Genomic DNA, 57220 nt, shown 5'->3' on the forward strand with positions numbered 1-57220 from the left:
ACCGCATGAGACTGTTGCCTGCAGTCGAGAAGACGACGCGTGCCGGACGCCGCTGTCGGTGGGTGGCAGGTCTGGCCTGCCCCGAAGCGACCTGGCGTGCTTGGAAACCGGCTTTTTCACCGGCTCAACGCTGCGGCCAGGATCGATACCTTCGGGCGATGCGCGCCAAGCCGCACGCCAGTGTGTGCGTCTTTGGGTGTTTAGATGGAATGGCCGACCTGACACGTTTGAGAGATAAAAGGCGCGTGGGCCGTCGTTCGGTCCCTGCATGCCTCCTTCACGTCCTATCACCTCCGACCTCAAGCATCTCAATCGAAGCAATGGTTTCGAATGTCGCCTTTGACATCAGGCGTGTGGTCGCGACCGAAGGTCCAGTCTTCGGTCTTCTGATGTCATCGTCGACCGTTGCCGAGGATCCAAAAAAAAACCGCCCGTAGGCGGTCTTGTTGCGTGGCAGCGCTCACGGCGAGCAGTGCCTAGTTCACCCCGGGCAACCCGCCTCTACGACAGGACGCCATGGTGCAGAACACTCACGCCGAGAAACTGGAGCCGCAACCGCAGGTGCTGGTCGCATTGGGGTTCTTGATCACGAACTGGGCACCTTGGAGATCTTCCTTGTAGTCGATCTCCGCCCCGACCAGGTACTGGTAGCTCATGGCATCAATGAGCAGGGAGACACCATGCTTGCTCATGATGGTGTCGTCCTCGTTCGTGATCTCGTCGAACGTGAAACCGTACTGGAAGCCCGAACATCCACCACCCTGGACGAAGACGCGCAGCTTGAGGTCCGGATTGCCTTCCTCTGCGATCAGGTCGGCGACCTTGGCAGCCGCGCTGTCGGTGAACAGAATCGGTTCGGGCATCTGGGTCTGGACATCTTCTGCAACTGCGCTCATGGGGATACTCCGGTGTGGGTGCGTCGAGGCACCGACGCTAAAGGGAAATGCTATCGCAGTCCGTGGATTGCAAGCCTCGGGCGATGAATTTGTCGCTGATCGCAGTGCGGGCTCTTGCACGCCTCGCCCCCAAAGAAAAACCGCCCGAAGGCGGTTTTCCGTACAACCAGCGGATGCCGATCAGCGCTTGGAGAACTGCTTGCGGCGGCGTGCCGAATGCAGACCGACCTTCTTGCGCTCGACTTCGCGCGCATCACGCGTCACGAACCCGGCCTGGCTCAGCACCGGCTTGAGGGTCGCGTCGTAGTCGATCAGCGCACGGGTGATCCCATGGCGTGCCGCGCCGGCCTGGCCGGACTCGCCGCCACCGTTCACGTTGATCATGATGTCGAAGGCTTCGACGTTGTTCGTCAGAAACAGCGGCTGCTTCGCGATCATGATGGAGGTCTCCCGGCCGAAATAGGCCTGGATGTCCTTGCCATTGACCGTGATCTTGCCGGTGCCTTTTTTCAGAAACACACGAGCGACGCTGGATTTGCGACGGCCGGTGCCATTGTTCCATTCACCAATCATCTCAAGGCTCCTTACAGTTCCAGCGCTTTGGGCTGTTGGGCGGTATGCGGGTGCTCTGCGCCACCGTAGACCTTGAGTTTCTTGATCATCGCGTAACCGAGCGGGCCTTTGGGCAGCATGCCCTTGACGGCCTTTTCCAGGGCGCGGCCCGGATGCTTGGCTTGCATGTCACGGAAGTTGGTGGCTGTGATGCCGCCCGGATAGCCCGAGTGGCGGTAGTACACCTTGTCGATCGGCTTGGCGCCGGTCACGCGGAGTTGCGATGCGTTGATGATGACGATGAAGTCACCGGTGTCGACGTGAGGCGTGTAAATGGCCTTGTGTTTGCCGCGCAAACGGAGAGCAACTTCGCTGGCTACTCGTCCGAGGACCTTGTCGGTCGCGTCAATCACAAACCACTCGTGCGTCACGTCAGCGGGCTTTGCGCTGAACGTTTTGGTCATGAGTTTTCTCTGTCGAAGAGGAGGTTTGCGGAGCCCTTTTCCACGGTCGGCGTTCCTCTGGCGGGAATCTCTTAGGTGGGTTTCACACTTCGCCGCGGGGCCGTCCAGGCGCTGCGAAGCCTTCGATTCTATGCTGGCCCCGACATCGGGGCAACCTCGCCTCGGAAACGCAACTCAAAAACGGTGACGCATGCCCACGCCCACGCTGTTGCCGCTGTTGCGGTCGGTCACGTGGTCGCGCATGGCGATGGCGTAGATGTCGGTGCGCTTGGACAGGAAATAGTCGTAGCCGATGCTGCCGGTGGTGCGCGTGCCGTCGTAGGTGCCCTCGACCTTGGTGCGCGCCACGGCACCGATCAGGCTGCCCAAGCCGATCGGCACGCTCACGCCGGCCGAAGTCGTCCTTGCGTCGTAGTCGGCGACCTCGGTCCTCGCACCGCCGTAGGTCAGGAAGAAACGGGCGAAATTGGCGTTGTAGCTGCCGCCCACCATCCAGTCCTTCTTGGTCTCCGGCACGCCCACGCCGTTGACCGTGGTGGTCAGGAGGCCGGTGACGGGGTTGTTCACTTGGTCGCGCTCGTAGAAGGCGACGGCCGTCCAGGGACCGCTGAGGTAGAGCACGTTCAGGCCAACGTTGCGCTTGCTGCCGTTGCCGGTGTCGCTGCCCTGCTCACCGAACTGGTACTGGACGGTGGCGGCCAGACCGTTGTAGTTGGGCGTGGTGTAGGCGATCTGGTTGCCCCATCCGGTGTCCGAGGGCGTCGTGCGATAGCCCCAGCCCGCCGTGTTGACGTTGGCGTGCAGCACGAGGGGCGAATAGGCGAACGAATCCCCGAACGGGTTGGCGAAGATCGTCGGCAGGAAGTTCGGCGCGGTGCCGCGACCGAGCCGCACCGAGCCGAAGCCGCCCGTCAGACCGACGTTGGCATCGCGGGAGAACGACGTGTCGCCGTTGAAGCGGCCATAGACGCCGCTGTCCGCGCGGATGAACGACGTCAACGCGTACGTGGCCTTCAGGCCGCCGCCCAGGTCCTCGGTGCCCCGGAAGCCGATCCACGACGTGGTCAGGCCTCCGGAACCGAGTTCGGTGACCCGGCCCGGCGCGCCCGCCATGCGGGTGGACGCGACATAGACGTCCACGAGCCCGGAGATGGCCACGCTCGATTGCGCATGAACCGGCGCAGCCAGCCCGACAAGGGCTGCAGCGGTGGCGACGACGCTCAGACGGAGAGAATTCATGACAGATTCCGTTGAAAATTGAAAATATTTGGAAGCAAATGTAATCGGCTCGAATCACAATTCCAAAATTTTGTAAAGCAAGCGTTGTGCCAATGCCAATGTAGGCAGGAAGCGCGAAACCCCGGGCAGGCTTCGCGACACGGGCGACGTCGAATCGACGCGCGGATCGTCGACGCCCGGGCGTGCGGGCACGGCAGTTACCATCGCCGCATGTTCAGTTATCGCCACGCGTTCCATGCCGGCAACCACGCCGACGTGCTCAAGCACACGGTGCTGATTGCGACCCTCGACCACCTGCTGGAGAAGGAAGCCCCCCTCACGGTCGTCGACACGCATGCCGGCGCGGGCCTCTACCGGCTCGACGGCGACTACGCCGATACCAGTGGCGAAGCCGCCCAGGGCGTGCTGCGCCTCGTCGAGGCGCCGAAGCCGGACGCCCCCGGCGCGGGGCCGGCCACCGCGCCGCCCGCCGACGCCATCGCGCGCTACCTGGAAGTGATCTCCGCCTTCAATCCCAAGGGTGGCGCCCGCATCTATCCGGGTTCGCCCTTCATCGTGCAGCACCTGTTGCGCGACCAGGACAAGCTCAAGCTGTTCGAGCTGCATCCGACCGATTCGCGCACGCTGTCGGCGAACATCGCCCAGCTCGAAGCCGGCCGCAAGATCGCGGTGCTGATGGAGGACGGCTTCGGCAGCGCGACCAAGTTCCTGCCGCCGCCCTCGCGCCGCGCGCTGGTGCTGTGCGATCCGAGCTACGAGATCAAGAGCGACTATGCGCGCGTGCTCGACTTCGTCGCCGAGGCGATGAAGCACTTCGCCACCGGCACCTACGCGGTCTGGTATCCGATCATCCCGCGACCCGAGGCGCACGATCTCCCGCGCCGCCTGAAGACGATGGCGACCAAGGCCGGCAAGCCCTGGCTGCACGCGACGCTCACGGTCAAGTCGAGCAGGATCGTCACGGCGCCCAGCGGCGAGACGCGCCGACCGGGCCTGCCGGCGAGCGGCATGTTCCTGATCAACCCGCCCTACACGCTCAAGGCCAGGCTCGACGCGGCGTTGCCGCAGCTCGTGACACGGCTCTCGCAGGACCGCAACGCGACCTTCTCGGTCGACGCGGGCGGCTGACGCCGGTCGGCGGCGGCGCCGCCGACGGCGAAAACGGCAGGCTCAAGGCGCCTGGACCTGCACCTGGATCGACGCGAACCAGGCCGCCAGATCGTCGATGTCGGCGTCCTTCAGGGGCTTGGCCATCAACGACATCACCTCATGCTTGCGCGCCCCGCTTCGATAGGCCTTGAGCTGTTCGGCCACGTACATCGCCGGCTGCCCGGCGAGGTTGGGGGCGTCGGGCATCGTGGCCTTGCCCAACGGGCCGTGGCAGGCGGCGCAGGCCGCCGCCTTGGCCTTGCCCGCGACGGCGCTGGCGGCCGGCGCCGCCGGTGCCATCGCCATGGCCGCCAGGGCGACCGTCCATGCGACGACGTGCCGGTTCATGGTGCCTGGTAGGTGATGCGGTAGATGGCGCCGACGTAGTCGTCGGAGACGAACAGCGAGCCGTCCTTGCCCATCGCCACGTCGACCGGACGACCGCGGTAGGTGCCGGTGGCGTCGTCCAGCCACCCCTCGGCGAAGACCTCGTTCTTGTCGGCCGTCCCGTCGGGCTTGAGCGAGGTGTAGAGCAGGCGCGCGCCGATCGGCTTGGTGCGGTTCCATGAGCCGTGCTGCGCCGAGAAGAAACCGCCCTGGTACTTGGCCGGGAACTGCTTGCCCGAGTAGAACGCCATGCCCAGGTCGGCCGCGTGCGCGACCGTCGTCACCTGCGGATCCACGGCGCCGGCGGGGATCGGGTCCTTGTCGTAGCCGTTCTCGGTGATGCGGGTCTTGGACACGATGTAGGGATAGCCGAAGAACTGGCCCGACTTGGTGGCGCGGTTGATCTCGCCGAGCGGAATGTCGTCGCCCATGCCGTCGGTCTGGTTGTCGGTGAACCAGAGGCTGCCGTCCTTGGGGTTGAAGTCCATGCCCACGCTGTTGCGCACGCCCGTGGCGTAGACCTCGCGGCCGGTGCCGTCCTGGTTCATGCGCACGATGCCGCCGATGCCGGTCTTGGTGTAGAGCGCGAGCTTCTCGCGCGGCTGCACGTTGAAGGGCTGGCCCAGCGTGATGTAGAGCTTGTTGTCGGGTCCCACGCGGCAGACGCGGCCGCTGTGGTTGAAGGACTCCTCCTCCGGCGGGATCAACTGGCCCTGGGGCACCACCTCGGCGACGGCCACGTCGGGCGTGTCGTAGAAGAACTCGGCCCCCGGGAAGGAATAGACGTGGTTGCTCTCGACGACGATCAGGAAGCCGTCCCGGGTCCAGCACACCGCGTTGGGGTTGCGGAAGTTCAGCGACGGCGCGAACTGCTTGACCTCGGTGGCCGCGTCGCCGCCGTTGCGGTTGGTCACGGCCCAGACGTTGGTCTTGCGGGTGCCGACGAACATCATGTTGGCCGCCGGGGCCACGGCGATGGAACGCGCGTCGGGCACCACGGCGTACAGGTCGATCTTGAAGCCCGGCGGCAGCTTGATGGCCTTCAGGTTGGCGCGCAGCTGATCGGCGTTCTTGCCGGTCTGCGCGATGGTGGGGATGTTGGGGTCGGTGCCCGACACCTTCATCTGCTTGAGCTTCTCGATGTTCTGCGCCGCGGCGGGCACGGCGGTTGTCATCGCGGCCGCGAGCGCAACGAGGGTCAGGGCGAGGCGCGCGGGCCGGCGCAGGGGGGTGGACATCGTTTGTCTCCTGTTGTTCGTTCGATGTGAGCGGCCACGCCGGTCGTGCGGCGGGCCGACCGACTGTGCGGCGATGCGCCATCGGCGCCGCTCGGGACTTGCCCTATGGACGTGGAACCTGGGGGACACCCCGATCCGGTGCCGCCGCGGGGCGGCAAACGGCCGGCGCTGTCCGGGCCCCTGGACGCCGGCCGCGTGGTCAGCGCCGGCCGCGCGCCGCGGTCGCGCGGCGCGACGGCGCCGCGCGCGGCAACCCTTCCTCGCCCCCGCCGTCCGCGCCGGCGGCCAGGGCCGCGAGCGCGGCGCGGTCGACCGGCGCGCCGCCGCAGCGCAGGCCGAGGCCGGCCTTGTCGATCACCGTGATCGCCACCTGCTTGATGCCCAGGCCGACCATGTCGATCGCCTCGGCCGCCGCGCGGCTCAGGTCGATGACGCGACCCGGCCCGAAGGGCCCCCGGTCGTTGACCCGCACCAGCACTTCGCGCCCGTTGGTGAGGCTGCGCACGCACACCGCCGTGCCGAACGGCAGCGTGCGGTGCGCGGCGGTGAAGGCCGACATGTCGAAGCGCTCGCCGTTGGCCGTGCGGCGCTGGTGGAACTGGATGCCGTACCAGGAGGCGCCACCGCGCTGGAACAGTTCGCCGGGTGCCTTGTCGCCCGGGATGCCATCGTCGGCACCGGCGAACGGGTCGTCGTTGCCCGAGGCCGACAGGTCGTAGTTCACGGTCGGGACCGTCGAGCGCGGCGGCGCGCCCGAGGGCACGCTGAGCTCGCGTGCCAGGGGGCGCAGCAGCCCGGTGCCCGACCAGGGCGCCGCCACCGGCGCGGCGGATGGCGGCGCGGCCGTCGCGGCCGGGCCCACGGGCGCGGACACGGGATCGGGCGTCGCGGCGCAGCCGTCGAGCAGCACCAGGGCGGCGATCGCGCAGGCCGCGGACAACGCCATCGGCGCGAACCGGCGTCCGGCTGCGCCGCGCGCGACCGCCCCGCTCATCGTCGCGCCCCCCTGCCGCGCACGGCCGCGCGATCCGGCCCGGCGCGGCCGCGTGCCGCTGCCCTCACCCCCACGCTCATGCGTCCCAGCCGAGCCGATCGAGCACGGCGAGCGGCGCGGCCGCCTGGTTCATCGTGTAGAAGTGCAGCGACGGCGCGCCGCCGTCGCGCAGGCGCTCGCACAGCGCGGCCACGACGTCCAGGCCGAACGACTTGATCGATTCGATGTCGTCGCCGAAACCGTTGAGCCGCAGCCGGATCCAGCGCGGGATCTCGGCGCCGCAGGCGTCGGAGAAGCGCATCAGCTGGGTCGAACTGGTGATGGGCATCACGCCCGGCACGATCGGGATGTCGACCCCCAGGCGGCGGGCGTCGTCGACGAAGCGGAAGTACGCCTCGGCGCTGAAGAAATACTGCGTGATGGCCGAATCGGCACCGGCACGCGCCTTGGTCGCGAAGGCCTGCAGGTCCGCCCCGGGCGAACGCGCCTGCGGATGGATCTCGGGATAGCAGGCGACCTCGATGTGGAAGTCGCGGCCGGTCTCCGCGCGGATGAATTCGACCAGGTCGCTCGCGTACTGGAACTCGCCGCCGATGCCGTAGCCGCTGGGCAGGTCGCCGCGCAGCGCCACCAGGCGCCGCACGCCCATCGCGCGCAGTTCGCCCAGTTGCGCGCGCACCGTGGCACGCGTGGCGCCGATGCACGAGAAGTGGCTGGCCGCGGGAATGCCCTCCTCGATGATCTCGCGCACGGCGGCGAAGGTGCCCTCGTGGGTCGAGCCGCCGGCGCCGTAGGTCACCGAGCAGAACTCGGGTCGCGTCGCGTAGAGCTGGCGGCGCACGGCGCGCAGCTTCACCGCGCCTTCGGGCGTCTTGGTGGGGAAGAATTCGAAACTCAGGGGAAGGCGCATGCGCGGCTCCTGGAAGAGGAAAGACGCCGTCGCCCTAGGCGGCGCGCACGGCGTGGATGAAGAACTCGCGGTTGCCGTCGCCACCCGCGATCGGGCTGTCGAGCCAGCGCACGACGCGCAGGCCGAGCGCCGCGCAGGCCTCGCGCAGGCGCGCCTCGACCACCGCGTGCAGTGCCGCGTCGCGCACGATGCCACCCTTGCCGACCTGGCCGGGCTGCAGTTCGAACTGCGGCTTGACCAGCATCAGCAGGTCGCCGCCGGGCGCGAGGAACGGCACCACCGCCGGCAGCACCAGCGTCAGCGAGATGAACGACAGGTCGCCCACCACGAGGTCGAAGTCGGTGCGCTCGTCCTCGGGCAGGTCCGCGACGGTCAGCGCGCGCGCGTTGACGCGCTCGACGGCCGTGACGCGCTCGTCCGCGCGGATGCGCGCGTGCAGCTGGCCGTGGCCGACGTCGACGCCCGTGACGTGGGCCGCGCCGTGCTGCAGCAGGCAGTCGGTGAAGCCGCCGGTGGACTGGCCGACGTCCAGGCAGTGCCGCCCGCGTGCATCGACGCCCGTGGCGGCCAGCGCGCCTTCGAGCTTCAGCCCGCCGCGCGAGACGAAGCGCGACTCCGCCGCGTCGACGAGGTCGAGTTCCGCCGTCTCGGGGATGTCGTCGCGGTTCTTGCCGACGTCGCGCCAGGCGTCGGCGCTGCCCGCGTCGCGCCACCGCAGCCCGCCCGCGATGAGCCGCACGGCCTGCGACCGCGAAGCGGCCATGCCGCGCTCCACCAGCAATTGATCGGCACGCATGGCGCGGCGATCAGTAGCGGTAGGTGTCCGCCTTGTACGGACCGGCCTTGTCCACGCCGATGTAGGCGGCCTGGGCGTCGCTGAGTTCGGTGAGCATCGCGCCGACCTTCTTCAGGTGCAGGCGCGCGACCTTCTCGTCGAGGTGCTTGGGCAGCACGTAGACCTTGCCGGACTCGTAGGCGTCGGGCTTGGTGAACAGCTCGATCTGGGCGATGGTCTGGTTGGCGAAGGACGAGGACATCACGAAGCTCGGATGGCCCGTGCCGCAGCCCAGGTTCACCAGCCGGCCCTTGGCCAGCAGGATGATGCGCTTGCCGTCGGGGAACTTGACGTGGTCGACCTGCGGCTTGATCTCTTCCCACTCGTACTGCTCGATCGAGGCGATGTCGATCTCGTTGTCGAAATGGCCGATGTTGCAGACGATGGCCTGGTCCTTCATGGCCACCATGTGCTCGTGGCGGATGACGTCGCGGTTGCCGGTGGTGGTGACGAAGATGTCGGCCTTGTCGGCGGCGTACTCCATCGTCACGACCTTGTAGCCTTCCATGGCGGCCTGCAGGGCGTTGATGGGGTCGATCTCGGTCACCCAGACCTGGGCCGACAGCGCGCGCAGGGCCTGCGCCGAGCCCTTGCCCACGTCGCCGTAGCCGGCCACGACAGCCACCTTGCCGGCGATCATCACGTCGGTCGCGCGCTTGATGCCGTCGACCAGCGACTCGCGGCAGCCGTAGAGGTTGTCGAACTTGCTCTTGGTGACCGAGTCGTTGACGTTGATGGCGCGGAACTTCAGCAGGCCCTTGGCCGACATGTCGTTCAGGCGATGCACGCCGGTGGTCGTCTCCTCGGTCACGCCGATGATTTCGGCCGACTTGCGGCTGTACCAGGTCGGGTCCTCGGCGAGCTTCCTGCGGATGGCGGCATAGAGGATGCGCTCCTCCTCGCTCGAATGCGTGTCGATCAGCGACAGGTCCTGCTCGGCGCGCTGGCCCAGGTGCATCAGCAGCGTGGCGTCGCCGCCGTCGTCCAGGATCATGTTGGGGCCTTCGCCCTCGGTGCCCTCGGGGCCGAAGTCGAAGATGCGGTGGGTATAGTCCCAGTAGTCCGCGAGCGACTCGCCCTTGATGGCGAACACCGGCGTGCCGGCCGCGGCGATGGCGGCGGCGGCGTGGTCCTGCGTGGAGAAGATGTTGCACGAAGCCCAGCGCACCTCGGCGCCGAGCGCCTGCAGCGTCTCGATCAGCACGGCCGTCTGGATCGTCATGTGCAGCGAGCCGGTGATGCGCGCACCCTTGAGCGGCTGCTGCGCGGCGTACTCGGAGCGGATGGCCATCAGGCCGGGCATCTCGGTCTCGGCGATGCGGATCTCCTTGCGGCCCCAGGCGGCGAGGGTGATGTCGGTGATGGCCTGGTCGGCGGGCGAAGCGGGCTCGGCGACGGCGGTGGCCGAGGGCAGCAGGGGCGAGACGGAGGACGGGGATTCGAGGACGGCGCTCATGAGGGAAGGACTCCAGGGCTGGTGGCGGATGCCGCTGGACCGTCGGGGGTCGTCCACAGGAAAAACAGGGACGGAACTCACCGCGATGGACAGCGGATGAGCGTGGTTGCGATGTGTTCCGAGCCTCACGCCTGACGGCGCTGCAACGCTCCTCGGAAGCGCGATTTTAGCCCCGCACCGGTTTCTCCCTGCCTCGGCACGGCCCGAATCCCTGCACGCGCGCGGGCCGGCGCCTGCCTACAGTCGTGGCCGATCCGCGTTCCGGGGCCGCCGGCGACCGGCGCGGTCGACCTTCCACTCCAGGCTTCCCCATGACGCGCACCTTCCCCGCCGCCCGCTCCGCACCGACGTCCCCGCCGAACCCCGCCGCCCCCGGCTCCCGCCTTTTCCACCGTGGCGCCATGGCGATCGCCGTGGCGGGCCTCGCCGGGTTGCTGGTCGCGCCCCAGGCCGCCTGGAGCCAGCCGGCGCCCCCGATGGGCGCGGCACCCGCGCGCGCCGCGCCCGTCGCGCCGGCCGCCCCCACGGTGCGCATCCGCGGCACGGTGGTCTACGTCGACGCCACCCGGCTGATCGTGAAGGACCGTGGCGGCGAGGTCGTGAGCCTGGCGCGCGTGCCCGACCTGCCGGTCTCCGAGGTCTATCCGATCAGGCTGGCCGACATCACCAAGGGCAGCTACATCGGTACCGCCGCCATGCCGCAGGCCGACGGCACGCAGCGCGCGCTCGAGGTGCTGGTGTTCCCGCCCGAGGCGCGCGGCACCGGCGAAGGCCACTTCCCCTGGGACCTGGAACCCAAGAGCACCATGACCAACGCCACCGTCGCCGACCTGGCCGCGGCGCCGGCGTCGGTGCGCGGCGGCCAGCAGCTTCGCCTGGCCTACAAGGGCGGCGAGAAGACCGTGGTCGTGCCGCGCGACGTGCCGGTCGTCACCTTCCGTCCGGCCACCGACGCGCTGCTGGTGCCCGGCGCGCGCGTCCTGGTCAACGCGCAGGAGCGCAACGGCATGCCCACGGCGGTGCGCGTGCTGGCCGGGCGCAACGGCTTCGTGCCGCCGATGTGACGACGGGGGCGCGAGAATCGCGCCCCATGCCCCTGTCCGACTCGCTCCAGATCGCCGCCCCGAATCCCGACGGGTCCATCACGCCGCCGCCCAGCGCGGACGACCTGCGCGAGGCGCTGGAGGCGCGCAACGAAGCACTCGCGCAGAAGCTCGGCGAACTCGAGGCCATCCTGGCCCGGCCGCTCGACCAGATCCTGGCCGAGCGCGACCGGTTCAAGGACGCGGCCACCGCCTGGGATTCCTTCGGCGCGATGTGGATGCTGTCGCAGCGGGCGATGAAGCGCGTCGCACTCGACCTCGCCGCGCGGCAGGGCGTGGGCGAGGAGGAGGTGGTCGCGCGCGCCCTTGATTTCGCCAACGACGTGCTCAACGGCGACGGCGTCGACCTCGGCGGCACCATCGCCGAGCCCCAGTTGGCGCACATCGCGCGGCACCGGGCGTTCCTGCGCAAGCAGTTCCGGCGCACCTGAACCATCCCGGAGGGGTCGGCGGCGCGAACGTGCCTGAGGGACAATGTCGTCCCTTCCAGCCTTCCGCCCGCCGCGCCCGACAGCGCCCCGGCGGTCGCGCACCTCGCACATCCCCATTGAGTCCGCCCCGATGTCGACCGACAAATTCCTCGAAGAAACCCAGCGCCGCCGCACCTTCGCGATCATCTCCCACCCCGACGCCGGCAAGACCACGCTGACCGAGAAGCTGCTGCTGTTCTCCGGCGCGATCCAGATCGCCGGTTCGGTCAAGGCGCGCAAGGCGACGCGCCACGCCACGTCCGACTGGATGGAGATCGAGAAGCAGCGCGGCATCTCGGTGGCCTCCTCGGTGATGCAGATGCTCTATCGCGAGCACGTGATCAACCTGCTCGACACGCCCGGCCACAAGGACTTCTCCGAGGACACCTACCGCGTGCTGACGGCGGTCGACTCGGCCCTGATGGTGATCGACGCGGCCAACGGCGTGGAAGCGCAGACGCGGCGCCTGATCGAGGTCTGCCGCCAGCGCGACACGCCCATCATCACCTTCGTCAACAAGATGGACCGCGAGGTGCGCGAGCCCCTGGACATCCTCGACGAGATCGAGCGCGAGCTGGGCATGCCGTGCGTGCCGATGACCTGGCCGGTCGGCCAGGGCAAGAGCTTCGGCGGCATCATGAACCTGCGCACCCAGACCATGACGGTGTTCGACTCCGGCAAGGAGCGCCTGCCGCAGGAGTTCGAGACCATCCGCCTGGACGACCGCGACGAACTCATCGGGCGCTTCGGCGCCGAGTTCGAGAACGCCGAGCAGAGCATGGAACTCGCCGCCGGCGCCTCCCCCGCCTGGGACCGCGAGGCTTTCCTGGCGGGCCGGCAGACGCCGGTGTTCTTCGGCTCGGGCGTCAACAACTTCGGCGTGATGGAGGTGCTCGACGCGCTGGTCGACCTCGCGCCCTCGCCGCAGTCGCGCACCAGCACCACGCTGGTCAACCGCCAGCCGGTGGTGCGGGAGGTGCAGCCGGCGGACAAGGACTTCGCCGGCGTCGTCTTCAAGGTGCAGGCCAACATGGACCCGGCGCACCGCGACCGCATCGCGTTCGTGCGCATGGCCTCGGGCCGCTACACGCCGGGCATGAAGCTCAAGGTGCAGCGCACGGCCAAGGAGCTGCGCCCGACCAGCGTCGTGACCTTCATGAGCCAGCGCCGCGAGGCGGTCGAGGAAGCCTTCGCCGGCGACATCGTCGGCTTCACGACGCACGGCGGCGTGCAGCTCGGCGACACCATCACCGACGGCGCCAACCTGATGTTCACCGGCCTGCCCTTCTTCGCGCCGGAACTCTTCATGACCGTCATCCTGAAGAACCCGCTGCGCACCAAGCAGCTCCAGCAGGGCCTGGCGCAACTCGGCGAGGAAGGCGCGATCCAGGTCTTCCGCCCGGAGATCGGCGGGCCGATGCTGCTGGGCGCGGTCGGCCAGCTGCAGTTCGAGGTGGTGCAGCACCGCCTGAAGGGCGAGTACGACTGCGACGTGCGGCTCGAGGGCTGCCAGTACACGGGCGCGCGCTGGATCACCGCCGACACGCCGGCCGAGCTGCGCGAGTTCGTCAACGCCTACCCGGCGCGCATGGCGCTGGACGCGGCCAACACGCTGGCCTACCTCTGCACCTCGCCCTACGACGTGCGGCTCGCGCAGGAGCGCTTCCCGAAGATCCACTTCCATCCGCTGCGCGAGCACGCCGGGCTGTCGCTGCAGAACGCGGGCTGACGCGCGGGAGCCGCCGTCCGTGCCGTCGTCGAATCCGCTGGTCTTTGCGCTCGCCGAGTACGCGCTGCTGGGCATCTGGCTGTTCGGCTGCTGGGGCCTCGGCCGGCGGCTGCTGCCGGGCGGCGGCACCGTGACGGGCGCGTCGGTGCCGGCCGCCGACGACCGGGTCGGACCGCTCGCCCATCCGATGGTGCTGCACACCGTCACGCTCGGCCGGCAGGAAGCCAAGCGGCTGGTGTACCTGTCCATCCCGGCCACGCGCGGCGCGGCGCGGGACGCCCCGGCACCCCTGGCGACCGCCGGGCCCCTGGACGCGGCGCGCGCGCAGGGACGTCCCGCATGAAGGCGACGCCGATGTCCCGCGTGCGCGGTTTGCTGAAGGGGCAGTTCCTGCGTTTCGCCGTCGTCGGCGTCGCCGGGCTGCTGGTCGACCTGGCCGTGCTGCACGTGCTGGCGCCGCTGCTGGGCTGGTACGCCGCCCGCGTGGTGTCGTTCCTGGCCGCCGCCTCGGCGACGTGGTGGCTGAACCGGCGCTTCACCTTCGCGCGGCGCGCCCGGGCCCACGCGACGCCGCGCTCGATCGGCCGCGAATACCTGCGCTACATCGCCTCGATGCTGGGCGGGGCCGCCATCAACTACGCGCTCTACGTGCTGACCCTGCGCGGCGTGGACGCCGCGTTCGCGCCCGCGCTGGGCGTGGCGCTGGGCAGCCTGGGCGGGATGTTCGCGAACTTCGCGGCGGCGCGTTACCTCGTCTTCGGCGCGGCCGACCGCGACGATGCCGCAACTGCGGCCGCGCCATCGCCCGGCGGCACGGCGGCCCGGGACGTCCGGGCGGCCGGGCCGCGCCTGCGGCCGCTCGCGACCTGGCCGGCGGCCGAGCGCGCCGCGCTCACGGGCGTCTTCACCGACATCGACGACACCCTGACCACCGACGGCGCCATCACGCCCGACGCCCTGCGCGCCCTGGGCGCGCTGCGCGCCGCCGGGCTGAAGGTGGTCGCCATCACCGGCCGGCCGGTGGGCTGGAGCCTGCCCTTCATCGCGACATGGCCGGTCGACGCCATCGTGGCGGAGAACGGCGCCGTGGCGCTGCTGCCGCCCCCGCCGTGGCGGCCCGGGGACAGCCTGCATCCGGTGCCCCCGAAACGCTACTTCCTGCGCGACGCCGGCACACGCGCCGCGAACCACGCCCACCTGCAGCGGGTGCTCGAGCGCATCGAGCGCGAGGTGCCCGGGGCCCGCCGCGCCACCGACTCGGCCGGGCGCGAGACCGACATCGCCATCGACCATGGTGAATTCGCGCAGCTCGACGAGGCCGCCATCGACGCCGTGGCCGCGCTCATGCGCGCCGAGGGCCTGCACGCCACCGTCAGCAGCATCCACGTCAACGGCTGGCTGGGCGACAACGACAAGCTCGCCGGCGCGCGCTGGATCGTGCGCGAACTGTGGGACCGCTCGCTGGACGACGAGATGGATCGCTGGGCCTACGTCGGCGACTCCACCAACGACCAGCTCATGTTCGAGGCCTTCGCGCACGGCATCGGCGTGGCCAACGTGGCGCGTTTCGTGCCCAAGCTGGCGCACCTGCCGCGCTATGTGACGCAGAGCGAGCGCGGGGCGGGCTTCGCCGAGGTGGCGCGCGCCGTGCTCGCGGCACGGTGAGCCGCCCTCACTGGGGCTTGGCCAACCCCAGCTTGTCGATCACCACCTTCTCCTTGGCCACCGTGTCGACCGCGAACTGCGTGTACTGCGCGGTGCTCTTGTAGTCCGGCAGCATGTCGTAGCGGCCCAGCGCGGCGACGTAGCTGGGCTCCTCCATCGCCTGCTTGAAGGCGTCGTGCAGCTTCTTGACCACCTCGGGCGGCGTGCCCTTGGGGGCGCCGATGCCGAAGGGCGAGTTCTGCACGATGTCGTAGCCCAGCTCCTTGAGCGTGGGCGCGTCGGGGAACTTGGCCAGGCGCGTGGCGCCCCAGGTGTTGAGCACGCGCAGCTTGCCGGCCTCGACCTGCGGCGCGAAGCCGGTGCTGTCGGCCGCGGCCATGAGCTGGCCGCTCACCGTGGCGAGCATCAGGTCGGCGCTGCCCTTGTAGGGCACGTGCTGCAGCTGGATGCCGGCGCGCTGGGCCAGCGTCTCCATGGTGAGGTGGGGGCTGGTCAGGTTGCCGGTCGAGCCGTAGGTCAGGCGGCCGGGGTTGGCCTTGGCGTAGGCGACGAAGTCGGCCCAGGTCTTGAACGGGCTGTCGGCCGGCACCACCACGCCGAAGGCGTAGCCGGTGACGTTGATGACGTAGCTGATGTCCTTGATCGGGTCCCAGTTGAGCTTGGTGGTGTAGCCCAGGCGGAACACGCCCAGCGGGATCTGCGCGACGGTGTAGCCGTCGGCCGCCGAGGTCTGGAGCGACTGCGCCGGCAGCGTGCCGCCGGCACCGGGCTTGTTGTCGACGATGACGGGCTGGCCGAGGATCTTCGAGGCGTTGTCGGCGAGCTGGCGCATGGTGATGTCGGTCGGCCCGCCCGCCGGAAAGGCGATGACGAGCTTGACCGGCTTGGCGGGAAAGCCCTGCGCCTGCGCGGCGGCGAAGGGGATGGCGGCCGTCAGACCGGCGAAGGTCAGGGTGGTGGCGACGCGGACGATGGAACGACGAAACATGGATACGGCTCCTGGGCACATGGATTCCGCCATTAGAGACTTCCCTGAGACCCGGGCCCATCGGGTTTCACCCGCGGGACGGGTCGCCTGGGCGACTTTCTTCACGTTGAAGGGCATCGCAAGCGGGCGCTTCATGCCGCCCGCGCTCCGCGCGCCAGCACCGGCGCGAGCGCCACCCCGGTGTGCGTGCCCAGGCGCACCACCTCCTCCGGCGGCGCCGCGGCCACGATGCGGCCGCCGGCGTTGCCGCCCTCCGGCCCCAGGTCGATGAGCCAGTCGGCCTCGGCGATGACGTCGAGGTCGTGCTCGATCACCACCACGCTGTGGCCCCCGCCGACCAGCCGGTGCAGCACGTGGATGAGTTTCTCGACGTCGGCCATGTGCAGGCCGACGGTCGGCTCGTCGAGCACGTAGAGCGTGTGCGGCGGTTTCTGGCCGCGCCGCGTCACGTCGTCGCGCACCTTGCTGAGTTCGGTCACCAGCTTGATGCGCTGCGCCTCGCCGCCCGACAGCGTGGGCGACGGCTGGCCGAGCGTCAGGTAGCCCAGCCCCACGTCCACCAGCAGCTGCAGCGGGTGGCTGATGTTGGGCATGCTGGCGAAGAAGCCCATCGCCTCGTCGACCTCCATCTGCAGCACGTCGCCGATGCTCTTGCCGCGCCACGTGACGGCCAGCGTCTCGGGGTTGAAGCGCGCGCCGTGGCAGACCTCGCAGGGCACCTTCACGTCCGGCAGGAAGCTCATCTCGATGGTGCGCACGCCCGCGCCGTCGCAGCCCGGGCAGCGGCCCTCGCCGGTGTTGAAGCTGAAGCGCGCCGGCGCGTAGCCCCGCGCCCTGGCCTCCAGCGTGTCGGCGAAGAGCTTGCGGATGGTGTCCCAGAAGCCGATGTAGGTCGCCGGGCAGCTGCGCGGCGTCTTGCCGATCGGCGTCTGGTCGACCTCCAGCACACGGTCCACGACCTCGTAGCCCTCCACGCTGGCGCAGCCCGTCCAGGCCGGGCGCCTGCCGGCGGCATCGGCGTCGCGGCCGGCCTTGGTCATGCGCTGGACGACGATCGCCTGCACGTTGGCCAGCAGCACGTCGCGCGCCAGGGTCGACTTGCCCGAGCCGCTCACGCCGGTGATGGCGACCAGGCGGTGCAGGGGCAGCGTCGTGGTGACGTCCTGCAGGTTGTGCAGGTCGGCACCGCGCACGGTCAGCCAGGCGTCGGCGTCGGCCGCCGGTCCCGCGGCGGCGGCGGCCGGAACGACCGTCCGGCGCGCCTGCAGGGGATGGCGGATCGCGTCGCGCAGGTAGCGCCCGGTCTGCGAATCGGCGGCCGCCTCGATGTCGGCGACGCTGCCCTGGGCGACCAGCCGGCCGCCGCGCTTGCCCGCGCTCGGGCCGATGTCGATGATGTGGTCGGCGCGGCGGATGGTGTCCTCGTCGTGCTCCACCACCACCAGCGTGTTGCCCTTCTCGCCGAGCTTGTGCAGCGCGTCGAGCAGGATGCGGTTGTCGCGCGCGTGCAGGCCGATGGTCGGCTCGTCGAGCACGTAGCACACGCCCTGCAGGTTGCTGCCGAGCTGGGCCGCCAGCCGGATGCGCTGGGCCTCGCCGCCCGAGAGCGTGGGCGCCCCCCGGTCGAGCGTCAGGTAGCCCAGGCCGACCTCCTCCAGGAATTCGAGCCGGCTGCGGATTTCCGGCACCAGGTCGCGCGCGATCTCGGCGGCGCGGCCGGCGAGCGCCAGGCGTTCGAACCACTTGCGGATGTCGGTCACGCTCAGGCGCGCGATGTCGGTGATGGCGATGCCGATGCCCTCGCCCTCGACCGTTGCCGGGGCGGTGGCCGCTGGCGCCGGCTCGAGCGGGATCGCGCCGCCCTCGAACAGCACGGCGCGCGCCACGGCGTTGAGCCGCGTGCCCGCGCAGGTCGGGCAGACGACGTCGCCGACGTCCTCCGCCTCGGGTTCGGCGAAGGTCTGCTCGCGGCCCTTCTGGTCGTCGGCCAGCACGGAGTCGTCGAACACCTGGCGCTGGTCGCGGGTCAGCTTGACGCCGGTGCCCACGCAGTCGGGGCACCAGCCGTGCTTGCTGTTGTAGCTGAACAGGCGCGGGTCGAGCTCGGCGTAGCTGGTGCTGCACACCGGGCAGGCGCGCAGCGTGGAGAACACCTGCGTGCGGCCGATGCCGGCGGTCGGCGCGCCGCTGCCCATGGCCTCGCGCAGTCCGTCGAGCCCGCTCATGACGTGCACCACGCCCTTGCCGTGTTCCAGCGCCCGGGTCAGGGCCTCGCGCAGCGCCGCCTCGCTGCCGGCGGAGACGTCCAGGCTGGCCACCGGCAGCTCGATGCTGTGCTCCTTGAAGCGGTCCAGCCGCGGGAACGGCGTGACCGGCAGGAAGCCGCCGTCCACCCGCAGGTGCGTGTAGCCGCGCGGGCGCGCCCAGTCGGCCAGTTCGGTGTAGACGCCCTTGCGATTGCTCACCAGCGGCGCCAGCAGCCCGATGTGCTGGCCATGGAAGCGCCGCATGAGCTGCGCGACGATGCTGTCGGGCGTCTGCGGCTGCACGGCCGCGCCGTCGTGGATGCAGTGCTGCGTGCCCAGCTTGACGTAGAGCAGGCGCAGGAAGTGCCAGACCTCGGTGGTGGTGCCGACCGTGCTCTTGCGCCCGCCGCGCGACAGGCGCTGCTCGATCGCCACCGTCGGCGGGATGCCGTAGACGGCGTCGACCTCGGGCCGACCGGCTGGCTGCACGATGCTGCGCGCGTAGGCGTTGAGCGATTCGAGGTAGCGCCGCTGGCCCTCGTTGAACAGGATGTCGAAGGCCAGCGTCGACTTGCCCGAGCCGCTCACGCCGGTGACGACGCTGAACCGGCCGCGCGGGATGTCGACCGAGAGGTTCTTCAGGTTGTGCTCGCGGGCGTTGACGATCTGGATGCTGTTCGACGGCGATGCCGGGCGCCCCGCCGCCCCGTCGCCGGCCGGACGCGGCTCGGCCGCGACGAAGCGCGACGGCCCGATCGCCAGCTCGTAGTCCCGCAGCGCCTGGCCGGTCAGCGAATCGGCGCGCTCGCGCACCTGCTCGGGCGTGCCCACCGCCACGACCTGGCCGCCCGCGTCGCCGCCCTCGGGGCCGAGGTCGATCAGCCAGTCGCTGGCGCGGATCACGTCGAGGTTGTGCTCGATCACCACCAGCGAATGGCCGGCGTCGAGCAGCTTGCGCAGCGCGCGCATGAGGCGCGCGATGTCGTCGAAGTGCAGACCGGTGGTCGGCTCGTCGAACAGGAACAAGGTGCCCTTGCGCGCCAGCGCCTGCCGGCTGGCCGAACGGTTCTTGACCGATTCGGCCAGGAAGCCCGCCAGCTTCAGGCGCTGCGCCTCGCCGCCCGAGAGCGTGGGCACCGGCTGGCCGAGCTTCACGTAGTCCAGGCCGACGTCGACGATGGGCTGCAGCACGCGCAGCACCTCGCGGTCGCCGCCGAAGGCGAAGGCGGCCTCGGCCACGGTGAGGTCGAGCACGTCGGCGACGTTCATCGCCACCGCGCGGACGGTGCCGGCGGCGAGCGGCGCGCCGTCCGCGCCGGTGGCACCGGCGCGCGCGGGCAGCGAGCGCTCGATCGTCACCTCCAGGATCTCCGGGCGGTAGCGCTTGCCGTCGCAGTCGGGGCAGCGCAGGTAGACGTCCGAGAGGAACTGCATCTCCACGTGCTCGAAGCCCGAGCCGCCACAGGTCGGGCAGCGCCCGTCGCCGCTGTTGAAGCTGAACTTGCTGGCGGTGTAGCCGCGCTGGCGCGACAGGGGCGCGGTCGCGAAGATCTCGCGCACGGCGTCCCAGGCGCCGACGTAGCTCGCGGGGTTGGAGCGCGCGGTCTTGCCGATGGGCGACTGGTCGACGAAGACCACGTCGCCGAGCTGCTCGGCGCCCAGCAGGCGGTCGTGCGCGCCGGGGGTCTCGGTGGCCTTGCCGAAGTGGCGCATCAGCGCCGGCGCGAGCACGTCCTGCACCAGCGTGGACTTGCCCGAGCCGCTCACCCCGGTGACCACCACCAGGCGCTGCAGCGGGAATTCCACCGACACGTCGCGCAGGTTGTGCTCGCGCGCGCCTTCGAGGATCAGGCGCGCGGTGTGGTCGGTCACCGCGCGCTTGAAGCCCATGCCGATCTGGCGGCGCCCGCCGAGGTAGTCGCCGGTGAGCGTGGCGGCGTCGCGCAGCGCGTCGGTGGTGCCGTCGAACACGATCTGCCCGCCGCGGATGCCGGGGCCGGGGCCCATGTCGATCACGCGGTCGGCCGCCAGCATGACGGCCGGGTCGTGCTCGACCACCACCAGCGTGTTGCCGGCGTCGCGCAGGCGCAGCATAGCCTCGGTGATGCGGTTCATGTCGCGCGGGTGCAGGCCGATGCTGGGCTCGTCGAGCACGAACAGCGTGTTGACCAGCGAGGTGCCCAGCGCGGTCGTCAGGTTGATGCGCTGCACCTCGCCGCCCGACAGCGTGCGGCTCTGGCGGTCCAGCGTGAGGTAGCCGATGCCGACGTCGTGCAGGTAGCGCAGGCGGGTGGTGATCTCCTCGAACAGGAGCTTGAGGGCCTGGGCGTCGCCGTGGCCGGCCTGGGCCGCCGCGCCCGCCTCGGCGAGGGCGGGCGCCTGCAGGTCGAAGAACTTCCGCAGCCGCTCGATCGGCAGCAGCATCAGGTCGTGCAGGCACAGGCCCGGCAACGCTTCCAGCTGCTCGCGCGACCACGTCACGCCGGCGGGCATGAAGCGCTTGTGCGGCGCCAGCACGGCATCGGCGTCGGCCTTGCCGCCGATGCGCCAGAGCAGGCTCTCCAGCTTCAGCCGCGCGCCCGCGCAGACCGGGCACGGCGTGTAGCTGCGGTACTTCGACAGCAGCACGCGGATGTGCATCTTGTAGGCCTTGCTCTCCAGGTAGGCGAAGAAGCGCCTGACGCCGAACCACTGCTGGTTCCACTTGCCGTTCCAGTTCGGCGAGCCGTCGATGACCCAGTCCTTGTGCGCCTGCGAAAGCTTGTTCCAGGGCGTGTCGCGCGGGATGCCGGCGGCCTCGGCGTGGCGCATAAGGTCGTCCTGGGCCTCCTTCCAGGCCGGCGTCTGCATCGTCTTGATGGCGCCCGCGCGCAGCGTCAGCCGCTCGTCCGGGATCACCAGCCCGAAGTCCACGCCGATCACACGCCCGAAGCCGCGGCAGGTCTCGCACGCGCCCACGGCCGAATTGAACGAGAACATCGAGGGGATCGGGTCGGTGTAGCGGATGTCGCTCTCCGGGCAGTGCAGGCCGGTGGAGAAGCGCCAGACCTCGGGTTCGGCCGCCGTGGTGGCGCCCTCGCCCGCCGCTTCCGGCGCCGTGGCGGGCAGCACGTACACCATCAGCCGCCCGGCGCCGCGCTTGAGGCCCGTCTCGATGGCTTCCAGCACGCGCACGCGCTCGGCGCCGCCCAGGCGGAAGCGGTCGGCCACCACGTCCAGCACCTTGCGCGCGCCGGTCGGCGTGGCGACCTCGCGCTCGGCCTGCACGCGCGTGAAACCGCTGGCCGACAGCCACTGCGCGACCTCGTCGGGCGTGGTGGAGGCCGGCAGCTCGACCGGGAAGGTCACCACCAGGCGCGGATCGCCCGCCGCGGCGGCGCGCGCGGCCAGGGTGGCGTAGATGCTGTCGGGCGAGTCGTGGCGCACCGGCAGCGCGGTCTCGCGGTCGAACAGGTCGGCGGCCCGGGCGAACAGCAGCTTCAGGTGGTCGTTGAGCTCGGTCATCGTGCCGACCGTGGAGCGCGAGGAACGCACCGGGTTGGTCTGGTCGATGGCGATGGCTGGGGGCACGCCCTCGACGCGGTCGACCGCCGGCTTGTCCATGCGGTCGAGGAACTGCCGCGCGTAGGCCGAGAAGGTCTCGACGTAGCGGCGCTGGCCTTCGGCGTAGAGGGTGTCGAAGACGAGGCTCGACTTGCCCGAACCGCTCGGGCCGGTGACCACCGTCATCTCGCCGGTGCGGATGTCGAGATCGAGGTTCTGGAGGTTGTGCTGGCGGGCGCCGCGGATGCGGATGGAGCCTTGAGTCATGCGTGCCTTGGGGGGTGGGGCAAGCATTCTAGGAAGGGGGTCGCGGGCCCGTGGCGCAGGGCGACATGCCGCACGCGGGAGAGGGTTTTCCTCCGACGGCAAGGACGAAAAGCGCTTCCGGCGCCCTTCCGTGAAAAGGAAAGGCCCCGCGCGGCCGATGCCGTCGCGGGGCCGGAAGCGGCGCGCGGGCCGGCTCAGAAGTTGTGCCGCACCCCCACCGCCAGCGAGCGGAAGTCGGCGCCCGCCACGCCGCTCTGGTAGGACGCGGCCGCGCCGTTGTTCACGCGCGTGTAGTAGCCATACACCTTGGTGCGCTTGCTCAGGTTGTGGTTGTAGCCGAGCGTGTATTGCGTGGCGGCGCTGCCGGGCACGTTGTCGTAGGCACCGGCGCGCCCGACGTTGACGTGGAATTCGGAGGCGCCTAGCAGATAGGCACCCGACAGCCGGACCGAGTCGCGCTTGCCGCCGTCGGCGAAATAGGCGTTCTCGTCGCGCTGGACGTAGCCGCCCAGGAGGAACGGGCCCACCGCGTAGAAGGCCCGCAGCGCGAACTGGTTGACCTGGTCGAGCTTGGTGTAGCCCGCGCCCAGCGCCAGGGCGCCGAGCTTGTAGTTGGCCGCCATGTCGTAGGAGTTCCTGCCGTCCGCGCCGGCGGCCGCGGGCGTGCCCGAGACCTGCTCGTGCAGGCCCACCGAGCCTTCGAGCGTGAAGTCGTTCCACACCGGCGTGCGGTAGGCCACCTTGTTGGCGTCGCGGCTGACGTAGGCGTAGAGCGCGTCGGCCGAGGAGCCGGTGTCGTGGTTGTGCAGGCTCACGTAGTCGGCCGTCGCGAAATACGACTCGGCGATCCAGCGGCCCAGGCGCACGCGCCCGAAGTCACCGGACAGGTCGACCTCGCTGCGGCGGGCGAAGAAGGGGCTGGCGGCGACGCCGGTGTCGGAGGCGAAACCGCTCTCCAGGCCGAAGCCGATCTTCAGGCCGCCGCCCAGATCCTCCACGCCCCGGAAACCGAAGCGCGACGAGTTGTTGAACAGCCCGGTGGTGCTCGCCTCCCCCACCTTCTGGTGCTCCACCGTGGTGTTGACGCGGCCGTAGAGCGTGACGTCGCTCTGCGCGGACGCGGCCGTGGCGGCGAGCAGCGCGGTGGCGGTGGCGGTGGCCAGGGCGCGGGGGGATTTCCTGATGGATCTCATGCGGATTGCTTTCGAGGGACCCTGCGACCGCCCGGGATGGACGGTCCTCTCCTCCGGTCGGTGGCCGACCGGCGCAGGGGTGGCCGGTGATCGCGGGGACGTCGCCGGACGTGCCGATCGAATCGCCCACCGGGGTCGGTCACCGCCACGACCGGGTCTCCGCAAGAATCGAACCCGCGGGCCCGACCGGCGCCGCGCGGGCGATCAGCGTCCGGGTACGTCCGGCGAGCGGGACCGCCGGCCGGCCTCCTCCCATTGCGGTCCGTCGAACCAGGCATCGCCCCCCAGGGCCGCGCGCAGCATCGCCAGCCCGTCGAAGCCCCAGAACAGGCGACCGTCGGCCACGCAGGCCGGCACGCCGAAGACACCCTGCGCGATGGCCTCGGCCGTGTTGGCGCGCAGTTGCGCCTTGACGGCCTCGTCCCCGGCGTCGCGCACCGGCGGCGGCAGGCGCCGCGCCAGCGCCGCGCGCCGTGCGGGGTCGGCCGCATCGGCGCCGCCCGAGCGCCAGATGTCGCGGAAGACGGTCTCCGCCACGTAGCGGCTGATCGTGCCGTCCCCGCTCGTCGCCAGCGCGAGCCGCAGGTGCGGCAGCGGGTCGTACGGATGCACGGCCGGCATCTCGATCGGAATGCCGTGCGCATGGCCGAGCCACGACGCCTGGCGATAGACCCAGGCGCGCTTGGCCGGCAGCGCCACCGGCGGCGTGTGGCCGTGGTGCCTGAACAAGGCGCCCAGCAGGACCGGCCGGTAGCTCACCTCGCAACCGATGCCCTCGAGCACCGTGGGCAGGTGCTCGAAGGCGAGGTAGGCGTAGGGCGAGATGAAGTCGAGATGGAAATCGATGTGGGTCATCGCGCGGACTCCGGGGGCGGGTTCAGGATGGCGACGGGGCCAGCCGCGTGCGCAGTTCGATGGCGCGCCAGACGCGGCGCTTGCACGCGTCCTCCAGCCGGCTCCAGCCGGCGATCTCGTCGAGCGTGCGCAGGCAGCCGGTGCACAGTCCGCTCGCCGCGTCCATGCGGCAGACCGACACGCAGGGCGAGGGCACGTCCCGCGCCGCGCGCTGCGCCACGGCGGCCCGGGCCGCGAGCGCGCGGCGTTCGTCGCCCGCGTCGGGCGTCGTCGTCGTGCGGTTCATCCCAGCCGCTTGTTGCGGATCGCCTTGGAGGCGCGCGAATTCGGCTCGCGGCCCAGCGCGTCGCTGATGTAGACCCCGGCGTCGATCAGGCGGTCGAGGTCGATGCCGGTCTCGATGCCCATGCCGTGCAGCATGTAGACCACGTCCTCGGTCGCGACGTTGCCCGTCGCGCCCTTGGCGTAGGGGCAGCCGCCCAGGCCGGCCGAAGAGGACTGGAAATTCCACACGCCGAGTTCCAGAGCAGCCAGCGTGTTGGCCAACGCCTGTCCATAGGTGTCATGAAAGTGACCAGAGATGGCATCGACGTCGAAGTGCCAAAGCGTCGCCTCCAAGGCAGCCTGTACTTGACGTGGAGTGCCGACGCCAATGGTGTCGGCGACATCTACACGCTGGACGCCGATCCCTTTCATAAGACCTGCGAGCCGCTTGACCGCTTCCGGTGAAACGTCGCCCTCGTACGGACAGCCCACCGTGCACGACATCGCGCCGCGCACGTGGATGCCCCGGTCCCGCGCGGCGGCGACCACCGGGCGGAAGCGCTCGATGCTCTCGGCGATCGAGCAGTTGATGTTCTTCTGGCTGAAGGCCTCGCTGGCCGCGCCGAAGACCACGATCTCGTCGGGCCACTCCGCGCTCGGCGCGGCGACGGCGGCCTCGAAGCCCTTCATGTTGGGCGTCAGCACCGAGTAGCGCACGCCCGGCTTGCGCGCGATGCCGTGCATGACCTCGGCGTTGTCGGCCATCTGCGGCACCCATTTCGGGCTGACGAAGCTGGTCACCTCGATCTCGCACAGCCCCGCCTCCTGCAGGCGGTGGACCAGGCCGATCTTGACGTCGGCCGCGACGGGCTGCTTCTCGTTCTGCAGCCCGTCGCGCGGGCCGACGTCGACGAGCTTGACGCGGGTGGGGAGGGTGCTGGAGGTCATCGGATTGCCTTTCATCGGGGCGTGCCCCTCAATAGCCGCGCGTGCCGTCCACCACGCCCGGCAGGTCGTCGAAGCCCGCGCCGCCCTCGACCGCGCGGATCTTCGCCGCGATCTGCACGATCGACTCGTCGCGCAGCGTGCGCGCCGAGGCGTGCGGCGTCACGGTCACCTTCGGGTGCCGCCAGAACGGGTGGTCGGGCGGCAGCGGCTCGGTCTGGAACACGTCGAGGGTGGCGCCGGCGAGCCGGCCGCCGTCCAGCAGCGGGATCAGGTCGTCCTCGACCAGGTGCGCGCCGCGCGCCACGTTGATGACGTAGCCGCCGGGGGCCCCGCCGTGGAGCTTCTCCAGGGTCTCGCGCCGCAGGATGCCGCGCGTGTCGTCGGTCAGCGGCAGCAGGCAGACGACCACGCGGCTGGCGGCCAGGAAATCCTCGAAGCCCGCCGCGCCGGAGAACGTGCGCACGCCCTCGACCTCGCGCGGCGTGCGGCTCCAGCCGTTGACCGGGAACTCGAACTGCGCGACGGCCTTCGCGACGCGCCGGCCCAGCACGCCCAGGCCCATCACGCCGACCGGGAAGTCCCGCCGCGAACGCGGCCGGCGGAAGCCCCAGCGGCCTTCCCCGGCGTCGGCCTCGTAGCCGTCGAACTCGCGGAAATGCCGGATCAGCGCGTGGCAGACGTACTCGGCCATCTGCACCGACATGCCCGCGTCGTCGAGCCGCACGATGCGCATCGAGTCCGGGATGCGCAATGCCAGCAGCGCGTCGACGCCGGCGCCGATGTTGAAGAGGCCGCGCAGGCCCGGCGACTGCTCGTCGATGAACTGCTGCGACGGCGCCCAGACCACCGCGTGGTCGGCCGGCGGCGCGCCGGGCCGCCAGGCCTCGACGACCGCCCCGGGCAGTTCGCGTTGCAGGCCGGCGATCCAGGCGTCGGGGCGTTCGGGGAGGGAAACGGTGATGCGCATGGGCGAAGGAGCTTATCGAATCAGGCGGCGACGGGTGCGGCGGTGGCGCCGGCGACCACGCCCACCGAGATGCGCAGGAGCTCCGCGCCTTCGGTCACCTGGTCGCCCGGCGCGTAGAGCAGCTCCTCGACCGTGCCGTCGGCCGGCGCGGCGATGGTGTGCTCCATCTTCATGGCCTCCATCACCGCCAGCGGCTGGCCGCGCACGACGGCGTCGCCGGCCTTCACGGCGAAGGACACCACCTTGCCCGGCATCGGCGCGCTCAGGCGGCCGCCCTCGGCCTGCGCCTCGCCGGCGTGGGCCAGCCGGTCGACCCGCGTGATGCGCGTGGCGCCGGCCGCCGTGAAGACGTGGCCGACGCGCAGGCCGTGGCCGCCCTCGACCCAGGCGACCTGCACGACATGGCGCGTGCCGTCGTCCAGGCGCAGCTCGAAGTCGCCGCCGCCCTCGCCCTCGCCCTCGCCCTCGCCCGCCCCGCCTGGGGACGCCAGCGCGTCGATCGCCAGCCCCCGCGCCACGCCGCCCACCGCCAGCCCCAGGCCGCCGTCGCGGTGGTAGGTGAGCGTGGCCGCCTCGGTCGCGCCGTGGAACTCGAACTCGAAGCGGCGCGCGAAGCCGCCGTGCGAGCGCCAGCCGTCGCGCCGCGCGAACGGGCCGCCCCCGGCGGACGCGGCACGGCGCTCGTCGAGCAGCGTGCGCCCCACCACCGCCGCCGCCGCCAGCGGCAGGCCCAGCGGCTCGCGCTCGAACAGCACCGCGCGCTCGCGCTCGATCAGCGCCGTGTCGAGGTCGGGCGTCGCGAACGACGCGGTCGCCAGCACGCCGCGCAGGAACTGCACGTTGGTCGCCAGGCCGACGATGCGCACCTGCGCGAGCGCTTGGTCGAGCCGCGACAGCGCCTCCTCGCGCGTGGCGCCGTGGACGATCAGCTTGGCGATCATCGAGTCGTAGAAGGGCGAGATCGCGTCGCCCTGGCGCACGCCGTCGTCGATGCGCACCGGCGCGCGGCCGCCGCCCGGCGCCAGGCGCTCGAACGCCGTGGCCGGCGGCTTGCGGTAGACCTGCAGGGTGCCGGTGGCGGGCAGGAAGTCGTTGTCGGGGTTCTCGGCGCAGATGCGCGCCTCGATGGCGTGGCCGGTGATGGCGAGCTGGTCCTGGCGCAGCGGCAGCGGCTCGCCCGAGGCGATGCGCAGCTGCCACTCGACCAGGTCGAGCCCGGTGATCGCCTCGGTCACCGGATGCTCGACCTGCAGGCGGGTGTTCATCTCCATGAAGAAGAATTCCATGGCGCCGCCCGCGCGCTGCTCGACGATGAACTCCACCGTGCCGGCGCCGACGTAGTCCACCGCCCGGGCCGCCGCCACGGCCGCCGCGCCCATGCGCTGGCGCATCGACTCGGTCATGCCGGGCGCGGGCGCCTCCTCCAGCACCTTCTGGTGGCGCCGTTGCACCGAGCAGTCGCGCTCGAACAGGTGGACGCAGCCGCCGTGGGCGTCGCCGAAGACCTGGATCTCGATGTGGCGCGGGCGCTGGACGTACTTCTCGACGAGCACCGCGTCGTCGCCGAAGCTGTTGATCGCCTCGCGCCGGCACGAGGCCAGCGCGGCGGCGAAGTCCCCCGACCGTTCGACCACCCGCATGCCCTTGCCGCCGCCGCCCGCGCTGGCCTTGATGAGCACCGGGTAGCCGATGCGGTCGGCCTCGCACTGGAGCAGCGCGCCGTCCTGGTCGGCGCCGTGGTAGCCCGGCACCAGCGGCACGCCGGCGGCTTCCATCAGCCGCTTGGACTCGGCCTTCAGGCCCATCGCCTGGATGGCCGAGGGCGGCGGGCCGATGAAGGCGATGCCGGCGTCGGCGCAGGCCTGGGCGAAGGCCTCGTTCTCGCTCAGGAAGCCGTAGCCCGGGTGGACCGCCTCGGCGCCGGTCGCGCGGGCCGCCGCCAGGATCTTCTCCCAGCGCAGGTAGCTGTCCTTGGGCGCGCTGCCGCCCAGGTGCACCGACTCGTCGCAGGCGTGCACGTGGCGCGCGTCCGCGTCGGCGTCCGAGTACACCGCGACAGTGCGCACGCCCAGGCGGCGCGCGGTCGCGGCGACGCGGCAGGCGATCTCGCCACGGTTGGCGATCAGGATCTTCTTGAACATGTCAGAGGTCTCCGGGAGGACTTTTCTTTGGGAAGCGGAAGGCGGGCGCCACGCCGGGGTCGGGCCGGCCGCTGAAGATGCGCGCGACGCGGGTGACGAGCCCGCGCAGGAAGCGCCAGCTGCGCGCGACGAGCCACACGCTCAGCGCCAGCACGGCCACGAACGCCACGCCGAAGACCAGCGGATGCGCCAGCGCCAGCCACAGCCCGGCGGGCACCGCGGTGTCCTCGATCAGCGAGGCGCCGACGTTGGTGAACGGCTCGGGCGAGGTGTTGAGGGCCGCGCGCGTGGTGGCCTTGGCCGCGTGCGCGGTGGCCGCGAAGCCGCCGCCGAGCAGGGCCGCGACGATCGCCATCGCGCCATGGTCGGCGCCGAAGACGCCCGCGGCCAGCGCCGCGCCGGCGGGAATCCGGATGGCGGTGTGGACCAGGTCCCAGAGCGAATCCAGCCCCGGGATCTTGTCGGCGAAGAACTCGACGAAGACCATGAAGCCGCTCACCGCCAGCACCGCCGGATGCCCCAGCAGCTGCAGCCCGCCGGGCAGCGGCACCCAGCCAAAATGCCCCGCCATGCCGGTCAGCAGCACCACCAGGTAGAGCCGCACGCCGCTGGCCCAGCCCAGCGCGGCGGCCAGCGCCAGCAGTTGGGGCAGGTCGAGTTCAGGCACGGCGCGTCACTCGCGCGCGGCCAGCCACGCCGGCCGGCGCTTCTGCAGGAACGCCTGCACGCCCTCGCGGCCCTCGTCGCTGGCGCGGATGTCGGCGATGCCCTGGACGGTGCGCGCGATCAGGGCGTCGTCGATCTCGCGGCCGGCGACGTCGGCGACCAGCCGCTTGCACGCGCCCACGGCGTCGGGGCCGGCGCCGCGCAGCGCCTTCAGGAGCTGGTCGACCTGCGCGTCGATCGCCTCCGCCGCGTCGACCACCTCGTGCACCAGGCCCAGCCGGTGCGCCTCGGCGGCCGTGAAGCGCTCGGCCGTGAGGAAATAGCGCTGCGCGGCGCGCGCGCCCATGGCGCGGATCACGTAGGGGCTGATGGTGGCCGGCACCAGGCCGATCCTCACCTCGCTCAGGCAGAACCAGGCGGTGTCGACGGCGACGGCCATGTCGCAGGCCGCGACCAGTCCCATGCCGCCGGCGTAGACGTCGCCCTGCACGCGCGCGATGGTCGGCTTGGGGCACTCGGCGATGGTGCGCAGCATGGCGGCGAGCTTGCCGGCGTCGGCCAGGTTCTCCTCGCGCGTGTAGCCGGCCATGCGGCGCATCCAGTTCAGGTCGGCACCGGCGCAGAAGGCGGTGCCCCGGGCGCCGAGCACGATGGCGCGCACGGCCGGCATGGCGCCGGCCTCGGCGAAGGCGCGCGTCAGCTCGTCGATGGCGACATCGTCGAAGGCGTTGCGCGCGTCGGGGCGATCCAGCCAGATGCGGGCCACGGCGCCATCGGCGTCGAGGGCGAGTTCGAGGGTGGTGAAGTTCATGTCGATGTCCTTGGGGTCGTCCGGCCCGGTCACATGCGGAAGACGCCGAACTTCGGCTCCGGCACCGGCGCGTGGCGCGCGGCGGCCAGGCCCAGGGCCAGCACGCGGCGGGTGTCGGCCGGGTCGATGACCCCGTCGTCCCACAGCCGCGCGGTGGCGTAGTAGGGATGGCCCTGCGCCTCGTACTGGCGGCGCAGGGGCGCCTTGAAGGCTTCTTCTTCCTCGGCGCTCCAGGTGCCGCCCTTGCCCTCGATGCCGTCGCGCTTGACGGTCGCCAGCACGCTGGCGGCCTGCTCGCCACCCATCACGCTGATGCGCGCGTTGGGCCACATCCACAGGAAGCGCGGCGAGAACGCCCGGCCGCACATGCCGTAGTTGCCCGCGCCGAAGCTGCCGCCGATGATCACCGTGAACTTCGGCACGTTGGCCGTGGCCACGGCCGTCACCATCTTGGCGCCGTGGCGCGCGATGCCTTCGTTCTCGTACTTGCGCCCCACCATGAAGCCGGTGATGTTCTGCAGGAACACCAGCGGGATCTTCCGCTGGCAGCACAGCTCGATGAAGTGCGCGCCCTTCTGCGCCGACTCGGAGAACAGGATGCCGTTGTTCGCGACGATGCCCACGGGCATGCCCTCGATCTCGGCGAAGCCGCACACCAGCGTGGCGCCAAAGCGCGCCTTGAACTCGTGGAACTCGCTGGCGTCGACGATGCGCGCGACGATCTCGCGCACGTCGAAGGGCTTGCGCGTGTCGGTGGGGATGACGCCGTAGAGCTCCTCGGCCGGCAGGGCTGGCGGCGTGCCGGGCGGCGCGGGCGCGACCGGCCGGTTCAGGTTGGCCACGGCCGAGCGCGCCAGCGACAGCGCGTGCAGGTCGTTCCTCGCCAGGTGGTCGACCACGCCGGACAGCCGCGTGTGCACGTCGCCCCCGCCCAGGTCCTCAGCCGTCACCACCTCGCCGGTGGCCGCCTTCACCAGCGGCGGGCCGCCCAGGAAGATGGTGCCCTGGTCCTTCACGATGATCGACTCGTCGCTCATGGCCGGCACGTAGGCGCCGCCGGCCGTGCACGAGCCCATCACCACGGCGATCTGCGCGATGCCCCGGGCGCTCATCTGCGCCTGGTTGTAGAAGATGCGCCCGAAGTGGTCGCGGTCGGGAAAGACCTCGTCCTGGTTGGGCAGGTTGGCCCCCCCGGAGTCGACCAGGTAGATGCACGGCAGGTGGTTCTGCTCGGCGATCTCCTGGGCGCGCAGGTGCTTCTTGACGGTCAGCGGGAAGTAGGTGCCGCCCTTCACGGTGGCGTCGTTGCACACGATCATGCAGTCGACCCCGCTGACGCGGCCGATGCCGGCGATGAGGCCGGCGCCGGGCGCGGACTCGGCGCCCGCCTGGTCGAGGTACATGCCGCCCGCCGCCAACGGCGCGATCTCCAGGAACGGCGTGCCGGGGTCGAGCAGCTCGGCCACGCGCTCGCGCGGCAGCAGCTTGCCGCGCGCGACGTGCTTGGCGCGCGCGGCCTCGCCGCCGCCGGCCTCCACCCGGGCGAAGCGCTGGTGGAGGTCGTCCACCAATGCGCGCATCGCCGCCGCGTTGGCCTGGAAATCCGCGGAGCGGGCGTTGAGTCGGGTCTCGATTCTGCTCATGGCTGGCTGGTCCTCGGTGCGGTCGTCATGCGGTCTTGACCTCGTCGAGCCCCAGGCGCTCGCGCATGGTCTCGCGGATCCTGAACTTCTGGATCTTGCCGGTCACGGTCATCGGGAAGGCGTCGACGAACTGGATGTAGCGCGGCACCTTGTAGTGCGCGATGCGCCCGGCGCAGAAGGCGCGGACGTCGTCCTCGGTCGGGTGCTGGCCGGGGCGCGGAATGATCCAGGCGCACAGCTCCTCGCCGTACTTCGCATCGGGCAGCCCCACCACCTGCACGTCCTGCACCTGCGGATGGCCGTAGAGGAACTCCTCGATCTCGCGCGGGTAGATGTTCTCGCCGCCGCGGATCACCATGTCCTTGCTGCGCCCGACGATGTTGACGTAGCCCTCGGCGTCCATGGTGGCGAGGTCGCCGGTGTGCATCCAGCCGTCCGCGTCGATCGCCTCGCGCGTGCGCGCCGGATCGTCCCAGTAGCCGTGCATCACCAGGTAGCCGCGCGTGCACAGCTCGCCCGAGACGCCGCGCGGCACGGTCTGGCCGGTCTGCGCGTCGATGATCTTCACCTCGACGTGCGGCTGCACCGTGCCGACGGTGGCCACGCGCTGTTCCAGCGGCGTGTCGGTGGAACTCTGGCAGCTCACCGGGCTGGTCTCGGTCATGCCGTAGGCGATGGTGATCTCGCGCAGGTTCATGCGCTCGACCACGCGCTTCATCACCTCGATGGGGCAGGCGGTGCCGGCCATGATCCCGGTGCGCAGCGTGGACAGGTCGAACTCGGCGAAGCGCGGGTGATCGAGCTCGGCGATGAACATCGTCGGCACGCCGTGCAGGGCGGTGCAGCGCTCGGCCTGCACCGTCTCCAGCACCGACAGCGCGTCGAAGCCGTCGTTCGGGAACACGATCGTGCTGCCGTGCGTGAGGCACGCCAGGCTGCCCAGCACCATGCCGAAGCAGTGGTACATCGGCACCGGGATGCACAGGCGGTCGGCCGGCGTCAGCTTCATGCACTCGCCGATGAAGAAGCCGTTGTTCAGGATGTTGCGGTGCGTGAGCGAGGCCCCCTTAGGAAAACCGGTGGTGCCGCTGGTGAACTGGATGTTGACGGGCTCGTCGGCGCGCAGGGTGCGCTGCACCTCGGCCACGCGCGGGTCGTGCGCGTCGCCGCCGGCGAGCAGGCGCGAGAAGCGGCGCATGCCGGGGACGTCGTCGTCACGGGGACCGGCCGGCGCTGTCGCATCAGGCACGGCGCCGTCGATCCACACCACGTGGCGCAGCGTGGGCAGGCGCGCGGCCCGCAGGCGCGCCGCCCCGGTCGTGTCGTCGGCATCGGTGCCGGCCAACTCCGGCACCAGCTCGCGCAGCATGCCCAGGTAGTCGCTGGTCTTGAAGCGCGCCATCGTCACCAGCGCCGCGCAGCCGACCTTGTTCAAGGCGTATTCGACCTCGGAGGTGCGGTAGGCCGGGTTGATGTTCACCAGCACCAGGCCGACCTTGGCCGTGGCGATCTGCAGCATCAACCAGGCCGCGTTGTTGTGCGACCAGATGCCCACGCGCTCGCCCGGCGCCAGGCCCAGGCGCAGCAGCGCGCTGGCGAGGCGGTTCGCGTCGTCGTGCAGCGCGCGGTAGGTGAAGCGCAGGCCCTCGTGGCGGCTGACCAGCGCCTCGTGGTCGGGCCGCGCGGCGACCATGGCGTCGAAGAAGTCGCCCAGCGTCGCCTCGATCAGCGCAACGTCGGTGGCGCCTTTCGCATGGCTCGGATTCATGTCGGTGTCTCCTGTCTTGCTTCCCCGCCCCTGGCGGGAAGAGAACCGTTCAGGCCGTCTCGGCGAACAGTTCGCGGCCGATCAGCATGCGGCGGATCTCGCTGGTGCCGGCGCCGATCTCGTAGAGCTTGGCGTCGCGCCACAGGCGCTCCACCGGAAAGTCCTTGGTGTAGCCCACGCCGCCCAGCGCCTGGATCGCCTCGCCGGCCATCCAGGTCGCCTTCTCGGCCGAATACAGGATGGCGCCGGCGGCGTCCTTGCGGAAGGCGCGCGCGTGGTCGTTGCGGTCGCAGGCCTTGCCCACCGCGTAGACGTAGGCGCGCGTGGCCTGCCAGGTCGAGTACATGTCGGCGAGCTTGCCCTGCATGAGCTGGAACTCGCCGATGCTCTGGCCGAACTGCTTGCGCTCGTGGACGAACGGGATCACCGCGTCCATGCAGGCGGCCATGATGCCCAGCGGGCCGCCCGAGAGCACGGCGCGCTCGTAGTCGAGCCCGCTCATCAGCACCCGGGCGCCCTGTCCCTCGCCGCCCAGCACGTTCTCCTCGGGCACCTCGCAGTCGTCGAAGAACAGCGGGTAGGTGTTGGAGCCGCGCATGCCCAGCTTGTCGAGCTTGGTGCCGGCGGAGAAGCCCTTGAAGCCCTTCTCCACGATGAAGGCCGTCATGCCGCGCGCGCCCATCTCGGGCTCGGTCTTCGCGTAGATGACCAGGGTGTCGGCGTCGCCGCCGTTGGTGATCCACATCTTGCCGCCGTTGAGCACGTAGCGGTCGCCGCGCTTCTCGGCGCGCAGCTTCATGCTGACGACGTCGGAGCCGGCGCCGGGCTCGCTCATGGCCAGCGCGCCGACGTGCTCGCCGCTCACCAGGCCCGGCAGGTACCTCGCCTTCTGCGCGGCGCTGCCGTTGCGGTGGATCTGGTTGACGCACAGGTTGGAGTGCGCGCCGTAGGACAGGCCCACGGAGGCCGACGCGCGCGAGACCTCCTCCATGGCCACGATGTGGGCCAGGTAGCCCAACTCCGTGCCGCCGTACTCCTCCTTCACGGTCATGCCGTGCAGGCCGAGGTCGCCCAGCTTCTTCCACAGGTCGTGCGGGAACAGGTTGTCGGCGTCCACCGCGGCCGCGCGCGGCGCGATCTCCCGGGCGGCGAAGTCGGCGATGGCCTCGCGCAGGGCGTCGACGGTCTCGCCGAGGTCGAAATCCAGTCCGGGCAGTTCGGATGCGGGCATGGGGCGTGTCTCCTCTGGGTGGGATGGTCGTGCGAGGCCCCAGCTTACGCCGGACACGGGCACACAGGGCGCCACGGAGGTTGCAGATCGTGCCACGCGGCTTCGAGAATCCGGGGCCCGCCGATGGTCTTTGGCCGATCGGCCCGGGCTGCTGCATGATTTTGGCGTCGCAACCCTTCCGAGACCCCCATGGACAGCCTCCAAGCCCTGTTTTCCGACCCCACCGCGTGGGCCGCCCTGCTGGCGCTGGTGATCATGGAGGTCGTGCTGGGCATCGACAACCTGATCTTCATCTCCATCCTGTCGAACAAGCTGCCCGAGCACCAGCGCAAGAACGCGCGGCGCATCGGCATCGGCCTGGCGCTGGTGATGCGCCTGGCGCTGCTGTCGATGATCGCGTGGATCGTCGGGCTGACCGCGCCGGTGTTCGACCTCGGCTGGAGCGGCCCGCCCGACGCCGCCGGCCGGCCGGGCTTCGAGACGCAGTTCTCCTGGCGCGACCTGATCCTGATCACGGGCGGCCTGTTCCTGATCTGGAAGGCGACCAAGGAGATCCACCACGCCGTCGACCCCGCGCCCACGCCCGGCGTCTTCGACACCACCGCCCCCAAGGCCACCGTGGCGCTGTCCTCGGTGCTGGTGCAGATCGTGCTGCTGGACATGGTGTTCTCGGTCGACTCGATCCTCACCGCCGTGGGCATGACCGACAACCTCGCCGTGATGGTGATCGCCGTCATCACCGCCGTCACGGTGATGCTGCTGGCCGCCGAGCCGCTGGCCAACTTCATCAACCGCAATCCGACGGTGGTGATGCTGGCGCTGGGCTTCCTGCTGATGATCGGCGCGGTGCTGATCGCCGACGGCTTCGGCGTGCACGTGCCCAAGGGCTACATCTACGCGGCGATGGCGTTCTCCACGCTGGTCGAGGCGCTCAACATGTTCTCCCGCCGCGCGCAGCAGCGCAAGACGGCGTCGCAGTCCTCCGGACCGGCGTGACCGAGCGGGCGCGCGCCCCGCGCGCGGCGACGCCCATGGCGTTCGTGCGCGCCGTCGTCGCGGCCTACGCGCACCGGGGCCGCGACCCGGCCGGCGCCCTGCAGGCCGCGCGCATCGCGCCGGGCGAGGTCGACCTGCCGGACGGGCGCGTGACGGCGGCGCAGTTCGAGGCGCTCAACGCCCATGCGATGCAGGAACTCGACGACGAGGCGCTCGGCTGGTTCTCGCGCCGCCTGCCCTGGGGCACCTACGGCATGCTGTGCCGGGCCTCGCTGGGCGCCCCGGACCTGGGCGTCGCGCTCAAGCGGTGGTGCCGCCACCACCGGCTCCTGACCGAGGACATCGTGCTCGAGCTGCGGGTGGAGGACGGCATGGCCCGCGTGCGCATCGAGGAGCGCCGGGCGCTGGACGGCGCCTTGCGCGAGTTCTGCCTGGTGTCGAGCCTGCGCTTCCTGCTGGGCTACGCCTGCTGGGCGGTCGACTCGCAGATCGCCCTGCGCGAGGCGGACTTCCCGTTCGCGGCGCCGCCGCACCGCGACGCCTACGGATTGATGTTCGGCCCCGGCGCGCGCTTCGACTCGCCCCGGGGCACCGGCATCGGCTTCGACGAGCGCTACCTCGCGCTGCCCATGCGGCGCGACGAACGCGCCCTGCGGGCGATGCTGCGCCACGCCCTGCCGCTGACGGTGCTGCAGTACCGGCGCGACCGGCTGCTCGGGCGGCGCGTGCGCGAACTGCTTCAGGCCCACGGCACCGACGCCGTGACCGCGCAGACCGTCGCCGGCTGGCTCGCGATCTCGCCGCGCACCCTGCACCGCCAGTTGCGCGAGGAAGGCGCCTCGCTGCAGGCGCTCAAGGACGAGGTGCGCCGGACCCGGGCCTGCGACCTGCTGCGGCGCACCGCGCGGTCCGTGCGGCAGGTGGCGCAGGCGGTGGGCTTCCGGAGCGAGAAGAGCTTCGCCCGGGCCTTCCGCCAATGGACGGGTGAGACGCCGGGAGAGTTCAGGCGCGGCAAATCCTGACAGGGCGCGACTTTGCGACGATCGAGGATTGATTCGCCCGAAGTCGCTCAAGTCGGCCCGGGATGCGCCGACATGCAAGGTTCGGCACCCCCCAACGACACTTCCCCGGACGGCACGGAACCTCGAGCGATGAGCCCAGACGCACGCAACGACGACCCGACGGACGAACCCGCCCCCAGCGTGCTGCTCGGGCGACAGCCGATCGTGGACCGCTCGGGCGCCCTCGTCGCCTACGAGCTGCTGTTCCGGGCCGGTTTCGCCAACACCGCCACGATCTCGGACGACGGCAAGGCGACCGACCAGGTGATCCTCAACGCGCTCGCGCAGTTCGGCGTGGCCGCCAGCCTGGGCGCGCACCGGGGCTTCATCAACATCGGGCGCGCCTCGCTGCGCTCGGACACCCTCTACCTGCTCGAACCCGGCCGCTTCACGCTGGAGATCCTGGAGAACGTGGCCATCGACGCCGAAGTGGCGGCGGGCTGCTGCCGGCTGCGCCAGGCCGGCTTCCAGATCGCGCTGGACGACGTGGTCTCGATCGAGCGCATCCCGGCGTCGGTGCTGGCGCTGGTGGACGTGGTCAAGATCGACCTGCGCAGCGTCATCGCCGCCGAGCTGCCGCTGATCGTCCGCGCGGCCCACGCCGCCGGCTGCCGGGTGCTGGCCGAGAAGGTTGAGACGCGGGAGGAATTCCGCCGCATCCTGGACCAGGGCGCCGACCTGTTCCAGGGCTACTTCTTCGCCCGCCCGGAGGTCCTGCGCCAGAGCCAGGTCAGCGCCTCGCAGCTGGCCCTGCTCCAGCTGAGCAACGTGCTGGCCGGCGATCCGAGCCTGACGGAGCTGCAGCGGGAGGTCAAGCGCAACCCGGTGCTGCTGGCCCAGCTGATGAAGTTCGCGAACTCGGCCTTCGCCTCGGCACGGCCCGACCTCACGGTGGGCGAGGCGATCGCGCGCATCGGCACCCGGCAGCTGGCGCGGCTCGCGCAGCTGCTGCTGTTCGCCAGCGACGGCCGCGAGCGCCTGGAGGACGACCCGCTGCTGCAGCTGGTCAGCACGCGCGCGCGCTTCATGGAACTGATGGCCTGCGCGATCCGCCCGGGCGACGACGCCTTCGCCGACGCCGCCTTCCAGACCGGCGTCTTCTCGCTGATGCACGTGGTGGTGCAGCAGACCAGCGAGCAGCTGCTCGAGCAGGTCCGCCCGGGCGCGCGCATCCAGGCGGCCATCCTGCGGCTGGACGGCGAACTGGGCGACCTGCTGCGCGTCGCCCAGCTCATGGAGGATTTCGAGCCCGTGGAGACGGCCGTGCCGATGCGCCGCCACGGTCTCGACCCGGACCGCCTGAACGCGCTGTTCGCGCGCGCGGCGCTCGAGATCCTGGGCAGCGCCTGAGGCGGTGCGACAAAGGGGTCAAGTCGATGCGCCATCGGCCGATACACAGTCCAGAATGACCGTGAAACCCCAGGGTGCGCCGCATCGTGCGATCGTGCGCGGGACGCCGTCCGGCGCTCGGCGACCCGCCGCACCCTTCCGACAAAGGTACCTTCCATGACCGAGACCCCGGCACCGGCCTTCGACACGCCCCGCCTCGTCGAGCGGCTCGACGCCCTGCCCGAGACCGCGCTCGACGACCTCGACTTCGGCGTCATCGGCTTCGACGCCGCCAACGTCGTGCGCCGCTACAACGCCTACGAATCCAGGGCCGCCGGCCTGTCGTCCGCGCGCGTGCTCGGCCACGACCTGTTCACGGCCGTCGCGCCCTGCATGAACAACTACCTCGTGGCCCAGCGCTTCGAGGACGCGGCGGCCGAGGGCAGCGAACTCGACGCCACCATCGACTACGTGCTCACCCTGCGCATGCGCCCGGTGAAGGTGCGCCTGCGGCTGCTGGCCGCGCCGGCGGCCGACCACCGCTACGTGCTCGTCCAGCGCTCGCTGTGAGCGCCACCGTGATGACGCAGGCCGAGCTGGACGACTACGAGGCGCTGCTGCAGTTCCTCTACATCGCGCCCATCGGGCTGGCCCAGATCCGCGCCGACGGCGAGATCGTGATGGTCAATCCGCTGTGCGCCCAGTTGCTGATGCCGCTGTCGCGCGACGGCGACCTCTCCAACCTGTTCGTCGCGCTGGAATCGGTGGCGCCCGACCTGCACCACCGCACCGGCGGCTTCGGCGCGCCCAGCGGCATGGTGTGCGACGCCATGCACCTGCACGTGGACGCCGGGCGCGGCGGCCGCCCGGACACGCAGGTGCTGTCGCTGAGCCTGCTCAAGCTCGACGAGGAGCGCTTCATGGCCGTGCTCGGGGACGTGACCCGGACGGTGCGCCAGGAGCGCGAGCTGCGCCAGAGCCAGGCCTGGATCCACACCCTGGTCACGGGGCTGGTCGACTACGCCCTGGTGTCGCTCGACGAGCACGGCCGCTGCCAGGACTGGAACCCCGGCATCGAGCGCGTGACCGGCTTCGGGCAGGCCGACGTGCTGGGCGCCAACTACGCGATCTTCCACCCCGCCTCCGACATCCAGCCCGAGGCGCGCGCGGCCGACCGCCTGCGCGAGGCCGACCACGCCGGCTGGAGCCTGGACGAAGGCTGGCGCCAGCGCGCCGACGGGACGCGCTACTGGGGCAGCTGCCTGGTCGTGCCGGTGCACGAGCCCGGCCACCCGCCGGCCGGACCGCGCGGCTACAACCTGATCCTGCGCGACATCTCCGATCGCCGCGAGGCCACCGACGCGATGCGCCGCTCGCTCTGGTGCGACCACCTCACCGGGGTGTCGAACCGGCGCGTGCTGTTCGAGACCGCCGACGCCGAAATCCAGCGCTGGCACCGCGTGCCGCGCCCGCTGTCGGTGGTGATGATCGACGCCGACCACTTCAAGCGCATCAACGACCACCACGGCCACGCCGCCGGCGACGCCGTGCTGCGCCACCTGGCCACCGCCATGGTCGCCAGCTTCGGCCTGAACGACACCGTCGCCCGCCTGGGCGGCGAGGAATTCGTCGCCCTGCTGCCGGGCACCACCGGCGAGGCCGCCGTCGCCGCGGCCGAACGCCTGTGCCGGGCGATCGAGGCCCAGCCCGTGCGGGTGGGCGAGCACGTGATCCACTACACCGTCAGCGCCGGCGTCGCCATCATGGAAGCGGACCTGGCCAACGTCGACGGGCTGCTGCAGCGCGCCGACACGGCCATGTACGCCGCCAAGGCGCGCGGGCGCAACCGCGTCGCGCGGTGGGAACCCGGGCTGAGCGAGGCGAGGCGTCCCGGCGCGCGTCCCGGTGGCGCCTGATTCCCCGGCCCGCCCGCCCGCCGTCATGTCCGAAGGAACCTCCACCGCGTACGAGGCCCTGGTCCAGTTCCTCTACCGCGCCCCGATCGGTCTGGTGCAGACCTCGCTCGCGGGCGACATCGCCATGATCAACCCGATGGCGGCGCAGCTGCTGATGCCGCTGGCCGTGGACGGCGCGCTGTTCAATCTGTTCGACGTGCTGGCGCCGGTCGCGCCGCAGCTGCGGGACCTGACGCGGCGCCCCGACGAGGACGGCGGCATGATCTGCGACGCGCTGCACCTGGCGATGCCTCCCGCCGCGCGCGGCGGCGCCGCGCCCCGCACGCTGGCGCTGCAGCTGCTGCGGCTGGACGACGCGACCCTCATGGCCGCCCTGAGCGACGCCACCGCCGCCGTGCAGCACGAGCAGCAGCGCCTGAGCGCCCGCGTGCACGCGGCCACCCGCATCGACGGCCTGACCACCCTGCCCAACCGCCTGGCGCTGCTCGAGGCCATCGACGGCGCGCTGGAACGCCGGGCACACGACCCCGGCGCGCGCTGGGCCGTGCTGCTGGTCAACGCCGACCGCTTCGAGCGCATCAACGTCACGCGCGGCCCGGCCGCCGGCGACGCCGTGCTGCAGGGCATGGCCGGTCGCCTCCGGGCGATCGCCGCCGGCATGGCGGGTGCCCTGGCGGCGCGCTTCGGCAGCGACGAATTCGCCCTGCTGGTGCGCCTGGACGAGCTTGGCGGGTCCGTCGCGGACGACGACCTCGCCGCCTGCGAGGCGCTGGCCCGCCGGCTGGTCGAGGCCCTGGGCGTGCCCCACGTCGTCGGGCGGGTCGCCCCGGACGGCGACGACGGCGCCGAGGCCGGCGTGCACGCCAGCGCGAGCGTCGGCGTGGTGCGCATCGGTGCCTCGCACGGCCATGCCATGGCCGTGATGCAGGACGCCGGCCTCGCGCTGCGCGAGGCCAAGCGCCTGGGCGGCGCGCGTCACGGCGTGTTCACCGCCGAGTTGCGCGCCCGGGCCCGCCAGCGCGGCAGCCTGGAGGCCGACCTGCGCCGCGCCCTGGACGACTCCCAGCTGTTCGTCGTCTACCAGCCGATCGTCTCGCTGGCCGACGACACGGTCGCGGGCATGGAGGCGCTGGTGCGCTGGCGCCATCCGCAACTCGGCATCGTGCCTCCGGACCGGTTCATCGGCATCGCCGAGGAGACCGGGCTGATCGTGGTGCTGGGCGAATGGGTGCTGCGCCAGGCCTGCGACCGGCTCGCCGCCTGGCAGCGCGGCCTGGGGCCGCTGGCGCCGCGCTCGATGTCGGTCAACCTCTCGCGCGCCCAGGTCCTGGAACCCTCGATCGTCGGCACCGTGGCGCGCGCGCTGGCCGCGAGCCGGCTGGACGCGGGCGCGCTGCAGCTGGAGGTCACCGAGAGCCTGGCGGCGCAGGACGCCATCGTCCAGCAGCGCCTGGGCGACCTCAAGGCGCTGGGCCTGACCCTGGCGCTCGACGACTTCGGCACCGGCTACTCGTCGCTCGCGAGCCTGCACCTGCTGCCGGTGGACGTGGTGAAGATCGACCGCTCCTTCGTGAGCCAGTCGGTCACCAGCGCGCACCACCGGGTGCTGATCGAGGCGGTCGTGAAGGTCGCGCGCAGCCTGGGCATGACCACCGTGGCAGAGGGCGTGGAGACCGCCGAGCAGGCCGGGCTGCTCGCCACGCTCGACTGCGACAAGTCCCAGGGCTATTTCTACGCCCGGCCGCTGCCGGCGGAAGAGGCCACGGCGTGGCTGCGGGCGCGGGCGGACCGGACGATGCGCCGGGCGGCCTGAGCCCGCCTCACACCGGCACCCGCACGATCGTCGCCTGCATCAGCGCGACCAGCCGGGGGTCGTCGTCGCCCGCGCCCGCGAAGGCGCGCACTTCCCCGGTGCACACCGTCAGCAGCCGGCCGGCGTTCACGACGCGGCCGATGGCCAGGAAGCGCGCGCCGACGGCCGGGCACAGCAGGTTGATCTTGAACTCCGCCGTGACGACCTCGAAGCCCGCCGGCGCCTGGGTGAGCGCCGCGTAGCCGCAGGCGTTGTCGACGATGGCCGTGGTCGCGCCGGCGTGCAGGTAGCCGTGCTGCTGGGACAGCGCCCGCGCGTACGGCAGCGCGATGTGCACCTCGCCGTCGTCGACGCGCGCGAGCGTGGCGCCCAGGGTCCGCATCAGGCCCTGGGCGTCGAAGCTGGCCCGGACCCGGTCGTGGATCGTCGGCATGGACATCGCGACGGCGCTCGGGACCGCGCCCTCAGCGCCAGGCCGCCAGCACGGCCGGCAGCTCGGCCATGTCCGTGAAGAGGCACGCGACGCCGGCCTCGCGCAGGGCGATGGCGCCGCTGTGGCCCGGGCCGCCGGGGCTGTAGCCGAACACGGTGGCGCCGGCGGCGACGCCGGCGGTGGCGCCGGTCACGGTGTCCTCGATCACGGCGCAGCGCGCCGGATCGACCCCCAGCGCCGCCGCCGCCGCCAGGTAGACGTCGGGAAAGGGCTTGGAGCGCGGCGTCTCGTGGCCGCTGAAGACGCGGCCCTCGAAGGCGTCGAGCAGGCCGATCTTGCGCAGTTGCAGCTCGATCTTGCCGCGGTCGGCGCCGGAGGCGCAGGCGATGCGCCCGCCCAGCGCCGCGTGCAGCGCCCGCACCGCCCCCGGGGCGCCGGCCACCTCCACCAGCGCGCGGTCGAGCGCCTCGTTGCGGCGCGCCCAGAAGCCGCGCAGCCACTCGGGCGTGACGGGCCGTCCGGTGCGCGCCTCGATCAGCGCCGCCTCGTCCTTGACGGCCTTGCCCACGAACAGGCGCATGCACTCGGCCTGCGTCAGCGTCCAGCCGGCCTCCTCCAGCATGTCGCGCAGCACGCCGTTGGTGATGGGCTCGGAGTCGACCAGCACGCCGTCGCAGTCGAACAGCACCGCATCGAAGGGGATCGCCAGGGCTGCGGGGGAGGAAGGGGAAGGGATGGGCAGGGTCATGCGTTCATCGTAGCAAGCGGGCCGGTGCCCGCTCAGGGACGCTCGCTGCGGATCGGGATGTACATCTCGCCGCCGGCCGCCCTGAACTCGGCGGACTTGGCGGCCATGCCGTCGGAGACCGCCGCCGCCTCGTCCAGCCCGCGCCGCGCGGCGTACTCGCGCACCTCCTGGGTGATCTTCATGGAGCAGAACTTCGGCCCGCACATGGAGCAGAAGTGCGCGCTCTTGCTGGCGTCCTTGGGCAGGGTCTCGTCGTGGAAGTCGCGCGCAGTGTCGGGGTCGAGACCGAGGTTGAACTGGTCCTGCCAGCGGAACTCGAAGCGCGCCTTGCTCAAGGCGTCGTCGCGCGAGCGCGCGCCCGGATGGCCCTTGGCGACATCGGCCGCGTGGGCGGCGATCTTGTAGGCGACGATGCCCTGCTTGACGTCGTCGCGGTCGGGCAGCCCCAGGTGCTCCTTGGGCGTGACGTAGCACAGCATGGCGGTGCCGGCCCAGCCGATCATGGCCGCGCCGATGGCGCTGGAGATGTGGTCGTAGCCCGGCGCGATGTCGATGGTCAGGGGCCCCAGCGTGTAGAACGGCGCCTCGTGGCAGTGTTTCAACTGCTCGTCCATGTTGGCCTGGATCATGTGCATGGGCACGTGGCCGGGGCCCTCGATCATGGTCTGGACGTCGTGCTTCCAGGCCACCTTCGTGAGTTCGCCCAGGGTGCGCAGCTCGGCGAACTGGGCCTCGTCGTTGGCGTCGGCGCCGCTGCCCGGGCGCAGGCCGTCGCCCAGCGAGAAGCTCACGTCGTAGGCCTTCATGATGTCGCAGATGTCCTCGAAGCGCTCGTACAGGAAGCTCTCCCTGTGGTGGGCGATGCACCACTTGGCCATGATCGAGCCGCCGCGCGAGACGATGCCCGTCATGCGGTCGGCCGTCAGGTGGATGAACGGCAGGCGCACGCCGGCGTGGATGGTGAAGTAGTCCACGCCCTGCTCGGCCTGCTCGATCAGCGTGTCGCGGTAGATCTCCCAGGTCAGGTCCTCGGCCACGCCGCCGACCTTCTCCAGCGCCTGGTAGATCGGCACCGTGCCGATGGGCACCGGCGCGTTGCGCACGATCCAGTCGCGCGTGGTGTGGATGTTGCGGCCGGTGGACAGGTCCATCACGTTGTCGGCGCCCCAGCGGATCGCCCAGACCAGCTTCTCCACCTCCTCCTCGATGCTGGAGGTGACGGCCGAGTTGCCGATGTTGGCGTTGATCTTGACCCTGAAGTTGCGCCCGATGGCCATCGGCTCGACCTCCGGGTGGTTGATGTTGGCCGGGATGATGGCGCGCCCGCGCGCCACCTCGTCGCGCACGAACTCCGGCGTGACGATCCTGGGGATCGCGGCGCCCATCGGGTTGCCCGCGACGCGCCTGGCGCGCGCCTCGTCGGTCAGGTACTCGGCCATCCACGCGCGCTTGCCGTTCTCGCGCAGGGCGACGTACTCCATCTCGGGCGTGACGATGCCGCGCCGCGCGTAGTGCATCTGCGTGACGTTGGCGCCGGCCTTCGCGCGGCGCGGCGTGCGCTGCAGGGCGGCGGCGTCGCCGCGCAGGCGCTCGATGCGCTCGCGCTCCTGGCGCGTCTGGGCGTCGCCGTCCTGGCGCGCGCCGTCGTCCAGCGCACGGTGCGCCCGGCCCTCGTAGGACTCGGTGTCGCCGCGCTCGGCGATCCAGGCGCCGCGCACGTCGGGCAGGCCCCGGCGCACGTCGATGTCGGCCGTCGGGTCGGTGTAGGGGCCGGAGGTGTCGTAGAGCGAGACCACCTCGCCGTTGGTCAGCGCGACGTCGCGCACCGGCACGCGCAGATCGGCGCGGCTGCCCACGATGGCGGATTTGGTGGAGGCGGGAAAGGGCGCGCGCGTCAGCGCGAGCAGCGGGGCGAACTTGTCGATGGCGTTCATGGGGCGGGGCACTCCGTCGTCCGGGTTGGATGGGGTGCTCCGCGATCGCTCGACGGACCCGCGGCCCCACGCAACGAAGGGGGACCACCGGATCAGGGGAACTGCAGCTCTTCTTCCGCCGGTACTAACCGGTTCAAGTTCGCGGGTTCGGCGTCGTGTGTCGCCATCTCAGCACGCTGTTCGCGCGTGCACCCCGGAGCATCGCGGATTCTAGGGGCCCGGAGGCGGGCGTCCAAGCGCCTCGACCCCCGGGGAAGCCCCGAGACGCAGGCCATGCGTGCCCACCGCCTCGGCGATGTCGTCGTCGTGCGTGACCAGCAGCAGCGCCGTGCCGCCGTCCGCCGCGCCGTCGGCCGCGTCCTCCTCCAGCGCGTCGAGCAGCACCGCCAGCGCCTCCTGCTGCGTCACCGGGTCCAGGCGCGAGGTCGGCTCGTCGGCGAACAGCAGCGCCGGGCGGGCGATCAGCACCCGCGCCAGGGCGATGCGCTGCAACTCGCCGCCCGAGACCTCCGACGGCCGGCGCGCCAGCACGTCGCCCGGCACGCCCAGGCGCTCCAGCCGCCGCGCCACGGGCTCCCACGGCCGGCCGTGGCGCCGCGCCGCGTCGCGCAGCGTCCGCTCCAGGCCGATGCGCGGGGCGAACGAGGCGACCGGGTCCTGGTAGAGCTTCTGCAGCGCGGTCGAAGCCAGGCCCTCGGCGCGCCGCACCGTGCCCCGGTCGGGCGCCACCAGGCCCAGCAGCACGTTGCCCAGCGTGCTCTTGCCGGTGCCGCTGGGCCCGCGCACGGCCCAGCGCTCGCCGCGCCGGATGTCCAGCTCGAGGCCCTCGAAGAGCAGGCCGCCGCCACCGCCGCCGCCGTGGTCGCCGAAGCCCTTGGCCAGGCCCCGCGCGGCCAGCACCGCCGCGCCGGCCACCGGCGCGGCGCGCTTCGGCCAGCGCGCCGGATCGGCCTCGACCAGACGGCGCGTGAACGGGTGGGCCGGCCGCGCCAGCACCGCGTGCGTGTCGCCCTGCTCCACCACCTCGCCCGCGCGCAGCACGATCAGCCGGCCGCCGAGCGCGCGCGCCACGCGCAGGTCGTGCGTGATGACGACGACGCAGCCGCCGGCCGCCTGGATCGCGCGCATCAGCGCGACCGTGCGGTCGCGCGAGAACGCGTCCAGGCCCTTGGTGGGCTCGTCGGCCAGCAGCACCGGCGCGCCGCCGGCCAATGCCACGGCGGCGGCGGCGCGCTGCGCCATGCCGCCGGAGAGCTGCCACGGATAGCGCCGCGCCGCCGCCGCCAGGCCGGCCGCCGCGAGGTCGCGCCGGGCCGCTTCGGCGGCGCCGGACGCCGTGGCGCCGCGCACCAGCGCGTGCGATTCGGCCAGCTGCGGCAGCACCCGCATCAGCGGGTCGAGCGCGAGCGACGGCTCCTGCGGCAGCAGCGCCAGCGTGCGGCCCCAGAGCGCCCGGCGCGCGCGGGGTGCATCGGCGCGCGTGCGCGTGCCGGCCACCGTCACGGCGCCGCCGGCGCGCAGCGCGGCGGGCAGGTTGCCCATCACGGCCTGCGCCAGCAGCGACTTGCCCGCGCCGCTCTCCCCCAGCAGGGTCAGCGCCTCGCCGGGGCGCAGCGCGAAGGACACGCCGCGCAGCAGCACGCGCGCGCCCACGTGCACCGTCAGGTCGTCGACGGCCAGCAGCACGGGGTCGGTGTGGACCGTGGCGGTGGGGCTCATGCGCCCTCCCCGTCGCCGGCCAGCAGCAGCATTCCCAGCACCAGCGCCATCAGCAGCGCCACCGGCGCGCCGACGAGCCAGGGCGCCTCCTCGTAGTGCGGCAGGGACTCGGTCATCATCGATCCGAGTTCGGGCGTGGGCGGGGGCAGCCCGACGCCGACGAAGCCCAGCGCGGCCAGCGCCAGCACCGCCTGCGCCACGCTGAAGGCCAGCAGCGTGCCCAGCACCGGCGCCAGCGCCGGCAGCAGGTGGCGCCGCAGCACGTAGCCCGGCCCGAAGCCCAGCAGGCGCGAGGCCTGCACGGCATCGCCGGCCAGCACCGGCCGGCTGGCGGCGCGGGCGACGCGGAAATACTCCACCCACAGCGACAGCGCCAGGCCGACGTAGAGCGCCTCGCCGCGCCCCGGCGCCAGTGCCGCGAACAGCAGCACCAGCAGCAGGCCGGGCAACGCCAGGGCGGTGTCGGCCAGCATCACCAGCGCGCGCTCCAGGCGCCCGCCGTGCCAGCTCGCCGCGACGCCCAGCAGCACGCCGGGCACCGCCGCCGTCACGGCCGCCAGCAGCGCCAGCCCGAGCGACAGCCGCGCCGCGTGGGCCAGGCGCGCGAGCACGTCGCGGCCCAGCACGTCGGTGCCCAGCCAGTGCGCGGCGCCCGGCGCGGCCAGGCTGTCGGCCAGCACCTGCCGCGCCGGGTCGACGCCCACCGCCACCGGCCCGAGCAGCGAGAACATCGCCACCGCCGCCAGCACGCACAGTCCGGCGCGACGGCGCCACGCGGCGCGGCGCGACGCCAGGGCCGCCAGCGTGGGGATCGCGAACGCGCCGCCGCTCATCGCGCGCTCCCGGCCCGGCGGCGCGGATCGAGCGCCAGGCAGGCGGCGTCCACCAGCAGGTTGAAGCCCACGAACAGCACCCCCATGCACAGCGCCGCGCCCTGGATCATCGGCACGTCGCGCCCGAAGACCGAATGCACCAGCTCGTGGCCGATGCCCGGCCAGGCGAACAGGGTCTCGACGACCAGCGCGCCCTCGGCCAGGAACACCGCCTGCAGGCCCAGGTACGTGACCACCGGCACCGCCGCCTGGCGCAGGCCGTGGCGCACCAGCGCCTGCGCGTCCGACAGCCCCTTGGTGCGCGCGAACGCGTAGGAGGGCGACAGCGCCACCTCGCGCATGGCGCCGCGCACGACGCGCGCCAGGCCCGCCGCCAGCCCCAGGCCGAGCGTGAGCGCCGGCAGCGCCAGGCTGCCCGCCTCGTGGCCGCCGGCCACCGGCAGCGCGCCCAGGCGCACCGCCACGCCCACCATCAGCAGCACGGCCAGCAGGAACGGCGGCAGCGCGCGCAGCACCACCGCCACGGCCAGCGTGAAGCGGTCGATGCGCCCGCCCGCGTGCAGGCCCGACCAGAGGCCCAGCGGCAGGCCCAGCGCCGCGCCGACGGCCAGCGCCGCCGCCGCCAGCGCCAGCGTCGCGCCCAGCGCGTGCGCGACCTCCTCTTGGACCCGGTCGCCGGTGACCAGCGACACGCCCAGGTCCAGCCGCAGCAGGTCGCCCCACCAGTGCAGCAGGGCCAGGGCGAGCGGGCGGTCCAGGCCGAGTTCGGCGCGCACGGCCGCCGCCGCCGCGTTGCTCACCAGGTCGTGGCCGTAGCGGCCGGCGGCGATGCGCATGGCCATGTCGCCCGGCAGCGCGCGTGCCATGAAGAAGCACAGCGTGCCCACCAGCAGCGCCAGCGCGACGACCTGGCAGGCGCGGCGCAGCAGCAGGCCGGCCCAGGGGGAGCGGAACGTCGTCGGCGGAGTCGCCGGATTCATCGAGCGTGGGTCCGGGGTCGTGGCAGTCGTCGGCGGCGGCGTCGTCATGCGCGCCACCCCATGCGCGTGATGCGGAAGGAGCGCTCCAGCGGATCGAGGCTCACGCCCTCGAGGCGGTCGCCCACCGCCACCTGCAGGCGGTACCAGGCGACCGGGATCACCGGCAGGCCGTCCTGCAGCGCCGATGCCACCCGCGCGCGCAGCACGGCGACACGTCCGGGCGCGGGCGCGGGCCTGCCGCGCTGCAGCTCGGTCAGCGCCGCCACCAGCGCGTCGTCGTGCCAGCCCATGGCGCCCCAGTCGCCGCCGCGCGGCCCGAAGTCCTGCGCCAGGGTGGCGGTCGGGTCGGGCACGCTGGCGTAGTTGCGCGCCGCCAGCGCCAGCCGCAGGCTGCCGTCGCGGTGGCCGATCGGCACGTCGCCGGAATTGCCGATCACCACCCGCACGGCGATGCCGGCCTCGCGCCACTGGGCCTGCAGCGCGGTCGCGATGACGGGCAGTTCCGGGCGGTCGACGAAGGTGCGCAGCGACAGGCCCAGCGGCTGGCCGCCGGGGTCGCGCAGGCCGTCGCTCGCCGGGCGCCAGCCGGCCTCGGCCAGCAGGTGCGCGGCGGCGGCGGGGTCGTGGCGAAGCGGCGCCAGCGCCGGGTCGTGCCAGCCGGCCAGCGTCGGCGGGAACAGCTGCGTGGCGGCCAGTTCGGGGTCGCGCAGCAGCGCCCCGGCGATGCCGGCGCGGTCGATCGCCAGGCTCAGCGCGCGCCGCACGCGCACGTCGGCCAGCGGTCCCGGGCCGGCGTTGACCTTCACGATCACGGTGCGCGGCAGGGTGACCGAGGCGATGCGCGCGGCGCCGCGCCGCCGCAGCCGCGCCAGGCTGACCGGGTCGAGCCCGTAGGCCAGGTCGGCCTGGCCGCCCTCGGCCATCAGGGCGCGGGTCTCGGGCCGGCTCGCGCACAGGTAGGCGACGCGCTCGACGGCCGGGCGCGGGCCGTCCCAGGACCCGGACAGCGCCGTCTCCACGCGCTGCGGCGCCTCGACCACCACCGCGCGGTACGGCCCGCTGCCGACGATGGCGCGCACGGCGCCGTCGGCGGCGTAGCTCGACGGCGCCAGCACCATCGTGCTGCTGTGGGCCAGCAGCGCGGGCAGGCCCGCGTACGGCGCCGACAGTCGGATCGTGACGGCGCCGGCGGCGTCGTCGGGCTCGATGGCCGCCACGGGCGCCGCGCTCAGCAGGGCCGGGGGCGTGCGCGCGGCGCGCAGGCAGCGCGCGACGGCCGTGGCCGTGACCGGCGTGGCGTCGTGGAAGCGCGCGCCGGGGCGCAGTTCGAAGCGCCACGCCAGGCCGTCGTCCGACACCCGCCAGCGCGCGGCCAGGCCGGGCAGCGGCGTGCCGTCGTCGTGCGCCTCCATCAGGGTCTCGGTGACCTGCAGGCGCGTGAAGACGAAGCCGCTGCTCGCGGGCGCGAGCCCGGCGATCTCCCACGGGCCGACGATGCGCAGCGGCGCGCGTCCGCCCGGGCCGGCCGGGGCGGACGGCGTCGCCGCGACCGCGCCGGCGGCCAGCGACAGCCCCAGCGCCGCGCGGCGCGTGAACGCGAAGGCGGCGGCGTCCAGAGGTCCGGTCGCCATCCTCAGAACCTCGCCTGCACGCCGAGCGTGACGGTGCGCGGCAGGCCGGGCGTGACCCAGACGCGGTTGAACGCGCTGGTGTAGTAGGTGCGGTCGAACACGTTGTCGACGTCCAGCGTCAGGCGCAGCGTCGGGTTGATGCGCCAGTAGCCCACCAGCTTGGCCGTGGTGTAGGCCGGCAGGTCGAAGGCCGGGGTGCCGGCATTCGCCTCGGCCTGCGTGCGCGCCTCGCCCAGGCGCCGGCCGGTGTGCGTGAGGCCGCCGCCCACGCCGTAGCGCTGGCCGCTGGCCAGGGCGTCCTCGTACATCGCCAGCACGCTGCCGTTGACCCGGGGGACGTTGAGCAGGCGACCGCCGGTCTCCAGCGTGCCGTCGCGCACGACCTCGACGTCGTTGAGCGACAGGCTGGCGTTGACGCGCCAGTGGCGGCTGAGCTGGCCGGCGAGGTCGAACTCCGCGCCCCGGCTGCGGACCTCGCCCGCCGCCACCGAGAAGCCGGCGTTGGCCGCGTCGGCCGTCAGCACGTTGCGCTTGGCGATGTCGAACAGCGCCACCGTCGCGCCCATGCGCCGGTCCGCACTCTCCCACTTGGCGCCCAGCTCCAGCGCCCGGCCCGACTCCGGCGCGAAGGCCCGCGAGGCGACGTCCGAGCCGGTGTTGGGCCGGAACGAGCGCCCGGTGTTGGCGTACACCGTCCATTGCGCGTCCGGCAGCCAGCTCAGGCCGATGCGCGGCGAGGTCGACGACGGGGTCTGCGTCGTCGTCGCGCCGGTGCGGCGGTTCAGCAGCGACTGGTCGTAGGCGTCGGTGCGCAGGCCGGCGACGAGGCGCCACTGCGGCGCCAAACGGATCGCGTCCTGCACGTAGAGGGCCGTGTTGCGCTGGCGCTCCCGCGTGTCGGTGTTGGGCAGCGGCGTCGGCCGCGCCTGGCCGTAGACCGGGTCGTAGATGTCGATGGCGTAGGGCGCGGCGGCCGTCGGATTGGCGCGCAGCTGCAGCGTGTCCATGTCGAAGCGGAAGCTCTCCAGGCCCAGCAGCAGTTCGTGCTCGACGGCGCCGGTCTTCACCACGCCCTGCAGTTCGGCCTGCAGCGCGATGTCGTCGGAGCCGTAGTCGCGGAAACGCCGCTGGCGCGTCAGGCTGCCGTCCGCGCGCAGGGCGCTGGCCTCGGTCGAGAAGCCCTCGATCGAGGATTCCCGGTAGGACAGGCCGACGCGGCTGCGCCACGCCGGGCTCCATTCGTGCGCGAGCACGAACTGGTGCGTCTGGTTGGTCACCGTCATGGGGCCGTCGCCCGGCTCGCCCAGGAAGGTGCGGCGCGAGATGGCGCCCAGCCGGCCGTTCACCGCCACCACGCCCCGGTCGAGCGGGGTCTCGTGGCGCAGGTACTCGCCCACGTAGTCGAGCACCGTGTCGCGCCCGAGCTTCCAGGTGAAGGCCGGCGCGAGCACCTGGCGCCGCGTGGTGACGGTGTCGCGGAAGCTGTCGCGGTCCTCCACCGCCACGTTCAGCCGGTAGGCGAAACGCTCGCCCAGCGGACCGGTGCTGTCGAAGGCGCCGCGCTTGAGGCCGTGGCTGCCGAGGTAGCCCTCGACGGCGTGGGCGGGCGTCCACTGCGGTCGCTTGGAGACGATGTTGAGCGTGCCGCCGGGCTCGCTGCTGCCGTAGAGCGCGGCGGCCGGGCCCTTCAGGAACTCGATGCGCTCGACGCCGGCGAGGTCGCGCGGCGCGTTGAAGCCCCGGTTGGACGAGAAGCCGTTGAACAGCGTCGCCATGCCGGTGCTGTCGTTGCCCGGCAGGCCCCGGATGGCGACGTTGTCCCAGAGCCCGCCGAAGTTGTTCTGGCGCGAGACGCCGCCGACGTGGTCGAGCACGTCGTCCAGTTTGGTCGCGCCCAGGTCGTCGATGGCCTGGCGGGTGATCACGCGCACCGACTGCGGCAGCTCGCGCAGCGGCAGGTCGGTCTTGGCGCCGGCCGCCTCGTCGGCCTGGTAGACGCCGGATTCGGTGCGGCCGACGACCTCGACGGTGGCGAGGTCGGCGGTGGCTTCGGTCGCGTCGGTGGCGGCGTCGCCGGCGACGGACGCGCCGGCCGGCGCGGTGGCCGGCTGCGCCGACACGGGCGCGGCGAACAGCGCCGCGACGGCCAGCGCGAGCGGCGACGTGCGGGCACGCAGGGAGATTCCCGGGGATTGGAAAGCGGTCATGGCAACGGACATTCGAGAGGTCGGGCACCGGCCGCGCGACGGCGGCGTTCGGCGCCCTGGGAAACGGACGGGCCGCACCGCGCGAATCCTTCGGCGGGCGGCGGGACGGGGACATGCGGGGACGTGCGGACACGTCCGGGAGCGTTCGATGGAACGGCCGGCCCGTCGGCCCCCGCGCGTCAGGTCAGGACGACGACGACGGCGATGGGGGCGCGGACCCGGCGGCGCGCGCGGCCGGCGGATCGCGGGCGGCGAAGCGCCAGCGCTCGGGTCGGGGGACGAAGGCGACTTCGTCGCGCGGGAACACCGGGCCGGTGGCGACGGCGGCCGGCGGCGCGGGCGGCGACGCGGCGAACGCCGAGGCGATCTGCGCATAGGCCGCGCACCACGCGCACAGGGTCTCGAGCGCCGTGCCGCCGTGGCCGCCGGCGCCCGTGGCCGTGACGTCCGCGCCTTCCTGCACGCCCGCCGCCGCCGGGCCGGTCCGCGCGTCGGCGTCGAGGAAGGCGGCGGTGGCGGCCGAGGCGAGGGCCGGCGAAACCGGTGCGGGCGCGGGCGGCGGTCCGCCATCGGCCAGCGCCGCCGCCGCCCGCGCGATGCGCTGCTGGATGTGCGACGCCTCGTGCGCGGGCAGGCCCACCACCGTGTGGAAGCACACGGCGAGCAGCAGGAGACGGATCAGGACGCGGCGCAGGAACATGGGGAAGAAGGGGGCGAATCTTACGGGCTCGACATGTCGGGCACGGGTCGCGGTGCGCCGGACCGCCACCGTGGCGGGCATCGCGCGCGGCGCTGCGCGTGTCTTCCCGGGGTTGCGCGCACGGGTCACGGGCACAAGAATTGCTCGTCCGCGACGTCCCGTCGCCTCACGGCGTGCGCCGGCGCGGTCCCGCCCGGCCGGTGCCCGTGACCCCGTTCACGCGTCGGAGACACGCCCTCGCTCCCGCGATGCCCCTTTGCCTTTTCGCCCGCGCCTTCCCGGAACCACCGACATGACCACCACTTCCCCCACGACGACCCGCCGCCGCCTCAACGCCCTGGCCCTGGCCCTGGGCACGCTGCTGACGACGGCGGCGACCACCGCCACGCTGCTCGGCGCCCCGGCCCATGCCGCCGACAAGTACCCCGACCACCCGGTGAAGGTGATGGTGGCGCTGCCCGCCGGCGGCGGCGTGGACATGATCGCGCGCCTGGTCGGCCAGAAGCTCGCGGCCGAGACCGGCCAGCCCTTCGTGGTCGACAACCGCGCCGGCGCGTCGGGCCGCATCGGCCTGCCGGTGGTGGCCAAGGCCGCGCCGGACGGCTACACGCTGATGGCCTCGCCCGCGTCCTTCCTGACGACCAACGTCAGCATCTTCAAGTCGCTGCCCTACGACCCGCAGGCCGACTTCGCCCCCATCACCAAGCTGGCCGACCAGTCGATGGTGCTGGTCATCAAGGACCGCCTGAAGTTTCCGACCGCCGGCGCCGTGCTGGCCGCCGCCAAGGCCAAGCCCGAGGCGCTGACGTACGCCTCGTCGGGCGACGGCAGCCCGCAGCACCTAGCCGGCCTGATGTTCGAGTCGCGCCAGAAGGTCAAGATGGTCCACATCCCCTACAAGGGCGGCGCGCTGGCCATCAACGACCTGCTCGGCGGCAACGTCGACCTGCTCTTCGCCCCGCTGCCCGAGGCCCTGCCGCACATCAAGTCCGGCAAGCTGACCGCGCTGGCGATCATGAACGACAAGCGCTCGCCCCTCATCGCCGAGACGCCCACCATGAAGGAGGCCGGCATCGACAACATGACCATGGTCACCTGGATCGGCCTGCTCGCCCCGGCCAAGACGCCCAAGCCCCTGATCGACCAGCTCAACCGCCAGGTCCACACGATCCTGAAGAGTCCCGAGGTCATGGCCCAGCTGCGCGAAGCCGGCATGGACGTCATGCCCACCACGCCGGAGCAGTTCCAGAAGACGATCGCGCAGGAGATCAAGCTGCACGCGGAGCTGGTGAAGGCGTCGGGGCTGGTGCCGCAGTGAGGGTGGTTGGATAGGACTCCTAGAAAAGTTTAATGCGCTTGATTGAACGTACATGAAAGCATGTCTTCTGTTCTGAAGGCATGCTTTCTTTTAAAAGACACCCGCGATCTGCATCTTGCAAAACAATTGACTGTCAGATATTGGCTTTATGCTTAGTGCCAATTCACGAAACGATGTGAAACTGCGGCTCTCGGCCACAACCGATTCCTTGGCGTCTTATGGCGAGTAATGCTTCAGACTGGTTGCGGTCTTTGAGCCGGGACGTCCAAGCGTCGCAAAAGGGCCCATCGCAGACGAGCAGCCCGTTTGCCGGTAGGATCGTCCGCATGAGCGAGCATGCGAGCTTCCAGGTGCGCCGTGCCGACCACGTCGGCTTCGCGGTCGCCTCTCTCGATGAGGCTCTTCGGTTTTGGCTTGATGGACTTGGTGCGCGGCTCGTGCGCACGGGCGAGATGGGGGGCGAGTTCCTCGGCCAAGTGACGGGCGCGCATGGGGCAGAGGTACGCATCGCAATCGTGTCGCTGGCAGATCAGACGATCGAACTCCTGGAGTATCAGGGCGTAGATCGGCCAAGCGCACCGGCCAAGCCGTTCGACCCAGGCTTCGCGCATCTCGCCCTTGTGGTCGATGACATCGACGCGCTCTTGGCGCGGATCGCCACCTACGGCTGGAAGGCACAAGGCACTCCACAGCCGATCACGGGTGGCGCGCGGGCTGGAACGCGGGTGATCTACGTCGTTGGCCCTGACGGCGCGACCATCGAGTTCATGCAGCCACCGACCGCTGTTCGCGAGCACTGATCCTGCCGATCGAGGATCAGCTTTCTATCTATAGCGGACCTCAGCTGCGTAGGTGAATGGACCAGCCAGAAGACAGCCCCATAACAAATGACACGGCAAGAACGATGACCACCATTTCGGCGCGCTCTCGACGCCAATCAAATCGACGCTCAAGATGGCTAGCGCCATTGAAACGGGAGCTTCAACCAATAGCGAAATCAACAAGCTTTCAAGTCCCATGTGCATCTCAAGTGGTAAGTCCGCTTCTGGCCGATCTGAGTCGTTCAGCATAATGTCACGGAAGACCGCAACCGCTGCAAGGCAGACATTGCAAAACTTAGACGAATATCTTTTTTGAGCCTAAAGCAAACTCCAAAATTATTACTAATTCGTTTTTTATTCTAGAAAAACGGCATTGAACCCTGAGTATCGAGAATTTCGACAGCCATGCGCATCGGGACATTGACCACCAACATCAACGCGACAACACCCAAGCCCCCAGCACCTTCGCCTCTTCCTCCGTCACCTGCCCCTGCCTCGGCATGATCACCCGCCCCCAGGTGCCGACGCTGCCGTTGCGGATCTTCTGCGGGATGCGCGCGTCGGCCTCCGGGTCGGCGCGATAGCGCGCGGCGATCTGCGCGAAGCCGGGGCCGACGCGCTTGCCGTCGGTGGCGTGGCAGGCGGTGCAGCCGCGTTCCTTGGTCAGCGCCAGGCCACGGGCGTCGAGTTCCGGCGTGGTCGGACGCCTGACCGACGTGGCGGCCGCTGGCGCTGCCGATCCCGTCGCAGGCGACGTGACGGCGCCGGTTGCCGGTGCGGTCTGCGCGGCGACGGGTGGCGACGTGCCGGCGACCAGGGCCACGGCGATGGCGATGGCGACGGTCGCGGTGGCGCCACCCATGAGGTCCCCGGCGCGCGATCCGGACCCCGTCCTCACTTCAGCTCCCCGTCCACGTAGAACCACCGCGCCACCTCCCCCGCGCCCTCGTCGCCCTCGCGAACGAAGCGGCTGCGTTCGTGCAGGCGGGCGGCGACGCCCGTGGCGGAGCGGTGGCGGGCGACGAACTCGACCTCGGCGTGGTCGGCGTCCAGCACGGAGCGGCTGCGCACGTCCAGGCCCAGCCACTTCACGCCGGGCTCGAAATCGATCGATGCCGGCCGGGTGCTGGCGTGCCAGGTGGCGAGCAGGTAGTCGGCGCGCTCGCGCACGAAGGCGGTGTAGCGCGACCGCATGAGCGATTCGGCGTCGGGCGCGGGCACCGCCGCGTCGGCGGCGCCTTCGACGTAGCGCCCGCAGCACATCGCGTAGGCCACCGGAAAGTCGCGCCGGTCGCGCCGCCCGCACGGGCAGGGTTCGGGCTTGCCGTTGCCGCCGCCCGTCATGCCGCCAACGCCCGCTGGATCAGCAGCTTCTGGATGTCGGAGGTGCCCTCGTAGATCTGGCAGACCCGCACGTCGCGGTAGATGCGCTCCAGCGGGAAGTCGTTGACGTAGCCGTAGCCCCCCAGCGTCTGGATGGCGGCGCTGCAGACCTGCTCGGCCATCTCGCTGGCGAAGAGCTTGGCCATGGCGGCCTCCTTCAGGCACGGCCGGCCGGCGTCGCGCAGGGCGGCGGCGTGCCAGGTGAGCTGGCGCGCGGCCTCGATGCGCGTGGCGCACTCGGCCAGCCGGAAGCCCACGGCCTGCTGGTCGAGGATGGCGCCGCCGAAGGCCTGGCGCTCCTTGGCGTAGGCCAGCGCGACGTCGAAGGCGCTGCGCGCCATGCCGATGCTCTGCGCGGCGATGCCGATGCGCCCGCCCTCCAGCGCGCCCAGGGCGATGCGGTAGCCCTCGCCCTCGGCGCCCAGCCGGTTGGCGGCCGGCACGCGGCAGCCGTCGAAGTTGATCTGCGCGGTGTCGCTGCTGTGCTGGCCGAGCTTGTCCTCCAGCCGCGCGACGTGGTAGCCCGGCGTGTCGGTGGGCACCAGGAAGGCGCTCATGCCGCGCTTGCCGGCGGCCTTGTCGGTCAGGGCGATGACGATGGCCACGTGGCCGTGCTTGCCGCTGGTGATGAACTGCTTGACGCCGTCGATCACGTAGTGGTCGCCGTCGCGCCGCGCCGTGGTGCGCAGGCTGGAGGCATCGCTGCCGGCCTGCGGCTCGGTCAGGCAAAAGGCGCCGAGCATGCGGCCCTGGGCCAGCGGCCAGAGCCAGTCCTTCTTC

General features: G+C 71.7%; 49 protein-coding genes, 1 pseudogene and 2 riboswitches (1 of these 52 cut by a window edge). Of the genes and pseudogenes, 15 read left to right on the forward strand and 35 right to left on the reverse strand.

Features of this window, described 5'->3' with window-relative positions; translation table 11 throughout:
- Positions 1-530 precede the first annotated feature (530 nt).
- The 4 genes from erpA to NF681_16755 form a co-directional block, all read right to left on the reverse strand.
- Entirely contained in the window at positions 531-896 is a 366-nt protein-coding gene (gene erpA, locus NF681_16740) for an iron-sulfur cluster insertion protein ErpA (GenBank protein UST53917.1), read from the reverse strand.
- 180 nt (positions 897-1076) lie between these two features.
- Complete coding sequence (gene rpsI, locus NF681_16745) at positions 1077-1469, reverse strand: 30S ribosomal protein S9 (GenBank protein ID UST53918.1); 393 nt, start codon at positions 1467-1469, stop codon at positions 1077-1079.
- An 11-nt stretch (positions 1470-1480) separates the two neighbouring features.
- Entirely contained in the window at positions 1481-1912 is a 432-nt protein-coding gene (gene rplM, locus NF681_16750) for a 50S ribosomal protein L13 (GenBank protein UST53919.1), read from the reverse strand.
- Between the two features lie 174 nt (positions 1913-2086).
- On the reverse strand, positions 2087-3151 hold the full coding sequence (locus NF681_16755) for a porin (protein ID UST53920.1): 1065 nt from the start codon (positions 3149-3151) through the stop codon (positions 2087-2089).
- Positions 3152-3361: 210 nt separating this feature from the next.
- Between NF681_16755 and rlmJ the strand changes: the two genes are divergently transcribed.
- Positions 3362-4279, forward strand: a complete 918-nt coding sequence (gene rlmJ, locus NF681_16760) for a 23S rRNA (adenine(2030)-N(6))-methyltransferase RlmJ (GenBank protein ID UST53921.1) — start codon at positions 3362-3364, stop codon at positions 4277-4279.
- Positions 4280-4321: 42 nt separating this feature from the next.
- Here the strand turns inward: rlmJ and NF681_16765 are convergent, their stop codons facing one another.
- From NF681_16765 to ahcY, 6 genes are all read right to left on the reverse strand, one after another.
- On the reverse strand, positions 4322-4648 hold the full coding sequence (locus tag NF681_16765; GenBank protein ID UST53922.1) for a c-type cytochrome: 327 nt from the start codon (positions 4646-4648) through the stop codon (positions 4322-4324).
- Complete coding sequence (locus NF681_16770) at positions 4645-5925, reverse strand: PQQ-dependent sugar dehydrogenase (protein ID UST53923.1); 1281 nt, start codon at positions 5923-5925, stop codon at positions 4645-4647. Before NF681_16770 ends, NF681_16765 begins: the two co-directional genes overlap by 4 nt.
- Positions 5926-6124: 199 nt before the next feature.
- Positions 6125-6871: a septal ring lytic transglycosylase RlpA family protein gene (locus NF681_16775; GenBank protein UST53924.1), complete on the reverse strand. Its 747-nt coding sequence runs from the start codon at positions 6869-6871 to the stop codon at positions 6125-6127.
- 124 nt (positions 6872-6995) lie between these two features.
- Entirely contained in the window at positions 6996-7829 is an 834-nt protein-coding gene (gene metF, locus NF681_16780) for a methylenetetrahydrofolate reductase [NAD(P)H] (protein UST53925.1), read from the reverse strand.
- Between the two features lie 34 nt (positions 7830-7863).
- Complete coding sequence (locus tag NF681_16785) at positions 7864-8625, reverse strand: TlyA family RNA methyltransferase (protein ID UST53926.1); 762 nt, start codon at positions 8623-8625, stop codon at positions 7864-7866.
- 10 nt (positions 8626-8635) lie between these two features.
- Positions 8636-10120 (reverse strand): adenosylhomocysteinase, encoded by a 1485-nt coding sequence (gene ahcY, locus NF681_16790; GenBank protein ID UST53927.1) that lies wholly within the window; start codon positions 10118-10120, stop codon positions 8636-8638.
- A 91-nt stretch (positions 10121-10211) separates the two neighbouring features.
- Positions 10212-10279, reverse strand: a riboswitch (S-adenosyl-L-homocysteine riboswitch).
- Positions 10280-10431: 152 nt separating this feature from the next.
- On the opposite strand from ahcY, the gene NF681_16795 reads away from it, so the two are divergent.
- From NF681_16795 to NF681_16820, 6 genes and pseudogenes are all read left to right on the forward strand, one after another.
- On the forward strand, positions 10432-11184 hold the full coding sequence (locus NF681_16795; GenBank protein UST53928.1) for a hypothetical protein: 753 nt from the start codon (positions 10432-10434) through the stop codon (positions 11182-11184).
- Between the two features lie 26 nt (positions 11185-11210).
- Positions 11211-11654: a hypothetical protein gene (locus NF681_16800; protein ID UST53929.1), complete on the forward strand. Its 444-nt coding sequence runs from the start codon at positions 11211-11213 to the stop codon at positions 11652-11654.
- 130 nt (positions 11655-11784) lie between these two features.
- A complete protein-coding gene (locus tag NF681_16805; protein ID UST53930.1) occupies positions 11785-13422 on the forward strand; it encodes a peptide chain release factor 3 in 1638 nt (545 codons plus the stop codon).
- Between the two features lie 19 nt (positions 13423-13441).
- Positions 13442-13765, forward strand: a complete 324-nt coding sequence (locus NF681_16810; protein UST53931.1) for a hypothetical protein — start codon at positions 13442-13444, stop codon at positions 13763-13765.
- 11 nt (positions 13766-13776) lie between these two features.
- Positions 13777-14121: pseudogene (locus NF681_16815) on the forward strand (GtrA family protein).
- A gap of 150 nt (positions 14122-14271) precedes the next feature.
- Complete coding sequence (locus tag NF681_16820; GenBank protein UST55816.1) at positions 14272-15087, forward strand: HAD hydrolase family protein; 816 nt, start codon at positions 14272-14274, stop codon at positions 15085-15087.
- A gap of 7 nt (positions 15088-15094) precedes the next feature.
- Here the strand turns inward: NF681_16820 and NF681_16825 are convergent, their stop codons facing one another.
- The 13 genes from NF681_16825 to NF681_16885 form a co-directional block, all read right to left on the reverse strand.
- A complete protein-coding gene (locus NF681_16825) occupies positions 15095-16075 on the reverse strand; it encodes a tripartite tricarboxylate transporter substrate binding protein (GenBank protein ID UST53932.1) in 981 nt (326 codons plus the stop codon).
- 131 nt (positions 16076-16206) lie between these two features.
- Positions 16207-22131 (reverse strand): excinuclease ABC subunit A, encoded by a 5925-nt coding sequence (locus tag NF681_16830; protein ID UST53933.1) that lies wholly within the window; start codon positions 22129-22131, stop codon positions 16207-16209.
- Between the two features lie 194 nt (positions 22132-22325).
- Positions 22326-23324, reverse strand: coding sequence for a porin (locus NF681_16835; protein UST53934.1), 999 nt, complete (start codon positions 23322-23324; stop codon positions 22326-22328).
- Positions 23325-23528: 204 nt separating this feature from the next.
- Positions 23529-24179: a 2-hydroxychromene-2-carboxylate isomerase gene (locus NF681_16840; GenBank protein UST53935.1), complete on the reverse strand. Its 651-nt coding sequence runs from the start codon at positions 24177-24179 to the stop codon at positions 23529-23531.
- A gap of 22 nt (positions 24180-24201) precedes the next feature.
- Positions 24202-24465, reverse strand: coding sequence for a DUF1289 domain-containing protein (locus NF681_16845; protein ID UST53936.1), 264 nt, complete (start codon positions 24463-24465; stop codon positions 24202-24204).
- Positions 24462-25391 (reverse strand): hydroxymethylglutaryl-CoA lyase, encoded by a 930-nt coding sequence (locus NF681_16850; protein ID UST53937.1) that lies wholly within the window; start codon positions 25389-25391, stop codon positions 24462-24464. Before NF681_16850 ends, NF681_16845 begins: the two co-directional genes overlap by 4 nt.
- Positions 25392-25419: 28 nt before the next feature.
- Complete coding sequence (locus NF681_16855; protein UST53938.1) at positions 25420-26358, reverse strand: glyoxylate/hydroxypyruvate reductase A; 939 nt, start codon at positions 26356-26358, stop codon at positions 25420-25422.
- Positions 26359-26378: 20 nt separating this feature from the next.
- A complete protein-coding gene (locus NF681_16860) occupies positions 26379-28499 on the reverse strand; it encodes an acetyl/propionyl/methylcrotonyl-CoA carboxylase subunit alpha (protein UST53939.1) in 2121 nt (706 codons plus the stop codon).
- A 1-nt stretch (position 28500) separates the two neighbouring features.
- Positions 28501-29166, reverse strand: a complete 666-nt coding sequence (locus NF681_16865; protein ID UST53940.1) for a DUF4126 domain-containing protein — start codon at positions 29164-29166, stop codon at positions 28501-28503.
- Positions 29167-29172: 6 nt separating this feature from the next.
- Positions 29173-29976 carry an enoyl-CoA hydratase/isomerase family protein gene (locus tag NF681_16870; protein UST53941.1) on the reverse strand — a complete coding sequence of 268 codons (804 nt, stop codon included), beginning with the start codon at positions 29974-29976 and terminating at the stop codon, positions 29173-29175.
- Between the two features lie 29 nt (positions 29977-30005).
- Positions 30006-31619 carry a methylcrotonoyl-CoA carboxylase gene (locus NF681_16875; protein UST53942.1) on the reverse strand — a complete coding sequence of 538 codons (1614 nt, stop codon included), beginning with the start codon at positions 31617-31619 and terminating at the stop codon, positions 30006-30008.
- A gap of 25 nt (positions 31620-31644) precedes the next feature.
- Positions 31645-33387 (reverse strand): AMP-binding protein, encoded by a 1743-nt coding sequence (locus tag NF681_16880; protein UST53943.1) that lies wholly within the window; start codon positions 33385-33387, stop codon positions 31645-31647.
- Positions 33388-33436: 49 nt separating this feature from the next.
- Positions 33437-34618 (reverse strand): isovaleryl-CoA dehydrogenase, encoded by a 1182-nt coding sequence (locus NF681_16885; GenBank protein ID UST53944.1) that lies wholly within the window; start codon positions 34616-34618, stop codon positions 33437-33439.
- Positions 34619-34807: 189 nt separating this feature from the next.
- Here NF681_16885 and NF681_16890 point away from each other — a divergent pair, with 189 nt between their 5' ends.
- The 6 genes from NF681_16890 to NF681_16915 all read left to right on the forward strand — a co-directional run bounded on the left by NF681_16890 (position 34808) and on the right by NF681_16915 (position 41733).
- Positions 34808-35614, forward strand: a complete 807-nt coding sequence (locus NF681_16890; GenBank protein UST53945.1) for a TerC family protein — start codon at positions 34808-34810, stop codon at positions 35612-35614.
- 35 nt (positions 35615-35649) lie between these two features.
- Positions 35650-36636, forward strand: a complete 987-nt coding sequence (locus NF681_16895) for an AraC family transcriptional regulator (protein ID UST55817.1) — start codon at positions 35650-35652, stop codon at positions 36634-36636.
- Between the two features lie 129 nt (positions 36637-36765).
- Entirely contained in the window at positions 36766-38025 is a 1260-nt protein-coding gene (locus NF681_16900; GenBank protein UST53946.1) for an EAL domain-containing protein, read from the forward strand.
- Between the two features lie 156 nt (positions 38026-38181).
- On the forward strand, positions 38182-38574 hold the full coding sequence (locus tag NF681_16905) for a phosphonate transporter (protein UST53947.1): 393 nt from the start codon (positions 38182-38184) through the stop codon (positions 38572-38574).
- A complete protein-coding gene (locus tag NF681_16910) occupies positions 38571-39920 on the forward strand; it encodes a sensor domain-containing diguanylate cyclase (protein UST53948.1) in 1350 nt (449 codons plus the stop codon). Before NF681_16905 ends, NF681_16910 begins: the two co-directional genes overlap by 4 nt.
- Positions 39921-39945: 25 nt before the next feature.
- Entirely contained in the window at positions 39946-41733 is a 1788-nt protein-coding gene (locus NF681_16915) for an EAL domain-containing protein (GenBank protein UST53949.1), read from the forward strand.
- A 7-nt stretch (positions 41734-41740) separates the two neighbouring features.
- On the opposite strand, the gene NF681_16920 is transcribed toward NF681_16915, so the two are convergent.
- From NF681_16920 to NF681_16960, 9 genes are all read right to left on the reverse strand, one after another.
- Positions 41741-42166: a PaaI family thioesterase gene (locus NF681_16920; GenBank protein ID UST55818.1), complete on the reverse strand. Its 426-nt coding sequence runs from the start codon at positions 42164-42166 to the stop codon at positions 41741-41743.
- A 31-nt stretch (positions 42167-42197) separates the two neighbouring features.
- Positions 42198-42914 (reverse strand): HAD family phosphatase, encoded by a 717-nt coding sequence (locus NF681_16925; protein UST53950.1) that lies wholly within the window; start codon positions 42912-42914, stop codon positions 42198-42200.
- Positions 42915-42946: 32 nt separating this feature from the next.
- Positions 42947-44848, reverse strand: a complete 1902-nt coding sequence (gene thiC / locus NF681_16930) for a phosphomethylpyrimidine synthase ThiC (GenBank protein ID UST53951.1) — start codon at positions 44846-44848, stop codon at positions 42947-42949.
- 93 nt (positions 44849-44941) lie between these two features.
- Positions 44942-45054, reverse strand: a riboswitch (TPP riboswitch).
- 4 nt (positions 45055-45058) lie between these two features.
- Entirely contained in the window at positions 45059-46567 is a 1509-nt protein-coding gene (locus NF681_16935; GenBank protein ID UST53952.1) for an ATP-binding cassette domain-containing protein, read from the reverse strand.
- Complete coding sequence (locus NF681_16940; protein ID UST53953.1) at positions 46564-47400, reverse strand: ABC transporter permease subunit; 837 nt, start codon at positions 47398-47400, stop codon at positions 46564-46566. Before NF681_16940 ends, NF681_16935 begins: the two co-directional genes overlap by 4 nt.
- Positions 47397-48380 (reverse strand): ABC transporter permease, encoded by a 984-nt coding sequence (locus tag NF681_16945; GenBank protein ID UST53954.1) that lies wholly within the window; start codon positions 48378-48380, stop codon positions 47397-47399. Before NF681_16945 ends, NF681_16940 begins: the two co-directional genes overlap by 4 nt.
- 44 nt (positions 48381-48424) lie before the next feature.
- Positions 48425-50011: an ABC transporter substrate-binding protein gene (locus tag NF681_16950; protein ID UST53955.1), complete on the reverse strand. Its 1587-nt coding sequence runs from the start codon at positions 50009-50011 to the stop codon at positions 48425-48427.
- Between the two features lie 2 nt (positions 50012-50013).
- On the reverse strand, positions 50014-52218 hold the full coding sequence (locus NF681_16955; GenBank protein ID UST53956.1) for a TonB-dependent siderophore receptor: 2205 nt from the start codon (positions 52216-52218) through the stop codon (positions 50014-50016).
- Positions 52219-52402: 184 nt separating this feature from the next.
- Positions 52403-52918 (reverse strand): hypothetical protein, encoded by a 516-nt coding sequence (locus NF681_16960; protein UST53957.1) that lies wholly within the window; start codon positions 52916-52918, stop codon positions 52403-52405.
- Positions 52919-53210: 292 nt separating this feature from the next.
- Here NF681_16960 and NF681_16965 point away from each other — a divergent pair, with 292 nt between their 5' ends.
- Complete coding sequence (locus tag NF681_16965; GenBank protein ID UST53958.1) at positions 53211-54236, forward strand: tripartite tricarboxylate transporter substrate binding protein; 1026 nt, start codon at positions 53211-53213, stop codon at positions 54234-54236.
- A gap of 326 nt (positions 54237-54562) precedes the next feature.
- Complete coding sequence (locus tag NF681_16970) at positions 54563-55036, forward strand: VOC family protein (GenBank protein ID UST53959.1); 474 nt, start codon at positions 54563-54565, stop codon at positions 55034-55036.
- Positions 55037-55490: 454 nt separating this feature from the next.
- Here the strand turns inward: NF681_16970 and NF681_16975 are convergent, their stop codons facing one another.
- The 3 genes from NF681_16975 to NF681_16985 all read right to left on the reverse strand — a co-directional run.
- Positions 55491-55730 carry a c-type cytochrome gene (locus tag NF681_16975; GenBank protein ID UST55819.1) on the reverse strand — a complete coding sequence of 80 codons (240 nt, stop codon included), beginning with the start codon at positions 55728-55730 and terminating at the stop codon, positions 55491-55493.
- Between the two features lie 221 nt (positions 55731-55951).
- Positions 55952-56401 carry a YchJ family metal-binding protein gene (locus NF681_16980; GenBank protein UST53960.1) on the reverse strand — a complete coding sequence of 150 codons (450 nt, stop codon included), beginning with the start codon at positions 56399-56401 and terminating at the stop codon, positions 55952-55954.
- On the reverse strand, positions 56398-57220 hold the 3' portion of the coding sequence (locus NF681_16985; GenBank protein UST53961.1) for an acyl-CoA dehydrogenase family protein. 311 nt of this gene lie beyond the right edge of the window; the window shows 823 of its 1134 coding nt (coding positions 312-1134); its start codon lies beyond the right edge, outside the window — the gene reads right to left on this strand; the stop codon is at positions 56398-56400. The genes NF681_16980 and NF681_16985 overlap by 4 nt, the downstream gene beginning before the upstream one ends.

Source organism: Comamonadaceae bacterium OTU4NAUVB1 (assembly GCA_024372625.1).
GTDB lineage: Bacteria > Pseudomonadota > Gammaproteobacteria > Burkholderiales > Burkholderiaceae_C > Variovorax.

Bases quoted from the DNA above. Each gene is read 5' to 3' on its own strand.
- NF681_16955 (UST53956.1), bottom strand. From the start codon at position 52,218: ATGACCGCTTTCCAATCCCCGGGAATCTCCCTGCGTGCCCGCACGTCG.
- NF681_16965 (UST53958.1), top strand. From the start codon at position 53,211: ATGACCACCACTTCCCCCACGACGACCCGCCGCCGCCTCAACGCCCTG.
- NF681_16925 (UST53950.1), bottom strand. From the start codon at position 42,914: ATGACCCTGCCCATCCCTTCCCCTTCCTCCCCCGCAGCCCTGGCGATC.
- rplM (UST53919.1), bottom strand. From the start codon at position 1,912: ATGACCAAAACGTTCAGCGCAAAGCCCGCTGACGTGACGCACGAGTGG.
- ahcY (UST53927.1), bottom strand. From the start codon at position 10,120: ATGAGCGCCGTCCTCGAATCCCCGTCCTCCGTCTCGCCCCTGCTGCCC.
- erpA (UST53917.1), bottom strand. From the start codon at position 896: ATGAGCGCAGTTGCAGAAGATGTCCAGACCCAGATGCCCGAACCGATT.
- NF681_16935 (UST53952.1), bottom strand. From the start codon at position 46,567: ATGAGCCCCACCGCCACGGTCCACACCGACCCCGTGCTGCTGGCCGTC.
- NF681_16855 (UST53938.1), bottom strand. From the start codon at position 26,358: ATGCGCATCACCGTTTCCCTCCCCGAACGCCCCGACGCCTGGATCGCC.
- NF681_16875 (UST53942.1), bottom strand. From the start codon at position 31,619: ATGAGCAGAATCGAGACCCGACTCAACGCCCGCTCCGCGGATTTCCAG.
- NF681_16860 (UST53939.1), bottom strand. From the start codon at position 28,499: ATGTTCAAGAAGATCCTGATCGCCAACCGTGGCGAGATCGCCTGCCGC.
- NF681_16980 (UST53960.1), bottom strand. From the start codon at position 56,401: ATGACGGGCGGCGGCAACGGCAAGCCCGAACCCTGCCCGTGCGGGCGG.
- NF681_16880 (UST53943.1), bottom strand. From the start codon at position 33,387: ATGAATCCGAGCCATGCGAAAGGCGCCACCGACGTTGCGCTGATCGAG.
- NF681_16770 (UST53923.1), bottom strand. From the start codon at position 5,925: ATGTCCACCCCCCTGCGCCGGCCCGCGCGCCTCGCCCTGACCCTCGTT.
- thiC (UST53951.1), bottom strand. From the start codon at position 44,848: ATGAACGCCATCGACAAGTTCGCCCCGCTGCTCGCGCTGACGCGCGCG.
- NF681_16775 (UST53924.1), bottom strand. From the start codon at position 6,871: ATGGCGTTGTCCGCGGCCTGCGCGATCGCCGCCCTGGTGCTGCTCGAC.
- NF681_16765 (UST53922.1), bottom strand. From the start codon at position 4,648: ATGAACCGGCACGTCGTCGCATGGACGGTCGCCCTGGCGGCCATGGCG.
- NF681_16800 (UST53929.1), top strand. From the start codon at position 11,211: ATGCCCCTGTCCGACTCGCTCCAGATCGCCGCCCCGAATCCCGACGGG.
- NF681_16945 (UST53954.1), bottom strand. From the start codon at position 48,380: ATGAATCCGGCGACTCCGCCGACGACGTTCCGCTCCCCCTGGGCCGGC.
- NF681_16805 (UST53930.1), top strand. From the start codon at position 11,785: ATGTCGACCGACAAATTCCTCGAAGAAACCCAGCGCCGCCGCACCTTC.
- NF681_16850 (UST53937.1), bottom strand. From the start codon at position 25,391: ATGACCTCCAGCACCCTCCCCACCCGCGTCAAGCTCGTCGACGTCGGC.
- rpsI (UST53918.1), bottom strand. From the start codon at position 1,469: ATGATTGGTGAATGGAACAATGGCACCGGCCGTCGCAAATCCAGCGTC.
- NF681_16845 (UST53936.1), bottom strand. From the start codon at position 24,465: ATGAACCGCACGACGACGACGCCCGACGCGGGCGACGAACGCCGCGCG.
- NF681_16890 (UST53945.1), top strand. From the start codon at position 34,808: ATGGACAGCCTCCAAGCCCTGTTTTCCGACCCCACCGCGTGGGCCGCC.
- NF681_16940 (UST53953.1), bottom strand. From the start codon at position 47,400: ATGAGCGGCGGCGCGTTCGCGATCCCCACGCTGGCGGCCCTGGCGTCG.
- NF681_16825 (UST53932.1), bottom strand. From the start codon at position 16,075: ATGTTTCGTCGTTCCATCGTCCGCGTCGCCACCACCCTGACCTTCGCC.
- NF681_16895 (UST55817.1), top strand. From the start codon at position 35,650: ATGGCGTTCGTGCGCGCCGTCGTCGCGGCCTACGCGCACCGGGGCCGC.
- NF681_16795 (UST53928.1), top strand. From the start codon at position 10,432: ATGACGCGCACCTTCCCCGCCGCCCGCTCCGCACCGACGTCCCCGCCG.
- metF (UST53925.1), bottom strand. From the start codon at position 7,829: ATGCGCCTTCCCCTGAGTTTCGAATTCTTCCCCACCAAGACGCCCGAA.
- NF681_16830 (UST53933.1), bottom strand. From the start codon at position 22,131: ATGACTCAAGGCTCCATCCGCATCCGCGGCGCCCGCCAGCACAACCTC.
- NF681_16885 (UST53944.1), bottom strand. From the start codon at position 34,618: ATGCCCGCATCCGAACTGCCCGGACTGGATTTCGACCTCGGCGAGACC.
- NF681_16905 (UST53947.1), top strand. From the start codon at position 38,182: ATGACCGAGACCCCGGCACCGGCCTTCGACACGCCCCGCCTCGTCGAG.
- NF681_16915 (UST53949.1), top strand. From the start codon at position 39,946: ATGTCCGAAGGAACCTCCACCGCGTACGAGGCCCTGGTCCAGTTCCTC.
- NF681_16960 (UST53957.1), bottom strand. From the start codon at position 52,918: ATGTTCCTGCGCCGCGTCCTGATCCGTCTCCTGCTGCTCGCCGTGTGC.
- NF681_16785 (UST53926.1), bottom strand. From the start codon at position 8,625: ATGCGTGCCGATCAATTGCTGGTGGAGCGCGGCATGGCCGCTTCGCGG.
- NF681_16900 (UST53946.1), top strand. From the start codon at position 36,766: ATGAGCCCAGACGCACGCAACGACGACCCGACGGACGAACCCGCCCCC.
- rlmJ (UST53921.1), top strand. From the start codon at position 3,362: ATGTTCAGTTATCGCCACGCGTTCCATGCCGGCAACCACGCCGACGTG.
- NF681_16840 (UST53935.1), bottom strand. From the start codon at position 24,179: ATGACCCACATCGATTTCCATCTCGACTTCATCTCGCCCTACGCCTAC.
- NF681_16755 (UST53920.1), bottom strand. From the start codon at position 3,151: ATGAATTCTCTCCGTCTGAGCGTCGTCGCCACCGCTGCAGCCCTTGTC.
- NF681_16950 (UST53955.1), bottom strand. From the start codon at position 50,011: ATGGCGACCGGACCTCTGGACGCCGCCGCCTTCGCGTTCACGCGCCGC.
- NF681_16870 (UST53941.1), bottom strand. From the start codon at position 29,976: ATGAACTTCACCACCCTCGAACTCGCCCTCGACGCCGATGGCGCCGTG.
- NF681_16835 (UST53934.1), bottom strand. From the start codon at position 23,324: ATGAGATCCATCAGGAAATCCCCCCGCGCCCTGGCCACCGCCACCGCC.
- NF681_16920 (UST55818.1), bottom strand. From the start codon at position 42,166: ATGCCGACGATCCACGACCGGGTCCGGGCCAGCTTCGACGCCCAGGGC.
- NF681_16970 (UST53959.1), top strand. From the start codon at position 54,563: ATGAGCGAGCATGCGAGCTTCCAGGTGCGCCGTGCCGACCACGTCGGC.